The sequence below is a fragment of the Streptomyces sp. NPDC043746 genome, from assembly GCF_056436485.1.
This window is the reverse complement of sequence record NZ_JBWKCM010000033.1, coordinates 1-56,237: the sequence shown is the minus strand read 5'-3', so window position 1 is coordinate 56,237 and position 56,237 is coordinate 1. Positions and strand designations below refer to the sequence as shown.

The following is a 56,237-nucleotide window of genomic DNA, read 5'->3' as shown; positions in this document are numbered from 1 at the left end:
GGCCAGGTCGAGCGACTGGCTGCGGTTGAGCCGGGGGTCGCAGGCCGTCTCGTAGCGCTGGTGGAGATCGTCCACGAAGATCTCGTGGCCACCGCCCACGCACTCGGTGACATCGTCGCCGGTCAGCTCCACGTGGATGCCGCCCGGGTGGGTGCCGAGGCCCTTGTGGACCTCGAAGAAGCCCTTGACCTCGTCCAGGACGTCGTCGAAGCGGCGCGTCTTGTGGCCGGAGGCGGCCTCGAAGGTGTTGCCGTGCATCGGGTCGGTCACCCAGGCGACGACGGCCCCGGAGGCGGTGACCTTCTCGACCAGCTCGGGCAGCTTGTCGCGGACCTTGTCGGCGCCCATGCGGACGATGAAGGTCAGCCGGCCGGGCTCGCGCTCGGGGTCCAGGCGGTCGACGTACCCGAGGGCTTCGTCGACGGTGGTCGTCGGGCCGAGCTTGATGCCGATCGGGTTGCGGACCCGGGAGGCGAACTCGATGTGCGCGCCGTCCATCTGTCGGGTGCGCTCACCGATCCAGACCATGTGGCCGGAGGTGTCGTACAGCTCGCCGGTGCGCGAGTCGGTGCGGGTCAGCGCCGTCTCGTAGTCCAGCAGCAGCGCCTCGTGCGAGGCGTAGAACTCGACCGCCTTGAACTCGGCCGGGTCGGTGCCGCACGCCTTCATGAAGTTGAGCGCGTTGTCGATCTCGCGGGCCAGGGCCTCGTAGCGCTGCCCGGCGGGGGACGACTTCACGAAGTCCTGGTTCCAGGCGTGGACCTGGCGCAGGTCGGCGTAGCCACCGGTGGTGAAGGCGCGGACCAGGTTCAGCGTGGAGGAGGACGCGTGGTACATCTGCTTCAGCCGCTGCGGGTCCGGGACCCGGGCCTCCTCGGTGAAGGCGAAGCCGTTCACCGAGTCGCCGCGGTAGGTCGGCAGGGTCACGCCGTCGCGGGTCTCGGTCGACTTGGAGCGCGGCTTGGAGTACTGGCCCGCGATCCGGCCGACCTTGACGACCGGTACGGAGGCGGCGTAGGTCAGGACGGCGCTCATCTGGAGCAGCGTCTTCAGCTTGGCCCGGATGTGCTCGGCGGACACGGCGTCGAAGGCCTCGGCGCAGTCGCCGCCCTGGAGCAGGAACGCCTCGCCCTTGGCGACGGCTCCCAGACGGGCGCGCAGCTGGTCGCACTCGCCCGCGAAGACGAGCGGCGGATACGACGCGAGGTCCGCGAGTACATCGCGCAGCGCCTCGGAGTCGGGGTACTCGGGCTGCTGCGCCGCGGGAAGGTCTCGCCAGGTGTTGCCACCGGCGACGGAGGTATTGGCGTTCACGGTCACACGGACAACATTACGGGGTCGCGGGAGGCGTCCACCCGAGCGCTCAATAGTTGAGACACCCGCTCCGATGCCCGGAACGTCCGCTAGGGTCGCACCATGTCGACGCGACAGATCCAGATCTCGATCCAGAACTGGTGGTGGACCGCTCATCCGGCGGCCCGCTGACTCATCGCGCTGACAGACACCGCGCAGGCCGCCCGAGGGGCGGCCTTTCTGCGTTGCGGAGCCGTTCCTCTCCCCGTGAATCCCGTACGAGGCCCTCGTACGGACCGTTCGGAAGGAACCCGCTCCCATGTCCCGTACCGCCTTTGACCTCGTCCGCCGGCTGCTGGCCGACGATGCCCCGCCCTTCGCGCTGCTGCGCAGGCGCACCCCCGGCCGTGACCACGATCACGTGGAGGTGCTGATCGGCGGGGTGCGGGAGGTGGAGCGGCTGGCCGGGCTGCCGGTGGGCGCGTCGCCCGCCCTGGCCCTGGTGCCGTTCCGGCAGATCGCCGAGCGCGGCTTCGAGGTGACCGACGACGGGACGCCGCTGAGCGTGCTGGTCGCGGACGAGAGCCATGAGCTGGAGCTGGCGGAGGTGCTGGCGGCGCTGCCCGCGCATGACGTGACGGTGGAGGACCGGGGCTTCGACGTGGCGGACGCGGAGTACGCGGAGACCGTCCGGCGGGTGATCCGGGACGAGATCGGGCAGGGTGAGGGCGCGAACTTCGTGATCCGGCGGACGTTCCGGGGCGGGATCCCGGGGTTCGGGCGGGCGGACGCGCTGGCGCTGTTCCGGCGGCTGCTCGCGGGCGAGCGGGGCGCGTACTGGACGTTCGTCGTCCACACCGGGGACAGGACGCTGGTGGGGGCGAGCCCGGAGGTGCATGTGCGGATGTCCGGCGGGACGGTCGTGATGAACCCGATCAGCGGGACCTACCGCTACCCGGACGGGGGGCCGACCGCCGAGAGCCTGCTGGCCTTCCTCGGGGACCGCAAGGAGAGCGAGGAGCTGTCCATGGTGGTCGACGAGGAGCTGAAGATGATGTGCACGGTGGGCGACATGGGCGGGGTGGTGGTCGGACCCCGGCTCAAGGAGATGGCCCACCTCGCCCACACGGAGTACGAGCTGCGGGGACGGTCCTCGCTGGATGTACGGGACGTCCTGCGCGAGACCATGTTCGCGGCCACCGTCACCGGCTCCCCGGTGCAGAACGCCTGCCGGGTCATCGAGCGGTACGAACGGGGCGGGCGCGGCTACTACGCGGGCGCGCTGGCCCTGCTGGGACAGGACGCGAACGGGGCGCAGACACTGGACTCCCCGATCCTGATCCGTACGGCCGACATCGCCCCGGACGGCTCGCTGGAGGTGCCCGTGGGGGCCACCCTCGTACGCCACTCGGACCCGGAGAGCGAGGTGGCCGAGACGCATGCCAAGGCGGCCGGGGTGCTGGCGGCGCTCGGTGTGCGGCCGGGACGGCCCCAGGCGGAGGCGGACCGACCGCAGCTGGCCGCCGACCCCCGGGTGCAGGCGGCGCTGGACGACCGGCGCGGCGGGCTGGCCCCGTTCTGGCTGCGGATGCAGGAGCGGACCCGGGAGCTGGCCGGCCGGGCGCTGGTGGTGGACGGCGAGGACACGTTCACCGCGATGCTGGCCCATCTGCTGCGCTCCTCGGGGCTCGACGTGTCGGTGCGCCGGTACGACGAGCCGGGGCTGCGCGAGGTGGTACGGGCGCACGCGGGGCCGGTCGTGCTGGGCCCCGGCCCCGGGAACCCGGGCGATCCGGGCGACCCGAAGATGCGGCTGCTGCGGGAGCTGGCGGCCGAGCTGGTACGGGAGCACCGGTACGGGCTGCTCGGCGTGTGCCTGGGCCATGAGCTGATCGCGGCGGAGCTGGGGTTGGACATCGTGCGCAAGGCGGTCCCGCACCAGGGGGCGCAGACCGGGATCGAGCTGTTCGGGCGGCCGGAGACGGTCGGCTTCTACAACAGCTTCACCGCCCGCTGCGACTCCCCGGCCGCCGCCGAGCTGGCAGCGCACGGGATCGAGGTGAGCCGGGACGAGGAGAGCGGTGAGCTGCACGCCCTGCGCGGGCCCGGGTTCGCCTCGGTGCAGTTCCACCCGGAGTCGGTGCTGACCGTGCGGGGGTCCGCGATCGTGACGGAGCTGCTGGCGGGGCTGCCGGTGCTGAGCTGAGCCCCGGGGGGCGTGCCGCGCCGGGCCCCCGGGTCACCGGCGCGGCACGAGCACGTTCTCGCTGGGGCGGCCGGCCAGGTAGTCGGTGACGTTCTGGACGGTCGCGTCGATGATCTGGCCCACCGCGTCCTCGGTGTAGTACGCCTGGTGCGAGGTGACGATCACGTTCGGGAAGGTCACCAGGCGGGCCAGGGTGTCGTCGTCGATGCCCTCCAGGGACTTGTCCAGGAAGAAGAGCCCGGCCTCCGCCTCGTACACGTCGAGCCCGACGCCGAGGAAGCGCCCGGCGCGCAACTCGGTGACCAGGGCGGCGGTGTCGATGAGGCCGCCGCGGCTGGAGTTGACCAGGATCGCGTCGTCCTTCATCGACTTCAGGGCTGCCTCGTTGATGATGTGGTGGGTGGCGGGGAGCAGCGGGACGTGCAGGCTGACCAGGTCGGCCTCCGCGAAGAGCCGCTCCTTCTCCACGTACTCCATGCCCAGCTCCAGGCAGGCCGGGTTCTCCACGACGTCCCAGCCGAGGAGCTTCATCCCGAAGCCGTGGGCGATCTTCGTGAACGCCTCCCCGATCCTGCCGGTGCCGACCACGCCGACGGTCCGGCCGTGCATGTCCCGGCCGAGCAGTCCGGCGAGCCGGAAGTCGAAGTCGCGGGTGCGGCTCGCGGCCCGGATGACGCGCCGGTTCACCGCCATGGCCAGGGTCCAGGCGAACTCCGCGACCGAGTACGGCGAGTAGGTCGAGACCCGGGCGACGCGGAGGGCGAGCCGCTCGGCCACCTCCAGGTCGATGTTGTTGAAGCCGGTGGAGCGCTGGGCGATCAGCTGGGTGCCGCCGGCGGCGAGGGTCTGGAGCACCTGGGCGCCGAGGTCGGCGTTGACGCTCGTGGAGATGATCTCGTACCCGGCCGCGATGGGGGCGGTGTCCCGGTTGAGGAAGACGTCCAGGCAGCGGACCTCGTGCAGCCCCGCGAAGGCGCTCTCGATCAGGGGCTTCTCATCCGACTGCACACCGAACGCCAGGATCTCCATAGCGCGAATATACGGCTCCGGCCCCGGACGCGCAGGGGGCCGGACGGCCCGGCCGCCCGGCCCCCGGTCCCGGCCTTCGGCTCCGGTCAGATGTCGTCGAGGCCGCGCTCGATGGCGTACCTGACCAGCTCCACCCGGTTGTGCAGCTGGAGCTTGCCGAGCGTGTTCTGCACGTGGTTCTGCACGGTGCGGTGCGAGATGACCAGGCGCTCCGCGATCTGCTTGTACGACAGCCCCTTGGCGACCAGCCGCAGCACCTCGGTCTCCCGGTCGGTGAGCTGCGGGGCCTTGGGCTCGTCGGAGGCGGCGGGCGCGGGGTCGGAGGCGAGCCTGCGGTACTCCCCGAGGACCAGGCCCGCGAGGCCCGGGGTGAAGACCGGGTCGCCGTTGGCGGTGGAGCGGACGGCGTCGGTCAGTTCCTGGGTGGAGGCGGACTTGAGGAGATACCCGGTGGCGCCGGACTTCACCGCCTCCAGGACGTCGGCGTGCTCCCCGCTGGCCGAGAGGACCAGGACGCGGAGGCCGGGGTGGGCGGGGACCAGCTCCTTGCAGACCTGGACGCCGGGCATACCGGGCAGGTTGAGGTCGAGGACCAGGACGTCCGGGGTCACGGCCTTGGCCCGGCGGACCGCCTGCGGGCCGTCCCCGGCGGTCGCGACGACGTCGAAGCCGGACTCGGCCAGATCCCGGGCGACGGCGTCCCGCCACATGGGGTGGTCGTCGACCACCATGACCCGGATCGGCCGCTCGACGGCCCGCCCCTCGTCCTGCCGCTCGCCCTGCGGTGCGTGCTGCGGTGCGCTCTGCGCTGCCGTGCCCTGTGGTGCGTTCTGCGTGCTCATCGGGCCGATCCTGCCTTCCCCCGGGAAACCTGTGCTTTCGGAACCTTCAACTCGACCTCGGTGCCCTGCCCCGGCACCGAGATCACCTCGGCCGTACCGCCGATGTCGCGCAGCCGACCGCGGATGGAGAGCGCGACCCCCATCCGCCCCTCGCCCTCCGCCTGGGCCAGGCGGCCCGCCGGGATGCCGGGGCCGTCGTCCCGGACGGTGACGACGACCTCGTCGGGCTCGTCCTCGACCAGGATCCACGCCTGGGCCCCCTCCCCCGCGTGCACCCGCACATTGTCCAGGGCGGCACTGACGGCGGCGGCCAGCTCCCGGGCGGCCGGTGCCGGGAGGAGGACCGGGGCACCGGGCTCCGCGAAGCTGGTGCGGGAGCCGGCGTGCGGGGCGAGCAGGGCGCGCAGGTCGCACGGGGCCCCGTCGCCGGGACTCCCCTCGTCCACCTCGACCGTGCGGACGACGGCTCCCTCGGCGGCGTCCTCGGAGACCCGGGTCGGGGGCACCAGGCCGCTGGAGACCAGGGTGCGCAGGGCCACCTCCTGCTCCCCGGCCAGTCGGCCCAGCTCCGCCGCCTCCCCGCCGATCGCGGTGCCCCTGCGCTGGACCATCGCCAGGACCTGCAGGACGCTGTCGTGGATGTCCCGGGCCAGGCGCTCGCGCTCCCGGGTGGCGGCCTCGATCTCCAGGGCGCGGGCCAGGGTGCGTTCACTGGCGCGGGCGACCTCGACGACGTACCCGATCGCTATCGAGGCGACCCAGACCAGCAGGACGTTGTGGAAGGTGTCCCGGCTGGGCTCGCCGCGCTGGATGATGTTGGCGGCGGCGACGAAGGTGGAGGCGAAGGCCGCCCACCGCCAGCCGCCCTTGATGGCGAAGGCCAGGACCGCTCCGGCCGTCCAGATCGAGGGCAGCGTCGGGCCGTCGAAGGTCTGGGAGTGGACGTCCGCGATCGGGGTGAGCATGATTCCGGTCAGCGCGACGACGAGGTCCGCGCCGAGGAAGCGCTTGGTGCAGCTCGCCGCCGAGCGGACCTTGGGCAGCGTGGCGAGCGTCCACCCGGCGAGGAAGGCGAGATAGGCGAAGGCCACCCAGGGCCGTTCGTACGGCTGCCGGCCGAGATGGTCCCTGCCGAAGATCGCGAGCAGCACCGCGTAGACCATCGTCAGTACGCGGTAGCCCGTCAGCGCACGCCACAGCGGCTGCTCGACCGACATCCGTACGACCCGCTCACGCCTGGCCATTTCGCCCCCCGACGGTGTACGACGCGCTTACGCGCCGGACCGTTCCCTTCCGCTCTCGTCGCCCGCCGCCGGCGCCTGCTTGCGGTCGCGCTTGGCCTCCTCGGCCTTCGCCTTCGCCTCGTCGGCGATCTGGCGCTTGGCGGCGGTGGCGTAGATGTCCACGTACTCCTGGCCGGAGAGCTTCATGATCTCGTACATGACCTCGTCGGTGACCGAGCGCAGGATGAAGCGGTCGCCGTCCATGCCCTGGTAGCGGCTGAAGTCCAACGGCTTGCCGATCCTGATCCCGGGCCGCATCAGCTTGGGCACCACCTGGCCGGGCGGTTGGATCTTCTCGGTGTCGATCATCGCCACCGGGATCACGGGCGCTCCGGTGGCGAGCGCGACCCGGGCCAGTCCGCCGGGCTTGCCCCGGTAGAGACGGCCGTCGGGCGAGCGGGTGCCCTCGGGGTAGATGCCGAAGAGGCCGCCGCTCTCGATGACCTGGATGCCCGCCTTGATGGCGGCCTCACCGGCCCCACGTGCTCCGGAGCGGTCGACGGGGAGCTGGCCGACACCCTTGAAGAAGGCCGCGGTGAGCTTGCCCTTCACCCCGGGGGCCGTGAAGTACTCGGCCTTCGCGATGAACGTGACCTTGCGGTCCAGGACAGCGGGGAGGAAGAAGGAGTCGGAGAACGAGAGATGATTGCTCGCGAGGATCGCCGGCCCCCGCTCGGGGATGTTCTCCAGACCCTCCGCCCACGGCCGGAAGGCGAGCTTCAGGGACCCGCCGATGGAGAACTTCATTGCGCCGTAGATCAACTGTGGTGCCTCCTGTGTGCTGTCGGACAGACCTTAACCCGGTCCCGTCGGTGAGGCCGTGACGGCCCTGGTCGGTGTCGGTCCGGTCGCGTACGGTGAAGTCATCCGTCAAGCACGCCCTCCCCCGGGGGCGCGCGCCACCTCAAGCCCTCAGAGCCCCGCCCCGTCCTCACAGCCCGCCCCCGCCCCACCTCACGAACAGGAGACCCCGGTGCCGGTCCTCCCTGGAGCCGAGCCGTTCCGCCACGAGGGCGGAGAGGTCGGCGTCCTCCTCTGCCATGGCTTCACCGGCTCGCCGCAGTCGCTGCGCCCCTGGGCCGACTTCCTCGCCGAGCGCGGGCTGACCGTCTCGCTGCCGCTGCTGCCGGGCCACGGCACCCGCTGGGAGGACATGGCGGTCACCGGCTGGCAGGACTGGTACGCCGAGGTGGACCGCGAGCTGCGGGCGCTGCGCGAGAGGTGCGAGCAGGTCTTCGTCTTCGGGCTCTCCATGGGCGGTGCGCTCTCCCTGCGGCTGGCGGCCAAGCACGGGGACGCGATCAGCGGTCTGATGCTGGTCAACCCGGCCAACAAGGTGCACGGCCTCTCGGCGTACGCGCTGCCGGTCGCCCGCCACCTCGTCCGTACGACGAAGGGGCTGGCCGACGACATCGCGCTCCCCGGCTCGCACGAGGTGGGGTACGACCGGGTGCCGCTGCACTGCGCCCACTCCGTGCGGAGGTTCTTCAAGCTGGTCGACGGCGAGCTGCCGCAGGTGACCCAGCCGGTGGTGCTGCTGCACAGCCCCCAGGACCATGTCGTCCCGCCCGCGGACAGCGAGCGGATCCTGAGCCGGATCTCCTCCACCGATGTGACGGAGATCCTGCTGGAACAGAGCTACCACGTGGCGACGTTGGACCATGATGCGGAGCGGATCTTCGATGAGAGCTACCGGTTCATCGGCCGTCTCGCACCGAGCGTCGGGATGAAGGGGAGCACGTCCGGTGGCTGAGCACGACGCGGAACGCACGGGCAGTGACGAGGGGCGCGAGCCGCGCCCCACGGAGAGCGCGGCCGTCCCCGAGGGGACGAAGCCGGCCGGCGCCGAGGGCGCCGGACCGGAGGCCCCGGCGCCGGAGAAGGCCGGACCGGAGAGCGCGGGTCCGGACAGGACGACCGACGGGGAGCGGGTGCTCGACGAGGAGGCGGCCTGGGCCGCGATCGTCGCGGGGTACGGGGAGGAGCCGCCGGACCCGCCGGGCGCCAAGCCCTTCAAGTCGGTCGAGGACCTGGCCCTGCTGGAGGACGACCAGCGCAATGTGACCGGTCCGGACGGCGGCCGGGCCGGGGACCCTGCGGACAAGGGGTCGGGGAAGGCGCCCCCGAAGCCGCCGGAGAAGAAGCCGCTCGGCAGCTCGGTCGTCTTCGCGCCCGGGGTCGCCGGGCCCCGGGACTACGAGCTGGCCGAGCCCAAGGACGACGGCATCGACGAGCCGGACGACGGCGAGGAGGGCCACTTCGTGCCCCCGGAGCCGCCGCCGCTGCCGGAGGCCGACACCACGGCGAAGTTCGCCTGGCTCGCGGTGATCGGCGGGCCGGTGCTGATGCTCGTGGCGGTGCTGCTCCAGTGGAACATGACGTGGTGGCTCACCACGCTCTGCGTCGGCGGCTTCCTGGGCGGCTTCGCCACCCTGGTGGCCCGGATGCCGCACGACGACGATGACGACACCTACGGCGACCCGGGGCGCGGCGCTGTCGTGTAGACGCCCGTTCGGCCGGGCGCGGCGCGGTCGTGTGCGTCACTTCGCGGCAGGGACCCTGAGGGCGGCCAGGACCGGCAGATGGTCGGTGGCCGCCCTCAGGTCTGCCCTGCTCACCCCGGGCAGGCCGTCCGGGACCCCGCAGCCCAGCACCTCGATGCCCGGGGTCGCGAACACCGCGTCGATGCGCTTGCGCGGCTCCCCGGGCGGGAAGGTCGGCTCACCGCCCCAGGGGGCGGTCGCGTGGCAGTCCTGGAGCGTTCCGGCCAGGTGGCGGAACGCCCTCCCTGTCGGTACGTCGTTGAGGTCGCCGCCCGCCACCGCGTGCTCCACGCCCAGGGAGGCCAGCCGGTCGAGGAGCAGCCCGGCCTGGGCGAGGCGTTCGTCGCGCTGGAGGCTCAGATGGCAGCTCAGCACCCCGAGCCGGGCCCCGCCGATCCGTACGACGGCGGTGGCGAAGCCCCGGCGGTGCAGCCCCGGGGTGAGCGGCAGCAGCACGTCCTCGGTGCTTTCGACGGCCGCCCGCAGCGAGCAGAGCAGCAGCGGCCCGGCGGCGGGGGCGCCGCCGCTCAGCACCACCAGGCCGCTGCTCCGGGCCAGCCGGGCGGCCGCCTTGCGCCAGCGGAAGAAGCGCGGGGCCTCCTGGACCAGGACCAGATCGGGGGCGCAGGCGCGGATGACCCGGGCCAGCGCCGCGGTGTCGTCGCGCATCGAGCGGACGTTGTAGCTCAGCACCCGGATCACGGCTGAACCGTCCGGCTCGGTACGGGAGTCGGGCAGGGGTGTCAGAGCCATGCGGGCCACGATACGGCGGACGCCCGCCGCTGCCCCCGAGGGCGGCGGCGGGCGTCCGACGCGTCGTACCGTGCGGCTGACTCAGCCCTGGCGGGCGAGGTCGGCAGCGCCGACCAGCCCTGCCTTGCCGCCGAGTTGGGCGGCGAGCACCTGCGCGTGCGGGCGCCACTGGCCGCCGATCAGCCAGCGCCGGAACGACTTGCGGATCGGGTCGAGGACCAGCTCGCCCTCGTCCGAGACCCCGCCGCCGACGATGAACGCGGACGGGTCGAACAGCGAGGCGAGGTCGGCCAGTCCGGCGCCGGCCCAGCGGGCCAGCTCGCGGAAGGAGTCGATCGCGACCGGGTCGCCCTGGCGGGCGGCCTCGCTGATGTGCTTGCCCTCGATGCCGTCCACGGTCCCGTCGCCGAGGCCGAGCAGCACGACGGCGTTCTCCGGGGTGGCGTTGGCGCGCTGCTTGGCGTACCGCACCAGCGCGCGGCCCGAGGCGTACTGCTCCCAGCAGCCCTGGCTGCCGCAGCCGCAGAGCAGACCGTCCGGGACGACCCGGATGTGGCCGAACTCGGCGGCCACGCCGAAGCGTCCGCGCCGCAGCTTGTTGCCGATGATGATGCCGCCGCCGAGGCCGGTGCCGAGCGTGATGCAGATGACGTCGTCGTGGCCCTGGCCTGCGCCGAAGCGGTACTCGCCCCAGGCCGCCGCGTTGGCGTCGTTCTCGACGACGACGGGCAGGCCGACGCGCTGTTCGACCTTGTCCTTGAGCGGTTCGTGGCGCCAGTTGATGTTGGGCGCGAAGAGCACCGTGGCGCGCTTGTCGTCGACGTAACCGGCGGCGCCGATGCCGACGGCCTCCACGTCGTGTCCCTCGCTCGCCCCGGCCACCGCCGCGCAGATCGCGTCGACGATGCCTTCGGCCGTCGGGGGCGTCGCCACCTTGAACGTCGAGAGGATGCGGCCCTCTTCGTCGACCACTCCAGCCGCGATCTTCGTGCCGCCGATGTCGACGCCGATGGTGAGTCCCATGAATCCCTCAGTTTCGGTCGAGCCCCGCTAGGGCCAACCGTACCCGAGGCGGGGCCCCGGCCCGGCCCGGACCGATCAGTCCAGGTCGATGCGCTCGGTGCCGGAGGGGCCTTCGCCGCGGCCATCGTCACGCGGGTCGGACGGGTCGTCGGCGGCCTTGTCGGTGCTCTTCCCGGCGGGCCCGGTGGTGGCGGCGTCCGCGGGGTCGGCCGCGGTGCGGGTCCAGCGGCTCTCCTGGCCCTCCACCGCCGAGCGGTAGGCGGCGAGCAGCTCGCTGCCGGCGGCGGCGAGGTGGTCGAAGACCTGCGGGTTGCGCTCGATGACCGGCTCGACGGCGGACCGCGCCTGGCGGATGGCCTGCTGGACCGCGCCCTGGGCGGCGGCGCCGAACAACGGGGTCTGGAGGGCGGAGACCTTGTCGGCGACCGCGTCGACCAGCTTGCGCAGCTCCTCGGCGGCGGAGCCGGGCTGCGGGCCGTACTGGGCGCGGCGTCGGGCCTTCTCGGCGGCGAGGTCCTCGGCGCAGGCGTCGGCCCACGCGTCGTCGTCGACGGGACGATCGGTGGCTTCACTCATGACGGACTCCTGCGACACGGGGTACCGGCCGCCGACGGCCTGCGCCGACGGGGTTCGTACCACCGACGTTACCCGAACGGCCGCAGACCGTTCAGAACGTGCGGGTCAGGGCGTACGGGTCACGGTGTACGGGGCCAGAGCCCCGGGTCCGGGGTGAAGCGGACGCGCAGGACGCCGTCGGTGAGGGCGGCGCCGGAGACCGTGCAGCGGCGCAGCGCGGAGGCGACCTTGATGATCCGGTGGAACGGGCCCGCGGTCAGCAGCAGCTCGTCGCCCCGGCGGACCAGCCGCAGCTCCTCCTTGACCGCGCCGGGCAGCGGCAGGCACCAGATCAGCACCGAGGGTGTCCCCCTCCCGGCGGCCTCCCCCGGCTCCCCCTCGATCCACCACGGGTCCTGTGCCCGGCCCGCCTCGCGCTCGTCCGGCGCCGGGACGGCGAGCGCGGCCAGGTCGTCGGCGGTACGGGGGTCGCGGCCCAGGTGGGGGGCCTCGTGGACCGGGATCTCGGTGGCCCACTCCTCGTGCCAGTGGCCCAGGCACTTCTCCTGCTCGGCGGCGAGCGCGGCGAACCAGGGGTCGGGCGAGTGGCGCGGCAGGACCCGGTTGGCCACCAGCAGCTCGGCGCGGAGCCCGTAGAGGGCGAGGCCGGTGCGGGCGGTGCGCAGCGCGTCCTCGGCGGCGGGCCCGGGCTCGGCGGCCAGCCGCAGCGTGGTGGAGCCGTCCTCGACCAGGGCCTGGACGGCGGCCAGCTCGGCGTCCTTGCGGGCGGCGGCCTCGTACAGCCACTGGGCGGGCATCGGGACCCCGGCCAGCTGGGCGAGGACGGGCCGCAGGGCGCGGGCGGCCTGGCGTTCGGCCGGGAGCAGGCGGCGCAGATAGCGGCGGAGCTGCTCGGGCAGGGCCAGCAGCGCGAGGGCTTCGGTGAGCGGTGGGAGGTCGACGACGAGGGTGCCGTATCCGGCGGTGGACCAGTCGCCCGCGGCGGCCCGGTGCAGGGTGTGGAGGAGGGCGAGCTGGGGGGAGCCGGGGAGCTCGGTCAGCTCCTCGCCGTCCAGCCGCCCGGCGCCGACCAGGTCCAGGACGCCGGACGCCCGCTCCTGGAGGGCGGAGAGTTCGGCGCGGAAGTGGGTGCCGGAGTCGATCCGGGCGTGGTCGAGCCGGTCGGTGACCGCGGTGGGTTCCGTACCGCCGGGGAGGCCGGGTATGGGCTCGGCGGAGACCAGGAGGGTACGGCTGCCGCCCGCGGCCGCGGCCAGGGCGGTCGCCGCCGCGAGGGTGGTACGGCCTGCGCCGCCGGGGCCGGTGACCAGGACCGTACGCATCGCGCTCAGCCCCGCGGGATGGATTCGACGCGCTTCTTCAGACCGGCGAGGGCCCGGTCGATGATGACCTTCTCGGCCTTGCGCTTGATCATGCCGAGGAGCGGGATCTTGACGTCGACGGCGAGCCTGTAGGTGACCTCGGTGCGCTCTCCGTCGCCCAGCGGGGCGAGGGCGTAGGTGCCGTCCAGGGAGCGGAGCATCTGGGACTTGACCAGGGTCCAGCTGACCTCGTGGTCGCTGGTCCAGGTGTACGACAGGACGTGGTCGTCCTTGATGGCCCCGGCGTCCAGGACGAGCCGGACCTGCTCGGCGCGGCCCTGGCCGTCGGTGGCCAGCACCTCGGCCTCCTTCACCTCGCCGGTCCACTCCGGGTAGCGGGCGAAGTCCGCGATCACCGCCATGACGTCGGCCGGTGCCGCCTCGATCGTGATGCTCGAGCTGGTGTGTTCAGCCATCGCCGTGGCCCTCCAGTGCGGTGTTACCGGTCGCGTGCGGCAGGATCCTGCCGCTGTGCAGGCTATCGCGTGCCCGCCGCGCTCCGGTCCACGCCCCGGGCCCTTCAGGTCACCAGGTCAGCGCCCAGGGCGTGCCGGTGGAGGCGAAGTGGCCGACGTTGACGCACTCGGTGTCACCGATCCGCATCCGGCGGACCAACGGCTGGTGGACATGGCCGAAAAGCGCGTACCGGGGGCGGGTGGCGCGGATGGCTTCCAGGAGTGCGGGGCTGCCGCGCTCGAAGCGGCGGGCGACGGTGTCGTACGTCAGCTCCGGGACCTCGGGCGGGATGTGCGAGCAGAGCACGTCGACCGGGCCGAGCGCCTCGACCTTGGCGGCGTACTCCTCGTCACTGATCTCGTAGGGGGTGTTCATCGGGGACTTGAGGCCGCCGCCGACGAAGCCGAAGACCCGGCCGCCGATCTCCACCCGCTCACCGTCCAGCACGGTGGTGCCGGGGCGGGCGTACTCGGGCCAGAGGTGGGGGACGTCGACGTTGCCGTAGGTGGCGTACGTCGGGGTGGGGAAGGCGGCGAAGAGTTCGGCGTACTGGGTGCGCACGGCGCCGAGGATCTCGGTGTGGCGGTCGCGGCCGGCCCACAGCTCCCGGCCGAGGGCCCGGGCCTCCTCGAAGCGGCGGGCGGTGCGCAGCGCGACGATGCGGCTCGCGTTCTCCTTGCCGAAGAGGGCGGGGAAGATGCCGCGCGAGTGGTCCCGGTAGTCGAGGAAGAGCACCAGGTCACCGAGGCAGACGAGGGCGTCGGCCCCCTCCCCCGCGCGGGCCAGGGCCTCGGCGTTGCCGTGGACGTCGCTGACGACGTGGATCCGGTGGGCGCGCCGCACGCCCTCCGCCGGCCCGTCCGTTTCGCTGCCTCGCATACGGATCACCCTAGGGCGCCCGCCCCCGGGCGGGTAGATCCGGCCGGACCTGCGGTTGCTTTCGAGTCGTCGGGCCCGTGGACTACTGTGCGCGAAAAGGGCCATTCACCTGTGTGATGCACAAGACATCTGGACGGACCCCCCTATCGGGAACCTGGTACCGGTGGGTAACGTCCGGGCAGTCCAGTCGTGCTCCCTCACCGAGCACCCGCCATTCTTGGACCGCAGCCGGTGCGTCACACAGAGCCGTGGCACCGGAGCCCGATGAGGAGCAGCAGTCTTGCGCGAGTTCAGCCTTCCGGCCCTGTACGAGGTCCCGACGGACGGCAATCTGACGGATCTGATCCGCCGCAACGCCGCTCAGCATCCCGAAGTCGCGGTGATGAGCCGCAAGGTGGCCGGCGCGTGGGCCGATGTCACCGCCACCCGGTTCCTGGCCGAGGTGCGGACCGCCGCCAAAGGGCTGATCGCCTCGGGCGTGCAGCCGGGCGACCGGGTCGCCCTGATGTCGCGCACCCGGTTCGAGTGGGTGCTGCTGGACTTCGCGATCTGGAGCGCGGGCGCGGTGACCGTGCCGGTCTACGAGACCAGTTCGCCGGAGCAGGTGCAGTGGATCCTCAGCGACTCCGGCGCGGTGGCGGTGCTGGTGGAGAGCGACGCGCACGCGGCGGCGGTGGCTTCCGTACGGGAGGGGCTGCCGGACCTCGCGCACGTCTGGCAGATCGACGCGGGCGCGGTGGAGACCCTGGGCGAGGCGGGCGCCGAGGTCTCGGACGAGACCATGGACCTGCGGATGGTCAGCGCCAAGGCGGACGACCCGGCGACCATCGTCTACACCTCCGGCACGACCGGCCGCCCCAAGGGCTGTGTGCTCACCCACCGCAGCTTCTTCGCGGAGTGCGGCAACGTGGTGGAGCGGCTGAAGCCGCTGTTCCGTACGGGCGAGTGCTCGGTGCTGCTCTTCCTGCCCGCCGCGCACGTCTTCGGCCGGATGGTCGAGGTGGCGTCGGTGATGGCCCCGATCCGGCTCGGCTGCGTCCCCGACATCAAGAACCTCACCGATGAGCTGGCCTCGTTCCGGCCGACGCTGATCCTGGGTGTGCCCCGGGTCTTCGAGAAGGTCTACAACGCGGCGCGGGCCAAGGCGCAGGCGGACGGCAAGGGCAGGATCTTCGACCGGGCCGCCGACACGGCGATCGCCTACAGCCGGGCGCTGGGTACTCCCCAGGGCCCCTCGCTCGGCCTGAAGCTCAAGCACAAGCTCTTCGACAAGCTGGTCTTCGGGAAGCTGCGCAGCGTCCTGGGCGGCAAGGGCGAGTTCGCGATCTCCGGCGGGGCCCCGCTCGGTGAGCGGCTCGGCCACTTCTACCGGGGCATCGGCTTCACGGTCCTGGAGGGCTACGGCCTCACCGAGAGCTGCGCGGCGACCGCGTTCAACCCGTGGGACCGGCAGAAGATCGGCACGGTCGGCCAGCCGCTGCCCGGCTCGGTGGTGCGGATCGCGGACGACGGCGAGGTGCTGCTCCACGGCGAGCACCTGTTCACCGGCTACTGGAACAACGAGTCGGCCTCGGCCGAGGCGCTGGCCGACGGCTGGTTCCACACCGGGGACATCGGCACGCTCGACGAGGACGGCTACCTCGCGATCACCGGCCGCAAGAAGGAGATCATCGTCACGGCGGGCGGCAAGAACGTGGCCCCCGCGGTGATCGAGGACCGCATCCGCGCCCACGCGCTGGTCGCGGAGTGCATGGTGGTGGGCGACGGCCGCCCGTTCGTCGGCGCGCTGGTCACCCTGGACGAGGACTTCCTGGGCCGCTGGGCCGAGGAGCACGGCAAGCCCGCCGGTTCGACGGCCCTGTCGCTGCGCGAGGACCCGGAGCTGCTGGCGGAGGTGCAGCGGGCGGTGGACGACGGCAACGCGGCGGTCTCCAAGGCCGAGTCCGTACGCAAGTTCCGGATCCTGCCGACCCAGTTCACCGAGGAGGCCGGCCACATCACCCCGTCGCTGAAGCTGAAGCGGAACGTGGTGGCGAAGGACTTCGCGGACGAGGTGGAGTCGATCTACCGCGCCTGAGCGGTGTCACGCGTACGCGCACGACAGAAGGGTCCCGCACCGGGAGTCGGTGCGGGACCCTTCCGCGTACGGGGCACGGGCCCTTCTCCGTATGGTCGCGGCAGGGCGGCGGGCGTCAGCCGCGAGCCCGCCCCCGTGCGGTCACAACAGCGTCCTGAGCTTCTCCGCCAGCAGGTCCCAGCGCCACTTCTCCTCGACCCAGGCCCGGCCCCGCTCCCCCATGCGCTGCCGCAGCTCCGGGTCGCGGAGCAGCGTCACGATCCGGTCCGCCGACTCCTCGGCGCTGCCGCCGCGCACCACCCACCCGCTCTCGCCGTCGAGCACCGCGTCCGGCGCGCCGCCCGAGTCCCCGGCCACCACCGGCAGCCCGGTCGCGGACGCCTCCAGGTAGACGATCCCGAGCCCCTCCACGTCGAGCCCCCCACGCCGGGTCCGGCACGGCATGGCGAAGACGTCCCCGGCCCCGTAGTGCGCGGGCAGCTCCTCCCACGGCACGGGCCCGGTGAACCGCACCGAGTCCGCCACCCCGGTCTCCTCGGCGAGCCGCTTCAGCTCCTTGGCGTACGGGCCGCCGCCGACGATCAGCAGCACCGCGTCCGGGAGCTGCGCCAGGATCGCGGGCATGGCCAGGATCAGCGTGTCCTGGCCCTTGCGCGGCACCAGGCGGGAGACGCAGACGACCACGGGCCGGTCGGTCAGGCCGAGGCGGGCGCGGACGCGGTCGCCGCCGGAGGCCGGGTGGAAGGTCTTCTCGTCGACGCCCGGCGGCAGCTGGACCATGCGGGCGGCCGCGTCCGGGGTGAGGGCGGCGGCGATGCGGGAGCGGGTGTACTCACCCAGATAGGTGATGGTGTCCGTCCCCTCTCCGATCCGCCGCAGCAGCTGCCGGGAGGCGGGCAGCTGGGCCCAGCCGGCCTCATGGCCGTGGGTGGTGGCCACCAGCCGCTTCGCGCCCGCGCGGCGCAGCGCCGGGGCCATCAGCCCGAGCGGGGCGGCGGCGCCGAACCAGACGGAGGTGCAGCCGTGTTCGCGCAGCAGGTCGGTGGCCCGCCGGGCGGCGCGGGGGGTCGGCAGCAGCATCGTCGTCCGGTCGCGGACCACGGTGAAGGGCTGCTCGGCGTCGAAGGCGGCGGTGGCCGCCGCACCTTCCTCGCCGCGCTTCCAGGTGGAGGCGTAGACGACGACCCGGTCGGGGTCCAGCCGCAGCGCCATGTTGTGCAGGAACGCCTGGATGCCACCGGGGCGGGGCGGGAAGTCGTTGGTCACGATCAGGGTCTTGTCCATCGCGGCTGACAGTACCGAACGGCCGCGCTTCACCGCCGCCGCCCTCGCTCCCCGGCATCATGGGCCGCCGGACAGGGGCCGGGAGACGATCGAGGGCAGCGGCGATGACGGCACGGCGATCACCCGTCGGCGCGGGACTCCTGCCGTACGGACGTCCGCCGTACGCGCGCCTGCCGTACGGGCTCCCGCCGTACGCGGCCTGGGCGCTGACCCGGGCCGCGCTGCTGCTCTGCGTGTTCCATGTGTTCACCGTCCCCGGCCCGGACGTCACCGTGGACGTGTCGGTGATCTACCGGGGCTGGTACGAGACGCTGCTGACCGGCACGTATCCGCTGGACGACGTCACCTGGCAGTACCCGCCCGGGGCCGCTCTCGCGCTCCTCTCCCCCGCCCTGCTGCCCTTCTGGGGGTACGCGACCGCCTTCTACGCCCTCGTGCTGCTCTGCGACGCCCTGGTGTGCGGGCTGCTGCTGTACGCGGGGCGGCGGCCGGGGATGAGGACGGCGGGCGCGTGGGTGTGGATCGCGGGGGTGCCGCTGCTGGGGCCGACCGTCTACGCCCGCTACGACCTGATGGTGACGGCGGTGGCCGTGGCCGCGCTGCTGGCCGGGGTGCGGTGGCCCCGGGTGATGGGGGTGCTGGCCGCGTTCGGGGGGCTGCTGAAGGTGTGGCCGGCGCTGGTGCTGGTGGGAGTCCGGCGGGGGCGGCCGACCCGGGTGGCCTGGTCGGCGGCGGCGCTGACGGGGGCCGGTCTGGCGGTGGCGTTCGGGCTCTGGATGCCGGGGGCGTACGCGTTCCTCGCCTTCCAGCGGGACCGGGGCACGGAGATCGAGTCGCTGGGGGCGCTCTGGTTCCACCTGGCGCGGCACTTCGGGTGGGAGGGGCGGGTGGAGCTGCACTACGGGTCGATGGAGTTCCTCGGCCCGGGGGTGGAGGTGGTCTCCGCTCTGGCGCTGGGGCTCGCCGCGCTCGCCCTGGGCTGGCTGCTGGTGTGGCGGCTGCGGGCCCGCACGTTCGCCGCCCACACCCCGGCGCAGGCCGCGTTCACGGCGGTGCTGCTGTTCACGACGACGAGCCGGGTGATCAGCCCGCAGTACGTGGTGTGGCTGGTCGGGCTGGCCGCGGTCTGCCTGGCCTTCCGGAACGGCGGGATGGTGCGGCCCGCCGTGCTGGTGCTGGTGGCGGCCGGGGTGACGGTGCTGGAGTTCCCGGTGTACTTCGGCGAGGTGGTGGCGAGCGGCGCGTGGGGCGTGGCGCTCCTGTCGTTGCGGAACGGGCTGCTGGTGGCCGCCTCGGTGATCGCCGCACGGCGGCTGTGGCGGGAGACGGTGCCGGGGGCGGCGGCGAAGGCGGCCCCGGTCGCCGGGGTTCAGCCGAGCCGGGTGCCGAGGTAGTCGCGCCAGTCGGCGGTGAACCGCTCCGGCGTGGTGTCGAGCACCGCGTCCATCGCCTGCTCCACCGACCCGTCCCGCCCGGAGTGGGCCCCCACGGCCGCGTAGAAGGCGGTCAGCTTCTCCTTGCCCCACCGCTCCGCGATCAGCTCGCAGGCCGTCCAGGCGCTCTCGTAGGCCCGGGCGAGCCGGTCGGGGTCGCCGTCGAAGCCGAAGTCCTCGTCGGCGGGGAACGCGTCGGGTACGTCTCCGGCCCGGACGGCCGTGGTCAGCGCGGGCGCGATGAGGTCGGGGGCACGGTCCTCGCCCCGGTAGGCGGCCCAGTCAGCGAAGCCCTCGGAGAGCCAGACGGGGGTGGCGGCGGAGGTGCTGGTCCGGGTGGCGACATGGACCGTCTCATGGGTCAGGACGACGCGCTGGCCGAAGCTGCCGAGGGACGGGTACGTCTGCGGGTTGACGATCACCCGGTCCGCGATGGCCGGGCGCTCCCCGCCGGTCCCCGCCTCCCCCGTGGTGACGGCCGCGATCCCCCGGTAGCTGCTCTCCGGGGAGCCCAGCAGCCCTGCCATGGACTTCACCGAGTCCGGGACGTGGACGACCACCCGGCGCGCCCACTCGCCCGGCCAGGCGTCGGAGACGGCCGGTACGGCGAGGTCCACGGTGTCCGCGATCCGGCGCAGCTCCTCCCGCGGGCGCCCGACGCCCAGGACGAGGCTGTGGGCGCCCCGGACGACCTCCACCTCCCCCTGGTGCCAGAGCTGGTCGAAGGCCCCCTCGGCGGGCCGGTCGGCGGTGACGTACCACCGGTCGCCCTCACGCATCAGCTCCAGGGTGCGGCGGGTGGCGACGGGCGCGGTGTCGTACCCGTCGATCCGGTAGCGCAGCTCCACCTCGGCGGTGGCCCAGTCTCCGTCCTGCTCGGGCGTTCCCCGCACCTCGTACGTCCAGGACTCCAGGGGTACGTCGGCGAGGTTGGCGAACTCCGTGCGCTGGGCGGCCCGCAGCTTCTCGGCCTCGGGGGCGATCGACTCCAGGTACCCCGCGGGGTCCTTGGCGAGGACGGCTGCGGCCCGGCGCTCCAGGGTGGCGTCGAGCTCCCGGACGGTGAGGGAGGTGTCGGCACCGGCCGGGGGCGCGCAGCCGGGGGCGGTGGCGGTCAGCAGGGCAGCGAGCAGGAGTCCCGCGGCACGCCGGGGGAACCGGGGTCGCCCCGCTCGCGTACCTCGTCCCAGTCCGGCCACCCTGCCGATCGTACGGTCCGCGGCGGGCGGCGGTCCGGTCCAGGCGGGCCGCCGGGCCCGATGACGGCCCGATCCGGTCGTGCGGCCGGGTCGGCGCGGCGGCCGGGAGGCGTCAGACGCGGGTGACCGAGGAGACGGGCATCATGCCGACCGGGTCGTAGCGGATCGCGGCGCCCGGGTAGGGGGCGTGGATGACCTGGCCGTTGCCGACGTACATGCCGATGTGGCTGGCGTCGGCGCGGTAGGCGACCAGGTCGCCGGGCTGGGCCTGGGAGAGCGGCACCATGCGGCCCGCGTAGCGCTGGGCCTGGGAGGTGCGGGGCAGGCTCACCCCGGCCTGGGCGTAGGCCCACTGCATGAGGCCGGAACAGTCGAAGCCGGAGGGCCCGTTGGCGCCCCACACGTACGGCTTGCCGAGCGCCCGGTGCGCGGCGGCCACGGCCGACATCGCGCGGGCCGAGCCGGGGGCGACGCCGGAGAGGTCGGGGGCGCCGGTGCGGCCGGAGCGGGAGGCCCGGTCGAAGGAGGCGCGGTCCTCGGCGGGCAGCGAGGCGAGCAGCTGGCGGGCCTGGCGGAGCTTGGCCTCGACGGATCTCTTGTGGCGGGTGACGGCAGCCCTGTTGCGCTCCAGCTCGGCGAGGGCGCGGGTGGCCTCTGCGCGGGTCTGGGCGAGCCCGCGCTGGGCGTGCCGGAGCTTGTCCAGGGTCAGCGCCTGGCGGGCACCGGCCCGGTCGAGGGCGGCGGCCCGCTCCAGATAGGTGTCCGGGTCGGAGGAGAGCAGCAGGGCGAGGGCCGGGTCGATGGCTCCGGTGCGGTACTGGGCGCCCGCCATCGCGCCGAGCGCGTTGCGCATCCGGTTGACGGCCTCCTGGCCGCGGGCGGTCGCGTCCTGGGCCCGGTCGGCCTCGCCGCGCAGCCGTGCCACCCGCTCCCCGGCCTCGTTGTACCGCTCGGTGGCCCGCTCGGCCTCGCCGTAGAGCCGGTCGACGGCGGCCTTGGCGCTCTCGCGGGTGTCCTTGGGGTCGGCGCTCGCCGGGGCTCCGGTGAGGGTGGCGGCCGCGGTGGCCGCCGCGGCCGAGACGACCGTGACGCGGACGCTCCGGGGGATGCCTGACTGGGTGGGACGGCGATGGGACACCACAGGAAGCCGCACTTCCTTCCGCTGACGCAGTTGACGCAGGAACGCGCGGCCCCCTGCCGCCCGGGAGCGGGCGGACTGATGGGCGGGAGCCGCACAGCAGCCAGACAGTAATCGGACGACTACCGGGCGGCCAAAGACCTCGCCGGTGGCGGAGGAGGCGTCGAACAGCCCTGCCCCGCCGGTGACCTCGGTCTCCGGCGGGGCAGGGCGTCAGCGTGGGGAGAGGCGATTCCCTCGTTCGGGCGTCGTCCTCGGCGGGCGTGGCGCCCGGGGTGTCAGGCGCCTCACTCCCGGTGGGTACGCGTCAGATGCGGACGCCGAACTGGAAGGTGCCCATGTAGTTCATCGACTCGTAGCGGACGACGGTGCCCGGCTTCGGGGCGTGCAGGATCTGGTTGTTCCCGGCGTAGAAGCCCACGTGCGACAGGCCGTTGAAGAAGACCAGGTCGCCCGGCTTGAGCTGGCCGCGGCCGATCTTCACCCCGTCGTTCTGCTGGGTGTAGGTGGTCCGGCTGATGTTGACGCCGGCCTGGGCGAAGGCCCACTGGGTCAGCCCGGAGCAGTCGTAGGAGTTGGGGCCGGAGCCGCCGGAGACGTACGGCTTGCCGAGCTGGGTGGCGGCGGCGGAGAGGGCGGCGGCGCCGCGGTTGGAGGCGGGGGCCTCGTTGCCGAGCTGGACGCGCTCGCTGGTGGCGCGGCTGGCGCGGTCCTTCGCCGCCTCCTCCTCCTGGATCTTCGCGCGCTCGGCGGCGGTGAGGCTGTTGAGCAGTCGCTGCGCGTCGGCCAGCTTGCCCTGGTACTTCTTCTTGTTCTCGCCGAGCTGCTTGCGGACCTCGGCGAGGTCGCCGAGCTTGTCCTGGGCCTCCTTGCGCTGCTGCGCGAGGGTCCGCTGCTTGGCCTGGATCTTCTGCAGGGACTCCGTCTGCTTGACCGTCAGCTGGTCGAGTGCGGAGGCCTGGTCGAGGAAGCTGTCCGGATCCGAGGCGAGGAAGAGGGCGATCGAGGGGTCGATACCGCCGGAGCGGTACTGCGCGGTGGCGATCGAGCCCAGCTCGCCGCGCAGCTCGTTCAGCTCGTCCTGGCCGCGGGCGACCTTGTCCTGGAGCGCGTCGACCTGCTTCTTCAGCTTGTCCTGCTGCTCCTTGGCGCCGTTGTACTTCTCGGTGGCGGCCTCGGCCTCGTGGTAGAGCTTGTCGACCTTCGCCTTGACCTCGTTCTTGGTCGGCTTGGGGTCGGCGTGGGCGGCCTGGGAGGTCAGGGCGACGGCCGCGGCGGCGGTCGCGGTGAGCACGGTCACGCGGGCGCGGCTCGGCTGCTTGGGACGACGGTGGGACGCCACGAAGGCGAGCTCCTTCTTCCTCAGAGCCGCCTACCGGGCTGTGGGGGAGGATTCCCCGGCTCCGTGCGCTCACGGACTCGGCGGTTCCTTCGCCGCCACCCCCGATGGGTGGTCAACCGTGCGAAGGTTCGAGGCCTGACCCTAGTGACCATCTTGTGATCAGTTCAAATCCTCACAGGATTTTTCTTGTCACACCAGGCACTTCTTTACTCTCACCGCACCACGTGTAGCGATGACTTGACGGTACGTTCCCAGAAATCCGGCATGTCACACATGCCGAACATTCAGCCCTGGACGCGCGAAAGCCGCTTGAGGAGCAAGACGGACGCGACGGGCCGGGCCCCGGCCTTGGCCACCCCGTCGGCCACCTCACGGTCGGTGGAGACGACCACCACGGGCCTCCCCGGGGGCTCCGCGCGGGCGAGTTGGCGGATCAGCTCGTCCGCGGTGACCCCCGCCTTGCTGAACAGCACCCGTACCCCTCGCGGCGGGGCGAGCAGCACCGGCGCGGCCAGTTCGGCGCCGTCGAAGACACAGGTCACCTCGGCGCCGGACTGGGCGGCCAGCATCGACAGGCCGCCCAGCAGCCGCAGCCGCTGCTTCTCCAGCGGCATCTGCGGATAGCCGGTCTTGGTGACGTTGTAGCCGTCCACGATGAGGTGGGCCTGCGGGAGCGCCAGCAGCTGGTCGAGCAGCGCCGGATCCGTCTCGGAAAGCGCCCTGGCGGCGATGTCCTTGGGGGACATCCGGCCCGGCTCCACCGCGTCCACGCTGTCGGCCGGGCGGGTGGTCACCGGGGGCAGGGCCAGTTCGCGCCGGAGCCCCGAGGCCGCGTCCAGCACGGTGTCCAGCAGCAGCCGCAGCCGCATGTCCTCCACCGAGCGGCCCTCGCGGGCGGCCCGCCGGCTCGCCTCCAGGGCGGCCTCGGCCTCCCCCAGCCGCCCCTTGAGACGACGCGACTCGCTCTCGGCGGCGGAGAGCTGGGCCGCCGCCTCGGCCCGCTGGGCGTCCGCTTCGGCGGCGGCGCGGCGCAGGGCGGCCTCGCCGCGTTTCACCTCGCTGAGCGCGGAGCGGAGCTTGCGGTGGAGCGACTCGGACTCCTTTCGGGCCGTGTCCAGCTCGGCGCGGAGCCGCTCGGTCTCGGCGCGGGTGTGAGCGCGCGCCCGCTCCAACTCCTCGCGAAGCTGGGCCAGTTCACGCCGGGTCTCCTCGTCCACCCGTTCCGCGTCGGCCCGCTGGACCTCCTCGCCGGCCGCCTCGACCAGCTTGACCCAGCCCACCGGCCGCAGCACGTAGGCGGCGGCCGCCACGTCGACCGGGTCGGCGGCGGCGGGCGGCGCACCCGCCTCCAGCGCACCGGCCAGCTCCGGCTGGGAGTGGCTCAACCGCTCACCGATGCGCCGCCGGAAGAGCGGGTCGCTCTCCAGGGCGGCGGCCATCGCGTTCCCGGCGAACTTGGCCCGCCGGGTGGGGGTGAACCGGGCATACTGCCGCAACTGGGGGGGCAGTTCGGTGACGGTCAGCCCGCCGAAGGCCTCCGCGACCAGGGCGACGACCCGTCGCCGTACGCCTTCGGGCAGCGGGCGGTCGAGCGCCTCTGCACCGCCGTCGGCCGCATCGGCCGGTTCGGCGCCGCTGGTCGGCTGTTCCACCGTCCGTCACCCCATAGATATGTCTGTCGGTGCGCTCCCTTAGGAGGCGGCACCCGGCCTGTCCACCAGTTCGATCTGGTCCACCGCGTTGCACCAACGACAGCGGACCGACTCGATGGTCTCACTGACCACCTCCCGCTCCTCGACACTGGACTCACCGGCCAGGTCGAGATGGACGTACTCCACGACCTTGGAGGACCGCGTCACGTCGAAGCGCGTGAGGTTGCCGCACAGAGTGCAGCGCCAGCGGGTCCCGTCGGTCGGCAGGGGAACCGTCGTCATCGTTGCGTCCTCTTTCGTCGTCTGCCGGAGACCGCGCCGGGCGCGCCGCCGCGTCTCTTCCTGTCCTACGTCAAGGATCTCGCGGTGCGCCGTCGAACTGCGGAAGTCCTGGCGTAACCCTACGGCCTCGCGTATAGGCATCGGCACGGCGAGGCGCTCCGTCCCGTTCTCCTCCGGTACGTCATGCTCTGTACATGATCGACGTACGGCGGTTCGCCCGGTGGGCCACGGGCGGGAAGGCCCGGGAGCGGGCGGCGGGCGGGGCGTCGGTGACCTACGGGCTGATCGCCCTGTGCGGCGCGATCTTCCTGATCAGCCCGCTCTCCGGGTTGGGCGGCGCCTCCTACGGCAGCCAGGACGCGCTGCTCGCCGCGCAGGCCGGGTACTTCGAGCGGTGGGGGGTGATCCCGGCCGAGCTGTGGAAGGGCTCGCCCCGCGCCCTGCTCACCCCGTTCACCGCGCTGTTCGTGCACGGCAGCTGGCTGCACCTGCTGGGCAACCTGCTCTTCCTGTACGTGTTCGGGGCGATGGCCGAGGAGCGGATGGGCCGGGTGCGGTTCGCGCTCTTCTACGTGGGGTGCGGCTATCTGGCGCTGGTCTGCTATGCGGCGGCGCACGCGGACTCGCAGCAGACCCTGGTCGGTGCGTCGGGCTCGATCTCGGCGGTGCTCGGCGCCTTCCTGTACCTCTTCCCGAAGGCCCGGGTGACCAGCCTCTTCCCGTTCCTCTTCTTCCTGCCGCTGCGCTTCCCGGCCTGGATCGTGCTGGTCTTCTGGTTCGGACTCCAGTGGGCGGCGGCCCAGGCGGCGGACGCGGGGCCGGGGGTGGCGTACCTGGCGCACGTGGCGGGGTTCGCGGCCGGGTTCCTCTGCGCCTGGGTGGGCTATGGGCGGAGAGCTAGAGTGAGGCTTCCAGCCACGGCGACCGAGGGAGACAGACAGCCGTGATCACCGCGATCGTGCTCATCAAGACCAGCGTGGACCGGATTCCGGAGATCGCCGAGGCCATCGCCGCGCTGGACAGTGTCAGCGAGGTCTTCTCCGTCACCGGCACCTACGACCTGATCGCCATGGTCCGGGTCGCCCGCCACGACGACCTGGCCGATGTCATCCCGGGCCGGATCAGCAAGATCCCGGGCGTCGAGGGCACCGACACCCATGTGGCGTTCCGTACGTACTCCCAGCACGACCTGGAGGCGGCGTTCGCGATCGGCCTGGACGCGTAGGACGTACGCACGTCGGCCGGGGACGGGCAGCGCGCCCGTACCCGGCCGAAGTGGTTCTCACGCCTCAGACCTGCGCGGCCTCGCCCCGGTCCGGGACGCAACGGCCGTCCTCGGTGCGGTACTTCCACTGGGCGCCCTCGCGGACCAGCTCGGAGACCGCGCGCAGGAACCGCTCGATGTGCTCGTCCGGCGTACCGGCCCCGAAGCTGACCCGGATGGCGTTGAGCGAGCGAAGCGAGGAGGGGGTCCCCCCGGCCGAAGGCTGGGGGAGCTCGCCCGGCTCGGCCTCGGGGGCGCCGCACTCCCCCGGGTCCTGCGGGTCGCTGCCGAGCAGGGTGCGCACCAGCGGGTGGGCGCAGAAGAGGCCGTCGCGGACGCCGATGCCGTACTCGGCGGAGAGGGCGGCGGCGAAGTGCGAGCTGTTCCAGCCGCGCACCACGAAGGAGATGACCCCGACCCGGGGCGCGTCGTCCCCGAAGAGCGAGAGCACCTGGACCTCGGGCACCTCGGCCAGCCCCTCGCTGACCCGGCGCACCAGCTCCTGCTCCCGGGCCACCAGCGTGTCGAACCCCGCCTCGGTGAGGGCCTTGCAGGCGGAGGCGATGGCGTAGACGCCGATCACGTTGGGCGAACCGGCCTCGTGGCGGGCGGCCGTGGTGTGCCAGTCGACGTCCACGCCCCCGTCCGCGCGCCGGGCGACCCTGCGGGAGGCGCCGCCGCCGGCCAGGTAGGGCTCGGCGGCCTGGAGCCAGTCGGCGCGGCCCGCGAGGACGCCCGAGCCGAAGGGCGCGTACAGCTTGTGGCCGGAGAACGCGACCCAGTCGACGTCCAGTTCGGCGATGTCCACCGGATGGTGCGGGGCGAGCTGGGCGGCGTCCAGGACGATCCGGGCCCCGTGCGCGTGCGCGGCGGCGGCCAGCTCCCTCACCGGCCAGAGCTCACCGGTCACGTTGGAGGCACCGGTCACGCAGACGAGGGCCGGGCCGTAGGGGTCGCGGTCCGCGAGCGCCCGCTCCAGGGTCTGGACCGCCTGGCCCGGGGTGCGGGGCGCGTCGAGGTACGTGACCCGGGCGTCGCGCCAGGGCAGCAGGGAGGCGTGGTGCTCGGTCTCGTACACGAAGACCTGGCAGCCGTCCGGGAGCGCGGCGGCCAGCAGGTTGAGGGAGTCGGTGGTGGAGCGGGTGAAGACGACCTGGTCGTCGGCGCGGCAGCCGAGGAACTCCGCGACGGTGCGGCGGCTGCTCTCGAAGAGGTCGGTGGAGAGCTGCGAGAGGTAGCCGGCACCGCGGTGGACGCTGCCGTAGTACGGGGCGTACGCGGCGACGTCGTCCCAGACCCGCTGGAGGGCCGGGGCGCTGGCGGCGTAGTCGAGTGCGGCGTAGGCGACTTCACCACCGGTGACGAGCGGAACAGTGACATCCTGCCCCAGAACAGGCAGCGGGGCACAAACCGACGAGTCGATGGCAGCGGTGGAGACAGACATGGCGAACTCCCGTACGAGGCAGGCGAAATCCGTGCGCCGGCGGAAACGCGGCAGCGCTGGAGAGGGGTGGGGAAAGAGGGTGCGCGGAAGAAGGGCTATCAGCCCAGGGCACGGAGAAGCCCTGGGACGAGCCCTAGCGCATTCGCTTGCTCACAAGAGGCTCCCTAGGGACCAGGACCCCGGGGGCTGACGTCCACTGGACGCCGAGGGGCCCGCGCTTGCCGCAGACCTCGCTGCCTGCGGCCTGGTCTTCACCCGGGGCACCCCGCCACGGACGGAGGGTTGCCGGACAGCGGGCCGGGGCCGTAGTCGCTGTCACTCATGACCTGCGCAGCATCTTGCCATACCTACGGGGACGCGCAAGGGCGCGGTCCGGATGCCGGACCGCGCCCCGCGTCACACTCCGCGTGCCTCAGGCGTTACTGGCCGCCACCCAGCGCTCCAGGGCGTGCTTGGCCGCACCGGAGTCGACGGCCTCGGCGGCGACCTGGATCTGCGCCGCGATCCGCTCGGTCAGCGACCCACCGGTCCCCGGGTCGAGCGCGACGAGCGCCGCCGCCGCGTTGAGCAGCACCGCCTCCCGTACCGCGCCGCCCTCGCCGTCCAGCAGGCGGCGGGCCACATCCGCGTTGTACGAGGCGTCGGCGCCGCGCAGCGCCTCCACGGGGACGATGTTCAGCCCGACGTCGCGCGGGTCGAAGGGCTCCTCGCGCACCCCCCCGTCGCGGACCACCCAGATCCGCGAGGTGGCGGTGGTGGTCAGTTCGTCGAGCCCGTCGTCGCCGCGGAAGACGAGTGCCGAGTTGCCCCGCTCCGCCAGCACGCCCGCGACGATGGGCGCCATCCGGGCGTCGGCCACCCCGATCGCCTGGGCGCGCACCTGGGCCGGATTGGTGAGGGGGCCCAGGATGTTGAACGTGGTCTGCGCGCCCAGTTCCTTGCGGGCCTTGGCGGCGTACCGCAGGGCGGGATGGAACTTGACGGCGAAACAGAACGTGATGCCCGCAGCCTCGGCGACCTCCACCACCCGCTGCGGGGTCAGCTCCAGGTTGACGCCGAGCTTCTCCAGGACGTCGGAGGAGCCGCTCGCGGAGGAGGCGGCCCGGTTGCCGTGCTTGACGACCTTGGCACCGGTACCGGCGATGACGATCGCCGCCATGGTCGAGATGTTGACGGTCTTGGCGAGGTCGCCGCCGGTGCCGACGATGTCGACGGTGCGGCCGGGCACCTCGATGGTGTTGGCGTGCGCGTACATCGCGCGTACCAGCCCGGTGACCTCCTCGACGGTCTCGCCCTTGGCCCGCAGCGCGACCGCGAAGCCGGCGATCTGCGCGTCGGTGGCCTCGCCGCTCATGATGCGGTCCATCGCCCAGGCGGTCTCCTCGGAGGAGAGGTTCTCGCCGCGCAGCAGGGGGTTCAGCAGGCCGGGCCAGGAACGGTCCGCCACGCTGTCGCCGCCGCTCGGGGTCACAACGTTCATGGTCCGCTCCAGGGGGTCCACAGCCGGGAAAGATACGGCTCCACCCTATCCAGCCGCCGGGACCGCGAAGAGCCCCGTCCATCGGATGGACGGGGCTCCCGCGGTGGCGATCAGTTCAGGTGATCAGTGGTGGCCGTGGCCCTCGGTGATCTCCTTGTACTCCTCGGCGGTGGGCTTGGCGATCTGGTTGTTCTCGCCGTAGTAGCCCTTGCTGAGCTTGGCCCGGACCTTCTGCAGTACGGGGATCTTACGCTTGACGCCGTTCTCGTCGACCTCGGGGCCGAGTTCGAGCGGCTTGTACTGGTGGTGCTGGGTGAGCGTGTGCAGCTTCTCCTGGGAGAGCGGCTCGTGGACCTCCACGAACTCACCGTGCGGCAGGCGCTTGATGATGCCGGTCTCGCGACCGTGCAGCACCTTCTCCTTGTCGCGGCGCTGGAGGCCGAGGCAGATCCGCTTGGTGACGATGAACGCGATGACCGGTCCGACGAAGAAGAAGATCCGGACGAACCAGGTGATGGCGTTGATCGACAGGTGGAAGTGCGTGGCCCACAGGTCGTTACCACCGCCGACGAGGCCGATGAAGTACGCCGTGATCCAGGCGACGCCGAGGCCCGTACGGGTCGGGGCGTTGCGCGGGCGGTCCAGGATGTGGTGCTCGCGCTTGTCCCCGGTGATCCAGGACTCGATGAACGGGTACACCGCGGGCAGGGTGAGCACCAGGCCGAAGCCGACCAGCGGGATGAACACGCCCAGGTTGAGCGTGTAGCCCCAGAAGACGATCTCCCAGCCGGGCATGACACGGACCAGCCCCTCGGCGAAGCCCATGTACCAGTCGGGCTGGGCGCCGGTGGACACCTGGTCCGGGCGGTACGGTCCGAGCGCCCAGATCGGGTTGATCGTGGCGATGGCCGAGATGATCGCGATGATGCCGAAGACCAGGAAGAAGAAGCCTCCGGCCTTGGCCATGTAGACCGGCAGCAGCGGCATGCCGACGACGTTCTTGTTCGTCTTGCCGGGGCCCGGGTACTGCGTGTGCTTGTGGAAGACCACCAGGATGAGGTGGGCCACCAGCAGGCCGAGCATGATGCCCGGAAGCAGCAGGATGTGGATCGAGTAGAACCGGGCCACGAAGTCGTGGCCGGGGAACTCGCCGCCGAACAGGAACATCGAGATGTACGTACCGACGATCGGCACGGACAGGATCGCGCCCTGGGTGAAGCGGACACCCGTACCGGAGAGCAGGTCGTCCGGGAGGGAGTAGCCGGTGAAGCCGGTGAACATGCCGAGCACGAAGAGCAGGAAGCCGAAGACCCAGTTGATCTCGCGCGGCTTGCGGAAGGCGCCCGTGAAGAAGACGCGCATCATGTGCACGAACATCGCCGCGAGGAAGATCAGCGCGGCCCAGTGGTGGATCTGCCGGACGAGCAGACCGCCGCGGACCTCGAAGCTGATCTTCAGCGTGGAGGCGTAGGCCTCCGACATCAGGATGCCCTGCATGGGCTCGTACGGGCCGTGGTAGACGACCTCGTTCATGCTCGGCTGGAAGAACAGCGTCAGGTACACACCCGTGAGGATGATGATGATGAAGCTGAAGAGGGCCACTTCGCCGAGCATGAAGGACCAGTGGTCCGGGAAGATCTTGCGCATGTTGGCCTTGGCCAGGCCGTAGATGCCCAGTCGGCCGTCGGCCCAGTCGGCGACCCGCTCGCCCGCGGGTGCCTTGCGCTGTCCCGCCTGGTCGGCGGGCGGGGTGGTGGTCGCAGTACTCATCCGCGCTCCCAGAAGGACGGACCGACGGGCTCGTCGAAGTCACCGAGCGCCTCGAGGTTGCCCTCGCTGTTCACGCCGATCCGCAGCTGCGGAAGCGCGTGGCCGGCCGGACCGAAGATGACGCGGGCGCCGTCGGAGAGGTCGAAGGTGGACTGGTGGCACGGGCAGAGCACGTGGTGTGTCTGCTGCTCGTACAGGCTGATCGGGCAGCCGACGTGGGTGCAGATCTTGGAGAAGGCCACGATGCCCTCGTGGGCCCAGTCGCGCTGGCGCTTGTCCTTGATGTCGTCCGGCTCGATGCGGACGATCATCAGGGCGGCCTTGGCGATCTGCGAGAGGAAGTCGTGCGACTCCTCCTCCAGGCCCTCGGGCTTGGCGAAGGTCAGCGATCCCACGGGGACGTGCTCCGGACGGAGCGGCTCGCCGGTGTTCATGTTGACGAGCAGCTTGCCCTTGGCCCACATGGTGGTCCGGAGCTTCTTCTCCGGGAGCGGACCGAGGTCGCGCAGCAGCACCACACCGGAGAGCGGCACCAGGGCCAGCGCACCGAAGAGGGTCGTGCGGATGAGCTTGCGGCGGCCGATCGCGGACTCCTCGGCACCGGCCTTGAAGTCGGCGAGGACCTTGGCCTTGACCTCGGGGGCCGCCTCGATCGGGTGGCGCTCGTCGGCGACCTCGACGTCGGACATCAGGGTGCGCGCCCAGTGGACGGCACCCGCGCCGATGAAGAAGAGCGCGAAGCCGAGCGTCAGCCCCAGGGAGAAGTTGAGGGGGCTCACGTGGCCGAAGGGCCAGATGTAGACGATCTTGTCCACGGGGAAGATGACGTACGACGCGATGAAGCCCACCGTCGACAGCATCGAGAGCGTGAACATGAACGCGACGGCCCGCTCGGAACGGTTCGCGGCGCGTTCGTCGATGTCCTGGATACGCGGCTTGTGCGCCGGCAGCCCGGGGTCGGCGAACGGGTCGTCCGTACCCTCCACCGCGCCGTGCGCGGTCTCCTGCACTACGGGCAGGTTGTCTTCTGGAATCTTTTGGCTACTCATGACTTCTTGGCCTTAGCGGTGTGGGCCGCGACCCAGGCGGCGGCTGCGACGAGTGCGCCCAGCCCGAAGATCCAGGCGAAGAGCCCCTCACTGACCGGGCCGAGACCGCCGAGGGCGAGACCGCCAGGACTCGGCGTCTCATCACCGTTCACGGACTTGATGTACGCGATGATGTCCTTCTTCTCCTGCTCCGGCATGATCGTGTCGGGGAAGGAGGGCATGGACTGCGGGCCGGTCTGCATGGCCTCGTAGATGTGCTTCGGGCTCACGCCTTCGAGGTCCGGGGCGTACTTGCCGTTGGTCAGCGCACCGCCCTTGCCCGTGAAGTTGTGGCACTGGGCGCAGTTGTTGCGGAACAGCTCGCCGCCCTTGGCGATGTTCGCGCCGGCCGGGTCGACCTGCTTGTCGGTCGGCGTGATCGGACCGGCGCCGAGCGACGCGACGTACGCCGCGAGCTGGTCGATCTCCGCCTGGCTGTAGATCTTCTTCTTCTTCGGTACCTGGGCGCCCGGCTGCTGCGCGGGCATACGGCCCGTACCGACCTGGAAGTCGACGGCGGCGGAGCCCACGCCCACGAGGGACGGCCCGTCGGTGGTGCCCTGACCGCCGGTCCCGTGGCAGCTGGCGCAGCCCACGGTGTAGAGCTTCTTCCCCTCGTCGATGGCGAGGGACTGGGCGGTTTCGTCGGCCTGCGCCTTACCCGCAGGCGCGAACGCGGCGTACAGCCCCCCGGTAGCCGCCAGCGCGAGGAGTAGTACGACGACCGCCGCCAGCGGATGGCGTCGTCGTGCGGAGAGCTTTTTCACGGATTACCCCGGTGTCAGGATCTTCTGCGTCGATGGTGGGTGGGTGCGAGCCCGGTTACTTGATCATGTAGATCGTCGCGAACAGACCGATCCAGACCACGTCCACGAAGTGCCAGTAGTAGGACACGACGATGGCCGCGGTGGCCTGGTCATGGGTGAACCTCTTGGCCGCGTACGTCCTGCCGAGGACCAGCAGGAAGGCGATGAGACCGCCCACCACGTGCAGGCCGTGGAAGCCGGTGGTCAGGTAGAACGCCGAGCCGTACGGGTCGGAGGAGAGGGAGAGCCCCGCCTCCTTGACCAGCTCCACGTACTCCAGGACCTGGCCGCCGATGAAGATCGACCCCATCACGAACGTGACGATGAACCAGGTGCGGAGCTTCTTCACGTCGCCCCGCTCGGCGGCGAAGACGCCGAGCTGGCAGGTGAGTGAGGAGAGCACCAGGATCGTGGTGTTCGAGGCCGCGAACGGGAAGTTCAGGTGACCGGCCATCTCCTTCCAGTATTCGGGTCCCATCACCGATCGAAGGGTGAAGTACATCGCGAAGAGGGCCGCGAAGAACATCAGCTCGGAACTCAACCAGATGATGGTTCCGACGCTGGTGAGGTTCGGCCGATTGACCGACGGGTGCGCGTGCCCGGTTTCTACTGTCGTTGCTGTCGCCACGACCGACATTATGTCGGTCGCTTATCCCGCCCTCACTCCGGGGGGTGCCGTTCGGTGTGTCAGCGGTGTGTGTCCTGCCCGAACGGCCCATCGAATCGGTGTCCTTACCGGTGCTGACGGCGGGTCGGGCGGAGTACGATCCGCGCATCGGTTCATGCCCCGAGAGCCCCGAAGACACAGATGTCACGGAGGAACAATGCAGGCGACCGCCACGGTCCTGGTCTACAGCGACGACGCCAACATCCGCGAGCAGGTGAAGCTGGCGGCCGGCCGCAGGCCCGCCGCCGACGTGCCGCCGGTGCGGTTCCTGGAGTGCGCGACGCTTCCGGCCGTGCTGGCGGCGCTGGACGCCGGCGGGGTCGACGTCTGCGTGCTGGACGGCGAGACGGCCCCCGTCGGGGGCATGGGCGTCTGCCGGCAGATCAAGGACGAGATCTTCCACTGCCCCCCGGTCCTTCTGCTGATCGGCCGCCCGCAGGACGCGTGGCTGGCCACCTGGAGCCGTGCGGAGGCCGCGGTGACGCTGCCGGTGGACCCGGTGGAGTTCTCCGAGGCCCTGGCGGCGCTGCTGCGCGCCCGGCTCTCCGTGGAGGCGTGAGCGGCCCCCGCGGACATGTGAGGAGCGCCCCGCGGTGCGGGGCGCTCCCCTTCTGCGCGCGGTCAGACATGGGGCCGCAGCCGGGCCGCCTGGAGCGTCTGCGGGCTGTCCGGCACCCCCTCGTTGAGGGCGCTGCCCTGCTGCCACTTCTCCCAGGAGAGGTTCCAGTCGCCGAACCCGTTGTCGAACGGGGTCATGGTCTCCCCCGCGCTGCCGACGACCTTGACGATGTCGCCCTGGCGCACGGTGTCGAAGAACCAGGCGGCGTTGCTGGTGCTCATCCCGGTGCAGCCGTGGCTGACGTTGGCGTACCCCTGGGAGCCGACGGACCAGGGCGCGGCGTGGACGTACTCACCGCTCCAGGTCACCCGTGCGGCGTAGTAGACGGGCAGGTCGTACGACTCCGAGGAGCCGGCCGCGATGCCGATGCTCTCGCCGCGCATCCGTACGTAGTACTCCTTGGCGAGCACCACCTTGACGCCGTTGCGGGTGGAGAAGCCGGGCTTGCCGGTGGTGACCGGAATGGTGTTGATCACTTCTCCGTTGCGCAGGACCGTCATGGTGTGGGTCGAGGCGTCGGTGAGGGCCTCGATCCGGTCCCCGGTGGTGATCTTGAGGGGCTTGGCCTCGGCTCCGTAGAGGGCGTTGGTCACCTTGATGCCCGCCAGGTTGGAGCGGACCTCGATGGTGGCGTTGGCGGGCCAGTACTCCTGGGGGCGGTAGTGCAGCTTCTTGTCGTCGACCCAGTACCAGGAGCCGGAGGCGGCCGGGGTGGAGCGGACCTTCAGGGCGCGCTCGACGGTGGCCCGTGAGGCCTTGTCGGTGACCGGAGCGCTGAGTTCCGCCGTGATGGGCTGTCCGACGCCGTAGGTGCCCGCCTGGGGGCCGAAGGAGACCTTCAGCAGCTTCTTGGGCGAGGAGGTCTCGAAGGAGAGCGTACGGGCGCCCGGAGCGCCGTCCTGGTTCTCGGTGGAGACCCTGACGGTGTATCCGGTTCCGGCGGCCAGCGGGGCGGTGGAGCGCCAGCGGCGGCCGTCGGCGGAGAGCTCGCCCGCCAGGTGGCGGCCGCCGGTGTCCACGGCGCTGACGTCGGTGATGCGGCTGTCGTCACCCTTGACGGTGACTTCCAGCGGCTTGTCGGGGTCGGCCTTCTCGTTCTTGGAGGGGCCGTTGAAGGAGACCTGGTCCCCCGCGTCGTACGGCTTCGTCGACAGCGGATGTCCGTCGGAGCCGCCACAGGCGGTCGCACCCGCGCCGAGGGTCACGACCAGCAGAGTGCAGCTCACTACGGTGCGGATGCGCGGCGTGTGGTTCATGACCTCACGCTAAGAAGATTCATCCGATCCAGCGCGTCCAATGCCTCCGAACGAGCGAGGGGCCCGCGTCGCTTGCTTGCGACGCGGGCCCCTCGTGGGGTAGTGCGGTGGCACCCTCAGGCGGGTGTCACTGGGTGCGGTTCTCTCCGCGGTAGTACTCGAAGACCCAGCCGAAGAGGCCGATCAGGAGCAGCGGGGCGGAGAAGTACAGCAGCCACCAGCCGAAGACGACGCCCATGAAGGCGAAGGCTCCACCGACCGCCAGCGAGAGCGGCTGCCAGCTGTGCGGGGAGAAGAACCCCAGCTCGCCGGCCTCGTCGGCGACGTCCGCCTCCTTGTTGTCCTGGGCCATGGCGTCGACCCGGTTGGCCGTGAAGGCCAGGTAGAAGCCGATCATGACCGAGAGCCCGAAGGCCAGGAAGAGGGCCGTGGTGCCGATCGGCTCCTTGGACCACACGCCGTAGACGATGGCCATGCCGAGGATGAAGACGCTCAGCCAGATGAACATCTGTCCCTGGATCTTCACTTGCCTGCCTCCTTGCCGCCGGCGAGGGCCTTGTCCGACTCGGAGTGGTGCCCGAGCTGTTCGAGCGCCGCGATCTCCGGGTGGTGCAGGTCGAACGCCGGGGATTCGGAGCGGATCCGCGGCAGGGTGAGGAAGTTGTGCCGCGGGGGCGGGCAGGAGGTCGCCCACTCCAGCGAACGGCCGTAACCCCAGGGGTCGTCGACCTCGATCTTCTTGCCGTACTTGGCGGTCTTCCAGACGTTGTAGAAGAACGGCAGCATCGACAGGCCGAGCACGAAGGACGCGATCGTGGAGATCGTGTTCAGCGCGGTGAAGCCGTCGGCGGCGAGGTAGTCCGCGTAACGACGCGGCATGCCCTCGGCACCGAGCCAGTGCTGCACCAGGAAGGTGCCGTGGAAGCCGACGAACAGCGTCCAGAAGGTGATCTTCCCGAGCCGCTCGTCCAGCATCTTGCCGGTGAACTTCGGCCACCAGAAGTGGAATCCGGAGAACATCGCGAAGACCACGGTGCCGAAGATGACGTAGTGGAAGTGCGCGACGACGAAGTACGAGTCCGAGACGTGGAAGTCCATCGGGGGCGAGGCCAGGATGACGCCGGTCAGACCACCGAAGGTGAAGGTGATGAGGAAGCCGACGGCCCAGAGCATCGGGGTCTCGAAGGACAGTGACCCCTTCCACATCGTGCCGATCCAGTTGAAGAACTTCACACCGGTCGGCACCGCGATGAGGAATGTCATGAAGGAGAAGAACGGCAACAGCACGCCGCCCGTCACGTACATGTGGTGCGCCCACACCGTCACCGAGAGACCGGCGATGGCGATGGTCGCGGCGATCAGACCGATGTAGCCGAACATCGGCTTGCGGCTGAATACCGGAATGACCTCGGAAATGATGCCGAAGAACGGCAGGGCGATGATGTACACCTCTGGGTGTCCGAAGAACCAGAAGAGGTGCTGCCAGAGCAACGCGCCGCCATTGGCGGAGTCGAAGATATGCGCACCGAACTTACGGTCCGCCTCCAGCGCGAAGAGCGCGGCGGCGAGAACCGGGAAGGCCAGCAGGACCAGGACACCGGTCAGCAGGACGTTCCAGGTGAAGATCGGCATGCGGAACATCGTCATGCCGGGTGCGCGCATGCAGATGATCGTGGTGATGAAGTTGACCGAGCCGAGGATCGTGCCGAAGCCCGAGAAGGCCAGACCCATGATCCACATGTCGGCGCCGATGCCCGGCGAGCGGACCGCGTCGTTCAGCGGCGCGTAGGCGAACCAGCCGAAGTCGGCGGCGCCCTGCGGCGTGAGGAACCCGGCCACCGCGATGAGCGAGCCGAAGAGGTACAGCCAGTACGCGAACATGTTCAGCCGCGGGAACGCCACGTCGGGCGCCCCGATCTGCAGCGGCATGATCCAGTTGGCGAACCCGGCGAACAGCGGCGTCGCGAACATCAGCAGCATGATCGTGCCGTGCATCGTGAACGCCTGGTTGAACTGCTCGTTCGACATGATCTGCGTGCCGGGACGAGCGAGCTCGGCGCGCATGAAGAGCGCCATGAGTCCGCCGATGATGAAGAAGGCGAACGACGTGACCAGGTAGAGCGTGCCGATCGTCTTGTGGTCCGTACTGGTCATCCACTTGACGACGACATTGCCCGGCTGCTTGCGCCGGACCGGCAGCTCGTCCTCGTACGAGTCGTCTGCCGGTGCGGCACCCTGAGGTTCGTTGAGGATGCTCACAGTTGCTTCTTCTCCGCATTCCTGGCCGGGTCGGTCTGCTCGATGCCTGCCGGCACGTAGCCCGTCTGACCCTTCTCAGCCAGCTCCTTGAGGTGCTGCTGGTACCGCTCCGGGGAGACGACCTTGACGTTGAAGAGCATCCGGGAGTGGTCGACGCCGCAGAGCTCGGCGCACTTGCCCATGAAGGTGCCCTCCCGGTTGGGAGTGACCTCGAAGACGTTGGTGTGGCCCGGGATGACGTCCTGCTTCATGAGGAACGGCACCACCCAGAAGGAGTGGATGACGTCACGCGAAGTGAGGACGAAGCGGACCTTCTCCCCCTTCGGCAGCCACAGGGTCGGACCCGGGTTGCCGTTCTGGGGGTTGCGGGTGCCGGGGATGCCCGCGTCGTAGACGCCGGTGGCGTCCGCGGGGAAGTCCTTCTGGAACTTGTCGGGGATGGCCGAGAGCTCCTTGGGGACCTCGTTGCCCGCTGCGGGCTGGCCTTCCACCTTCTCGATGTAGTTGAAGGCCCAGCTCCACTGGTAGCCGACCACGTTGATGGTGTGGGCCGGCTTGTCGGAGAGTTCGAGGAGCTTGGACTCATCGCGCGCGGTGAAGTAGAAGAGCACCGAGACGATGATGAGCGGAACCACTGTGTACAACGCCTCGATGGGCATGTTGTACCTGGTCTGCGGAGGTACCTCCACCTTGGTCCGGCTACGCCGGTGGAAGAAGACGCTCCAGAGGATCAGTCCCCAGACAAGGACACCCGTGACGAGCGCTGCCGCCCACGAGCCTTGCCAGAGGGAGAGGATCCGAGGGGCCTCTTCCGTCACCGGGGTGGGCATACCGAGGCGGGGGAAATCTTCCCAGTTGTATGAACAACCGGAGGCCGTCGCCAGGACCAGGCCCGCAGTCAGCACCTGCGGCAGCTTCCGCCGCATCGGGCGCCGCGACGAGCGGTCGGAGCCGTTGGGACTCACGTAGCGCCTTCCCGAGAGTCTCGCCCGCACGGGCGGCGCGCCCGTCTCGCTTGGTCGGTCGCCGTCCCTGACGCGGGCAGGGGTTTGGATGTTTATGCGGACCAAACCCTACTGGACGCTATTTGGGGTCGCGCGGGGAGGGTGCCCAACGCGCCGCCCGACTCCCCGAAGGGGTGGAATCCGAGCCTCCGGCCATCATCTGACACCCCGCTAGGCCAGGCGGTCGGGCAGCCGGGCGCCCGGGCGGGAAGCGGTGCGGGCTAGCGTGGCGGTGTGCCCTACTTCGACGCCGCCTCCGCCGCCCCCCTGCACCCCGTCGCACGCCAGGCGCTGCTTGCCGCGCTGGACGAGGGGTGGGCCGACCCCGCCCGGCTCTACCGCGAGGGGCGGCGGGCCCGGCTGCTGCTGGACGCCGCCCGGGAGGCCGCGGCGGACGCGGTCGGCTGCCGTCCGGACGAGCTGGTCTTCACCTCTTCGGGGACCACCGCCGTCCACGCGGGAGTGGCCGGCGCTCTTTCGGGGCGTCGGCGTGTCGGGCGCCATCTGGCCCTCTCGGCCGTCGAGCACTCCTCCGTACTCCATTCGGCGGCGGCGCACGAGGCGGCGGGCGGGACGGCGACCCAGGTGCCGGTGGGGCGCTCGGGGGCGGTGGACCCGGGGGCCTACGCCGGGGCGCTGCGGGCCGACACCGCGCTGGCCTGCCTCCAGTCGGCCAACCACGAGGTGGGGACCGAGCAGCCGGTGGCGGAGGTGGCCGCGCTCTGCGCCGAGGCGGGGGTGCCGCTGCTGGTGGATGCCGCCCAGTCGCTGGGGTGGGGTCCGGTGGCGGGCGGCTGGTCGCTGCTGACGGCGAGCGCGCACAAGTGGGGCGGCCCGGCCGGGGTGGGGCTGCTCGCGGTACGGAAGGGGGTGCGGTTCGCGCCGCAGGGCCCGGCCGGGGAACGGGAGTCGGGCCGGGCGCCGGGGTTCGAGAACCTGCCGGCGATCGTGGCGGCGGCGGCCTCGCTGCGCGCGGTACGGGACGAGGCGGCGGCCGAGGGGGTGCGGCTGCGGGCGCTGGTGGACCGGATCCGCTCGGCCGTGGCCGAGCGGGTGGGCGATGTGGAGGTGGTCGGCGATCCGGAGCGGCGGCTGCCGCATCTGGTGACCTTCTCCTGTCTCTATGTGGACGGAGAGACCCTCCTCCACGAGCTGGACCGGCACGGGTTCTCCGTGTCGTCCGGTTCGTCCTGTACGAGCAGCACGTTGGAGCCGAGCCATGTGCTCAAGGCGATGGGCGTGCTCTCGGAGGGGAACGTGCGCCTCTCGCTGCCGCTGGGCACGGCGGAGGCGGACGTGGACCGCTTCCTGGAGGTGGTGCCCGGGGTGGTCGCGGAGGTGCGGGAGCGGCTCGGCGCCCCGGTGCCGGCGCCCCCCTCCGCCGCTCCGGCCCGGTCCCTGGTGGTCGACGCGCTGGGTCGGCGCTGCCCGATCCCGGTGATCGAACTCGCAAAGGTGATCGAGGAGGTACCGGTGGGTGCCACGGTGACGGTCCTCGCGGACGACGAGGCGGCCCGGCTCGACATTCCCGCCTGGTGCGAGATGCGCGAGCAGGAGTACGTGGGCGAGGAGCCGGCGGACCGGGGGTCGGCCTATGTGGTCCGCCGGCTCAGCTGACCGGTGGGCTACTTCAGGTGCTGCTGGACGTCGGCGGCGGCCTCGTGGCCGTACGCCTTGGTGAAGCGGTCCATGAAGTGGGTGCGGCGCAGGGTGTACTCCTGGGTGCCGACCGTCTCGATGACCAGCGTGGCGAGCATGCAGCCGACCTGGGCGGCGCGCTCCAGGCCGACGCCCCAGGCGAGACCGGAGAGGAAGCCCGCGCGGAAGGCGTCGCCGACACCGGTCGGGTCGGCCTTGGCCTCCTCCTCCGGGCAGCCGACCTCGACGACCGGCTCGCCGGCCTTCTCGATCCGGACACCGCGGGAGCCGAGGGTGGTGACCCGGTGGCCGACCTTGGCGAGGATCTCCTCGTCGCTCCAGCCGGTCTTGGACTCGATGAGCCCCTTCTCGTACTCGTTGGAGAAGAGGTACGTGGCGCCGTCCAGCAGGATGCGGATCTCCTCGCCGTCCATGCGCGCGATCTGCTGGGAGAAGTCGGCGGCGAACGGGATGTTCCGCGAGCGGCACTCCTCGGTGTGGCGGAGCATCGCCTCCGGGTCGTCCGCGCCGATCGAGACGAGGTCGAGCCCGCCGACCCGGTCCGCGACGCTCTTCAGCTCGATCAGGCGGGCCTCGCTCATCGCGCCCGTGTAGAAGGAGCCGATCTGGTTGTGGTCGGCGTCGGTGGTGCAGACGAAGCGGGCGGTGTGCAGGACCTCGGAGATCCGGACCGAGCCGGTCTCCACGCCGTGCCGGTCGAGCCAGGCGCGGTACTCGTCGAAGTCGGAGCCCGCGGCGCCCACGAGGATCGGCTTCGTGCCGAGCAGCCCCATGCCGAAGCAGATGTTGGCGGCGACACCGCCCCGGCGCACATCGAGGTTGTCGACCAGGAAGGAGAGGGAGACCGTGTGCAGCTGATCCGCGACCAGCTGGTCGGCGAAGCGGCCGGGGAAGGTCATGAGGTGGTCGGTGGCGATGGAGCCGGTGACTGCGATACGCACGGGGAGGCTTCTCCTGCGGAAGGCGAAGGGCCGAGGTGCGCCCTCCGGGACGGCGTGACAGTTCACGCTACCGGGTGACCCCTCCGGCCGGGAAAAGGGAAAACTACCCGATAGTAGGGCTTTCTACCTGAGCGTGACCGTGGTTACGGTGCGGTTATGTCGAAGCACACCGCAACGCGGGAGTCCGAAGTGAGCCTGGCCGAGCTGCGCGGGGACTGCGCGCGCATGGCCCCGCACTGGGCCGCACCCGAGAGGACCGTGGTCACGCCGGTCGAGCCGTCGCTGATCCACGGGGTCACGGTGCCGCCCGCGTCGGCGCGGCTGGTGGACGCGATGTCCGAGTACGGGGACTGAGCAGGGCCTACGGACGTCGGGTCCGGCCGTCGGGGCCCGGGCAGGCCCTACGGGTCCGGCTCCGGCCCGCGGGCGCCGGGTACGGCCCGCAAGGACCGGGTACGGCCCGCCGCGGAGGCTGATCCGGGCCGGATCCGCAGGCTCGGTCCGGCGGCCGCACCCGCCGTCCGGAGCCGGTCGGCCGGGCCTGCCGAGGCCTTCGGGCCGGTCCCCGGCGCCTACCGGCGCGTCTTCGGCGCGTTTCCTCGCGTTTTCGGCGTGAACCGCTCGCGTTTCGGTGGGAACCGTACAGGGAGACGCCCCGTTCGGCGGTGCGCGGGAGCCCCTGGGGAACCGCTCGCTCCTCCGCTCCGTCCCACCGGTGTCCCCGTCCGGGGGCACGCGGTAGTGGACGCGACGGCAACGCAGTCGAAGGAGCGATCCGGTGAGCACCGAGCGACCCGACAACGACGTGACCGGCCCCCGGCGGCGGCGTACGCCGCTCGCGGTGGCCTCGGTGGCGGCAGCGGTGCTGCTGGCCGGGGGCGGCGGGGCCTACTGGGCCGCCACCGCCTCCGGTGGCGGCGCGGCGGACAACGGCGGGAGCCCCTCCCGCGACGCGGCCCCCGTGCTGGCGCTGGACGCCGCCGAGGCCGCCCCGGCCACCCCCGGCGACCCGAGCACGCCTCCCCCGGGCATCGCCCCGGGCGAACCGGACCCGAACGGTCCGCCGGCGGTCTACCGGGCGGAGGGCAAGCTCCCCGAGGGCCCCGACAAGGCGGCGGTGCACCGCGCGACGGGCACGGTCGCCCCGGGGGAGGTGGCCCGGCTGGCGGAGGCGCTCGGCATCCCGGGGACCCCGCGGACCGCGGGCGCGTCCTGGGTGGTCGGTGACGAGGACGGGCCCGGTGCGCTGCTGAAGGTCACCAAGCAGGCTCCGGGCACCTGGACGTTCGCCCGCACCACGCCCGTGGAGCCGTGCGAGCCGGGCAGGATGTGCGCCAACCAGGGCGCGCCGGAGGCGGACGGGAAGCCGGTGAGCGAACAGGCCGCGAAGGCCGCCGCCGCGCCCGTGCTGAAGGCCGTCGGCCAGGAGGACGCGTCGCTGGACGCGGCCCAGCTGATGGGGGACGTACGCGTGGTGAACGCGGATCCCAAGGTGGACGGGTTGCCCACCCACGGCTGGACGACCGGGGTGCAGATCGGGCCGGACGGCGCGGTGGCCGGGGGCAGCGGGCAGCTCAAGGCCCTGGAGAAGGGTGCCACCTACCCCGTGATCGGGGCCGAGGCTGCGCTGAACCAGCTCAACGAGGCGGGCCGGGCCAAGGGGGAGGCGAGCCGGGACATCGGCGGCTGCGCCACTCCCGTACCGCTGGAGGGCGAGCCGAAGCCGACCGACCCGCAGTGCGTGCCGTCGAACGGCAAGCGCGCCCCGGTGCAGCACACGGTCGAGGACGCCGTGTTCGGGCTGGCCCTGAGCTATGTGGAGGGCCGGCAGACCCTCGTGCCGTCGTGGCTGTTCCAGGTCCGGCAGGGGTCGGGTGGCCCGGAGAGCACGGTGACGCAGATCGCGGTGGCGCCGGAGTTCGTCGAGAAGCCCGCCACGCCGACGCCCTCGGGCGACCGGAAGGCGACCTCTTACGCGGCCGACGGCCGGACGCTGGAGGTGACCTTCTGGGGCGGGGTGTGCTCCACCTACACGGCGAGCGCCGAGGAGAGCCCGGGGCAGGTGCGGATCACCATCACGGAGAAGCCGCAGAAGGACGGCGCCTGCATCATGATCGCCAAGGAGCTGAAGCGGACGGTGACGCTGGAGAAGCCGCTGGGCGACCGTACGGTGATCGACGCGGAGAGCGGGGCGACGGTGCCGCGCGGCTGAGCATGGCGTGAACGCACGGAACACACGAGGGCGGCCCCGGGAGAGGATCCCGGGGCCGCCCTCACACCTCGTACGCGCTCTCGCAGCGTTTAGCTGAACGAGTCGCCGCAGGCGCAGGAGCCGGTGGCGTTGGGGTTGTCGATCGTGAAGCCCTGCTTCTCGATGGTGTCGACGAAGTCGATGGAGGCGCCGCCCAGATACGGGGCGCTCATCCGGTCGGTGACGACCTTGACGCCGTCGAAGTCCTTGACGACGTCCCCGTCGAGCGAGCGCTCGTCGAAGAAGAGCTGGTAGCGCAGGCCCGAGCAACCGCCGGGCTGGACGGCTACGCGCAGCGCCAGGTCCTCGCGGCCTTCCTGCTCCAGCAGGGCCTTGACCTTGGCTGCGGCGGCGTCGGACAGGAGGATGCCGTCGCTCACCTTGGTGGTCTCGTCCGATACGGACATCTGCTTCTCTCCCGGGTTGTTCGGACTGCTTGCCGACGGTTCAACCGTCTCAGCCGCGGATTCATTCCGGGCCAAGCGCGTGTCTGTTCCTTTTCATGCTCGCACACCCGCTCGCCCGGGGGATGCGTCACATCGACGCTATCGGCATCGTCAAAGTGACACGAAGGAGCTATGATAGATAGCGTCAAATAGACGAAAAGGCGCGTTCGCCGAAGCGCAGAGCAGAACGCAGAGAAGAAAGGGTGCGTGACGTGACCACGGCCCAGCCCCTGGACGTACAGCCGACACCCCTCGCGCTGCTGCTGCTCGGCCGCGAGGCCGACCCGAGGAGCGAACGAGGCGTCGAGTGCCCCGGCGACCTCCCCTCCCCCTCCGATCCGGACCTGGTCGCCCGGGCCCGTGCGGCGAAGGAGAGGCTCGGGGACCGGGTCTTCGTCCTCGGCCACCACTACCAGCGCGACGAGGTCATCCAGTTCGCGGACGTGACCGGCGACTCGTTCAAGCTCGCCCGGGACGCGGCCGCACGCCCGGAGGCGGAGTACATCGTCTTCTGCGGTGTGCACTTCATGGCCGAGTCCGCGGACATCCTGACCACCGACGCCCAGGCGGTCGTGCTGCCGGACCTGGCGGCGGGCTGCTCGATGGCCGACATGGCCACGGCCGAGCAGGTCGCGGAGTGCTGGGACGTGCTGACGGACGCCGGGATCGCCGACCGGGTGGTGCCCGTCTCGTACATGAACTCCTCCGCCGACATCAAGGCCTTCACCGGTCGCCACGGCGGCACGATCTGCACCTCGTCCAACGCGAAACGGGCCCTGGAGTGGGCCTTCGAGCAGGGCGAGAAGATCCTCTTCCTCCCCGACCAGCACCTGGGCCGCAACACGGCGGTGCGGGACATGGGGATGAGCCTGGAGGACTGCGTCGTCTACAACCCGCACAGGCCGAACGGCGGCCTCACCGCCGAACAGCTGCGGGACGCGAAGATGATCCTGTGGCGCGGCCACTGCTCGGTCCACGGACGCTTCTCGGTCGAGTCCGTCGAGGACGTCCGGGCCCGGATCCCCGGGGTCAACGTGCTGGTGCACCCGGAGTGCAAGCACGAGGTCGTGGCCGCCGCGGACTACGTGGGCTCGACGGAGTACATCATCAAGGCGCTGGAGGCGGCCCCGCGCGGCTCGAAGTGGGCCATCGGTACGGAGCTGAACCTGGTCCGCCGCCTGGCGAACCGTTTCGCCGCGGAGGACAAGGAGATCGTCTTCCTCGACAAGACGGTCTGCTTCTGCTCGACGATGAACCGCATCGACCTGCCGCACCTGGTCTGGGCGCTGGAGTCGCTGGCCGACGGCAAGCTGGTCAACCGGATCGAGGTCGATCCGGAGACGGAGAAGTTCGCCAAGCTGGCGCTGGAGCGGATGCTGGCGCTGCCGTAACAGCGGCGCCGCCGCCCGTCGGGCCGCTGCCCTCGGGCACCGGCGGGCCGAAGTCCGGGCCACCGTCCGCCGAAGAGCCCCGGTATGCCGACACCTGAGGCATACCGGGGCTTTTCGCTGCATGCGCCCCTCCCCGGACCGGCTGAATCTTCCCCATACGCCACCCGTCCCCTCCACCCCGTAACTACTCTGCTACCCACCGCAGCGGGGCTGACCGGGAACGAACGGCGAGACGACAGTGGGGCGGGCATGAGTGACGAGGACCGTGGGACGGGCACGAGCGCGGGCGACGAGGCGCGCGGCACGGGTGCGGGGGCGGCGGGCTGGGATCTGCCGCGGGCGGAGGAGGAGGTGCGGAACCGGCGCGACGCAGCCGAGAAGGACCCCGCCACCGGCCGACCCGACCTGGCCGCCGCCCTCGGCGTCCTCTCCACGCTCCGCGCCGAGGCCGGGGACGCCCAGGGAGCCGTCGCGCCCGCCGAGGAGGCGGCCGTCATCTACCAGTCCCTCGACGACGGCCGTCCCGGCGGTTTCCTGCCCGCGCTGGCCGAAGCGCTGCACCGGTGGTCGGAACGGCTCGCCGCCGCGGGGGACACCGGCGGCGCCCTGCCCCCGGCGAAGGACGCCGCGCGGATCTACGCCGAGCTGGGCATGGAGCGCCCGGGCGACTACCAGGCGGAGCTGGCCCTGACCATGAGCGCGCTGGGCGACCGGGTCGCCGCCGCCGGGGACCGGGCGGCCGCCGCGCCCTTCGCGAAGCAGGCCGTACGGCTCCAGCGGGAGCTGATCGACGAAGAGCAGCCGGGGGCGTCCGTACCGGCGCTCGTGGAGTACCTGCTGCGGTACGCCGGGCATCTGGCCGGGTCCGGCGAGGCGGTGAAGGCCGTGCCCCGGGCCGAGGAGGCGGTGGGGCTCCTCCGGGACCTGGCCGCGGACCAGCCGGAGGCCTACCTCCCGCGGCTCGCCGCCGCCCTGCGCACCCTGGGCGGACACCGCGCGGCCGTGAGCGACGCCTGGGGGACGGTCCAGGCGACGGCGGAGGCCGTGAGCCTCTTCCGGGGACTCGCCGACGGGCGACCGGCCGTCTTCCGCCCGGAGCTGGCCACGGCGCTGGACCGCCTGGCCGGTCACCTCGCCCGGGCCGGCGAGCCGGTGGCCGGGCTGCGGGTGGCGGAGGAGGCCGTGGCGCTCTGCCGCGAGCTGGCGGCGGAGCACGTGGAGGCGTTCCGTCCGGGGCTCGCCGCCGCGCTGCGCACACGGGCCCGGTGCCTGGCGGACACCGGGGACCCGGTAGGTGCCCTGCCCCCGGTGCGGGAGGCCGTCGCACTGCTGCGGGCCCATGGGGAGGGGGCGGAGGAGGAGTTGGCCGGGGCCCTCCGGATGCTCGGCACGTATGTGGAGCTGGAGGGGGACGCGGAGGGGGCGGTGGAGGCGTTCGGGGAGTCGGTGACGCTCAACCGCCGGCTGGCGGCGGACCGGCCGGGCCCCTCTCCCGCCTCGGCCACGCCCCTGGTCGCGGCTCTGGACGACCTGACCGGGGCGCTCGGACGTACCGGCAGGCACGCAGCGGCGGTCGAGGAGTTCGACAGGCTCGTCAAGGAGTTCACCGAGGCCGATCCGGCGGTCGCCCGCCGCCTGGTCGTGGAGCGGAACGCCTTCCTGCTGCGCTGCCCCGCCCCCTGGCCGGAGGCCGGGCTGGCGGAGCTGGTGCAGTGGCTCGACGAGGACGGGCAGCAGGCCGGGAGCCCGGACGCCGTGACCGTACGGGCCCGGCAGGCGCTGCGCTCGTACGGGGACCTGGCGGCGGTGCACACGGTGTGGGAGGAGGAGACGTTCACGCCCGTGCCGGACTGGCTCGCCGTGCGGCCGGAGACCCTGGACCTGGTCAGTGCCTGGATGTTCGCGCCCAACTGGCCCCGCTCGCGCGACTTCTGGTCCGGCAACGCCCAGGTGCTGGGCGGCGAGGAGGCGGCGACGGCCCTGGACGAGCTGGCGATCCTGGACCCGCACGGCGCCCAGCGGCACGCGACGCTCCGGGACGCGGTGCTGGTCCACGGGGTGACCGCCGCCTACGACCCGCTGATCCTGGCGGAGCAGCTGGCGGAGTGGCTGGAGTGCGCGGACTGGGCGGAATCGCGTGCCTACCTGGAGGAGCACCCGCGCCTGCTGACCGTGGAGCCGCCCCAGGACACCCCCCTGGCCCACGTCGCCATGCTCGACATCGGCCGCGCGGAGGGCCTGGACGCCGCGTACCGCCTGGTGGAGGACCGCGAGGCCCTCCAGGCATATGTGGACCGCTCGTTGGAGGCCGGGGACGGCCCCTCCCTGATGCACGCCGGAGGCATCGAGGGCCAGGTCTTCGGCGACCGCCTCTCCTCGCTCACCCACGCCCAGATGGCCCTGGTCCTCTCGGGCGAGACGCGCGGATTCGACCCGGACGACCTGGCCGCCCTCCGGCACAAGGCCGACGAGCGGACCCGCACCCGCCTCCTGAACGAGGCCCTGGCCGTCACCTCCCGCCACCCCGAACGGAGGGGGGAGGCGCTGAACCGGATCATCGAGGCCCTGGGCGGCGACGAGGGCTGAGGCCGACGGGTGGCCCTGTGCCTCAGCCCTCACTCTCCAGCCGCCCGCCCCGGCTCTCCGCGATCCGCAGGGTGTCCCCCAGCGACTCGGCGAGCCGGGCACCGGCGAACCGCAGCTCCTGCTCCCCCACCACAGCGTCCGCCAGCAACTCCCGCGCCTCGGCCAGCACTTCCTCGGCCGAGGCGATCATGGAGGCCTCCAGCTGGTCGGCCATCCGGGAGATGCGGCCGTCCGGGTTCGTCGTGCTGAGCCAGCACGGCGCCCCGAACTCGTTGGTCCACGGGAGCAGTCGCATGGCACGGCCCTTGCCGTCGAACATCATCTCGGTCCCTACCTCCGGAGAAGGCCCTCTGGTGCGCCGCACACGAGGACGGTTACGGTGTGTGCCGCAATCGTCGCCCTGGGGAACCCCTCCCCAACAGGGCGCCGCCGTCCCGGCCTTGGGAACGGGACGCACGAAAGGCACGCACGTGACGTTCAAACCCCAGCCCCTCACCCCCTACCGCTCCGCCCGTCACTACTTCGGTTCGGAGCAGCGCCGCCACCGCGAGGGCGCGGGCCTGTCCCTCGTCCAGCTCGCGGGCATCGTGAACTCCAGCAAGAGCACGCTGGGCCGCATCGAGACGGCCGAGCTGATGCCGCCGCCGGACATCCCGGACCGGCTGGACCTCGCCTTCGGGACCGGCAAGCACTTCCACGGGCTGTACGAGTTGGCCCGGCACGAGATCCATCCGGACCAGTACAAGCGCTACATGGGTTTCGAGTTCCGGGCGGAGGTGATAGAGCAGTACGGCGCGCAGGCGCTGCCGGGGTTGTTGCAGACGGAGGAGTACGCGCGAGCCTTCCTCCGCTGCCAGGAGGATCTCAGCCCCGAGGTGGTCGAGGAACGTGTCACCGCGCGGATGTCACGCCAGGCGCGGCTCCGGTCGGAACAGCCGCCGTTCCGGTGGGCCATCATCGACGAGAGCGTGCTGCTACGGCCCATGGGGAGCCGGGACTGCATGCGCGAGCAACTGGCTTCGCTGCTGGAGCAGGTGGACACGCCGAGCAGTAAGGTTCAGGTCATGCCGTTCGGTGCGGGATCTCACTCGCTGCTGGGTGGCGCGCTGACTCTGCTGACCCTGCCGGATGGCGCTTCCGTGGCATACGAGGAGGGCATCGAAGCTGGTCATCTCTACGAGGATCCGGCTGCGGTGAAGAGGTGGCGGCGGCAGTACGAGGTGCTGCGGGCCAACTCCCTGACGCTGGACGAGTCGGCGGAACGGATTCGTACCGCGATGAAGGGCTACCGATCATGAACCACTCCCCCGAGCTGAGCACCGCCCAGTGGCGGAGCAGCAGCTACAGCAACTCCAACGGCGGCGAATGCGTCCAGGTCAGTGACGACTTCCCCGGACTCGTCCCCGTACGCGACAGCAAGAACCCCACCGGGCCCGCACTCACCATCCAGGCCCCCGCCTGGAACGCGTTCGTCTCCTCGATCAAGTAGACGGGGAACCCGGAGGGGCCCGTCCCACGCCCGTGCGCGGGACGGGCCCCTCCGCCCTGTCGTCAGGCCGTCGCGGGCTCGGCCTCCCTGGGCTCCTTCGGCTGGGGCTGGTCCGGGGTGCCTGCCGTGGCCGCGCGCCTGGCGGCCTTCTTCTTCGCGACGCCCGGGCCTCGGCCGCGTCCTCGGTTCCGCACCGCCCCGGCCCCCTCACTCCACCCGGGGGCGTACCAGACCCGATTCGTAGGCGATGACGACCAGTTGTGCCCGGTCTCGGGCCGCCACCTTCGCCATCGCCCGGTTCACATGCGTCTTGACCGTGAGCGGACTGACCGACAGCCGCTCCGCGATCCGGTCGTTGGAGAGGCCGCCCGCCACCAGGACCAGCACCTCCCGCTCGCGCACGGTGAGCGCGGCCAGCCGCTCCGCGTACTGCGTGCTCTCCGGCCCGTCCCCCGCCGGTGAACTCCCGCCCTGGGCCAGGAAGGTGGCGATGAGCCCCTTGGTCGCCGCCGGGGAGAGCAGCGCCTCTCCCGCCGCCGCGACCCGGATCGCGTTGAGCAGTTCGTCGGGCTCGGCGCCCTTGCCGAGGAAGCCGGAGGCTCCGGCGCGCAGGGCCTGCACCACGTACTCGTCGACCTCGAAGGTGGTGAGCATGACCACCCGGACCGCCGCGAGCGCCGGGTCGGCGCTGATCATGCGCGTGGCGGCGAGCCCGTCCGTGCCCGGCATCCGGATGTCCATCAGCACGACGTCGGGGGCGGTCGTCCGGGCCAGCTCCACGGCGTCGGCCCCGTCGGCCGCCTCGCCCACGACCTCCATGCCGGGCTCGGAGTCCACCAGCACCCGGAACGCGCTGCGCAGCAGGGCCTGGTCGTCGGCCAGCAGCACTCTGATGGGCGCCTCGGGTGCCCCGGGCGCCCCCAGTGTTTCCGGTGCCCCGAGTGCTTCAGGTGCCCGTACGGGCTGTGGTACGGACTGCGTCATCGGCGCTCCCCCGTCGTGGCCGCCGGGCCGGGCGGTTCCGGTTCGCTGGTGCGGGCCCCCGCACCGGTGCGGGCCTCGACGGGCAGGATCGCATGGACCCGGAACCCTCCCCCGTACCGAGGTCCCGCCGTGAGGGCCCCGCCGAGGGCGGTGACGCGTTCGCGCATGCCGAGCAGGCCGTGGCCACCGCCGCCGGGGGCGGCCTCGCTCTCCGGGTCCGGTCGGTCGGCCGCACTCCCCCGCCCGTCGTCCAGGACCGTGATCTCTGCGGTGGTTCCGACCTGTACGACGCTGACCTCGGCCCTGGCCCCGGCGCCCGCGTGCTTGCGTACGTTGGTCAGGGCCTCCTGGATGACCCGGTACGCGGCCAGGTCGACGGCGGCCGGGAGGCGGGGGGCCCGGTCGGCTCCCACCACCTCGACGGGGAGCCCGGCGTTGCGGAAGGTGGCCACCAGCTCGTCCAGGACGGCGAGGCCGGGGGCCGGTTCGGTGGGGGCCTCGGGGTCGCCGGACTGGCGGAGCAGCCCGACGGTGACCCGGAGTTCGTTGAGCGCGGAGCGGCTGGCCTCGCGGACGTGGGCGAGCGCCTCCTTGGCCTGGTCGGGGCGCCTGTCCATGACGTGGGCGGCGACCCCGGCCTGCACGTTGACCAGGGCGATGTGGTGGGCGACCACGTCGTGGAGGTCCCGGGCGATCCGCAGCCGCTCCTCCGCGACCCGGCGCCGGGCCTCCTCCTCCCTCGTACGCTCGGCCCGCTCCGCCCGCTCCCGGATCGCGTCGACGAAGGCGCGGCGGCTGCGTACGGCGTCCCCGGCGGCCGACGCCATCCCGGTCCAGGCGAAGACACCCAGGTTCTCCTGGCTGTACCAGGGCGTCGAGCCGAAGGCCATCGCGGCCACCGTCAGGACGCCCATGGTCAGCAGGCCGACCCGCCAGGTGGTGGGGCGGTCGGTGCGCGAGGCGACGGTGTAGAGCGCGATGACGGCGCTCATCACCACCGGGGCGGGCGGGTCCACGAAGATGTACTCGGTGGCCGCGAGGCCCCCGGTCACCGCGAGCACCGGCATGGGCCGTCGCCGCCGCAGCACGAGGGCCGAGGCGGCGAGCACCATCAGCAGCACGCTGAAGACCTCGGGCGTCCGGGTCCCGAACGACGGCCCGTGGCCCTTGCCCGGGTCCGCGAACGAACCGCAGATCATGGCCGTCAGGACGCAGAACGCCAGGGCCGCGTCGAACGCGAGCGGATGGTCCCGAAGCCAGCGGCGGGCCCGTGCGAACCCGGAGGGGAGGGTGGTCACGTGCAGCAACGGTACGGCGTGTCGCGTACGGAACCGTCTCCGCCGGGTGCCGGTACGGCGGTACGCCTGCGGAACCGTGCGACCACGGCCGGTGCGCCCGGACAGCGCGGTGCCCCGCGTCGGTGGTCGGCGGACCGGACCGGGCGCGGGGCACGGGCGGGCGTACACGTGCTGTACGAGTGCTGGTGGAGGGGCCCCTCCGGCATTCAGTTCGGGATGAGTCCGTCGTCGCTGAGCATCGCGCGCACCTCTTCGAGGGTCGCGTCGGGTGCGGGCAGGATCAGCTCCGACGGCTCCAGGGAGTCGTCGGGCAGCGGAGTGCCCAGCTCACGCACCTTGTCGAGCAGCGCGTTGAGCGTGGTGCGGAAGCCGGGACCGTCGCCGCTGTCCATCTCCTTGAGCAGGAGATCGTCCAGCTCGTTCAGCTCGGCGAAGTGACTGTCGGCCAGCTTGACCTGGCCCTCCCCCATGATCCGTACGATCATGACGCCGCCCTCACTACTGCTTGTCGAACTTGTGCGGGGACTGCTGCGACTGCTGCGTGCCCTGGGCACCACCCTCGATGGCCTGCTGCGAGGACGAGGAGCCGCCGGCCAGCTCGGCCTTCATGCGCTGGAGCTCCAGCTCCACGTCCGAGCCGCCGGAGATCCGGTCCAGCTCGGCGGCGATGTCGTCCTTCGCCGTGCCGGTCGGGTCGTCCAGGGCGCCCGAGGCGAGCAGCTCGTCGATGGCACCGGCCCGCGCCTGGAGCTGCTGCGTCTTGTCCTCGGCCCGCTGGATCGCGAGGCCGACGTCGCCCATCTCCTCGGAGATGCCGGAGAAGGCCTCACCGATCCGGGTCTGCGCCTGGGCCGCCGTGTAGGTCGCCTTGATGGTCTCCTTCTTGGTGCGGAAGGCGTCGACCTTGGCCTGGAGCCGCTGGGCCGCGAGGGTGAGCTTCTCCTCCTCGCCCTGCAGCGTCGTGTGCTGCGTCTCCAGGTCGGTGACCTGCTGCTGGAGGGCGGCGCGCCGGGACAGCGCCTCACGCGCCAGGTCCTCGCGGCCCAGGGCCAGCGCCTTGCGGCCCTGGTCCTCCAGCTTGGACGACTGGCCCTGCAGCTGGTTGAGCTGCAGCTCCAGGCGCTTGCGGGACGTCGCCACGTCGGCGACGCCGCGACGCACCTTCTGAAGCAGCTCCAGCTGCTTCTGGTACGAGTAATCCAGGGTCTCGCGCGGATCCTCGGCCCGGTCAAGGGCCTTGTTTGCCTTCGCGCGGAAAAGCATCCCCATACGCTTCATGACACCGCTCATGGGCTTCGCGCGCCCCCTTCTGACGGACTGAGCTCCAGCACTCCCGATAGAACCCACAGTACGGGCCCTGCCTCTATTACCGCACTGTTCGCGTGCGGATGTGCTCCTCCCCAAGGACGAGTGCACCCGGCGGAGCTCCCGCCCAGGGTGTAGGTGGCGGTCGGGGAAACCGGTGGTCAAGGCCCGTTCCGCCCCCGGCAGGCGCCCACAGGGGCGCATCAGGTGCCTACAGGGACGCCGTCCGTTGCCGTATCGTTCCCGCCCGGGTCCACGAGTCCGGGGGCCGACCCCGTACCCTTGGGTTTTGTGTTCCGTAGCCGTGCCAAGACAGAGAAGGCCCCCACCGATCAGGTGACGGCGGACCTCTCCAAGCAGCCCCGCGACCCGCAGGCTCCCAAGGGTCGCCCCACCCCCAAGCGCAGCGAGGCCCAGACGCAGCGCCGACGCGCCGCGTCCAGCGCGCCGACCGACCGCAAGGCGGCCGTGAAGCGCCAGCGCGAAGCGCGCCGAGCCGACCTGGCCCGCCAGCGCGAGGCACTGGCCTCGGGCGACGAGCGCTATCTCCCGGTCCGCGACAAGGGCCCGGTGCGGCGCTTCGTCCGTGACTACGTGGACTCGCGTTTCTGCGTCGCCGAGTGGTTCCTGCCGCTCGCCGTGATCATCCTGATCCTCAGCGTGATCCAGGTGCAGAACATCCAGAGCATCTCGCTGCTGCTCTGGATGGGTGTGATCATCCTGATCGTGGTCGACTCGATCGGTCTGTCGATCCGGCTGAAGAAGCAGCTGCGGGAGCGCTTCCCGGACACGCCCAAGCGCGGTGCCGTCGCCTACGGTCTGATGCGCACGCTCCAGATGCGTCGGCTGCGGCTCCCGAAGCCGCAGGTCAAGCGCGGAGAGCGGCCCTGAGCACGGTCTCCGGCGCCACCGGGCTCTGTCCGGCGAGCCCCGGATCCGTGCGGGACACCGTCCGCCAGGAGCTGGTCGCCCGGCAGCTGGACGAGCAGATAGCCGGGCGCTTCCCGGTCGGACAGCGGCTGCGGGTCCTGGACGTCGGCATGGGCCGGGGCTTCCAGGCGCTGCGGCTCGCGCGGGCCGGCCACTCGGTGACCGGTCTGGAGTCGGACACCGCCCTGCTCGACGCGGCCCGTGAGGCCCTGTCGACCGAGCCCGAAGGCATCCGGGAGCGGGTCCGGCTGATCGAGGGGGACGGCCGGGAGACCGGTGTGCACTTCCTGCCGGGCAGCTTCGACGTGGTGCTCTGCCATGGCGTGCTGATGTACGTCGAGGAGCCCGACGCGATGCTGGCCGGGCTGGCCCGGATGCTGGCCCCGGGCGGCCTGCTCTCCCTGCTCGTACGGAACGCGGACGCGCTCGCGATGCGTCCCGCGCTCGCCGGTGACTTCGGCGCGGCCCTGGCGGCCTTCGACTCCGCCACGTACACCGATCGCCTCGGCACCACCGTGCGGGCCGACCGGCTCGACGCGCTGCGGGCCACCCTGGCCGGGATCGCCGCCCCGCTGCACGCCTGGTACGGGGTGCGGGTGTTCACGGACCACGTGGCCGACGGCACCGAGTTGCCGTCCGGGGAGCTGGAGCGGGTGCTGGCCCTGGAGGACCGGGCGGCGCGGACCGACCCGTACCGGAGCGTGGCGGCACTGCTGCACCTGTGCGGGGTGCGCGGCTAGGAGGCCGGCAGGGGACACGGGGGCGTCTCCGGCCGTACGGGGTGGCTCTCCGGCCGTACGGGGTGGCTCTCCGGCCGTACGGGGTGGCTCTCCGGTCGTACGGGGGTGGCGTTCGGGCGGCCCTCGTTCGGCCCATCAGCGCAGGCCCTCGAAAGGGTGGGGGCAGCAGACTCCGGTTATGGAGATTCCGGTTCTGGACGACGCGTCCCTCTCGGCTCGCCGCTCCCCCGGCCGCGTACGGCGTCTGCTGCTGCCCCTCTCCGCGGGTGCCTGCGCCCTCGCCCTGGCCGCCGGGTGCTCCGGCGCGGGTCCGGCCGCCGCCCCCGCCGCTCCGGAGGCCACCCCCTCCGGCACGGCCCAGGGCTCCGTGACCCGGGACATCGCCGACCTGGAGAGCGCCTACCAGGCCGTCATCAACGACGTGCTGCCCTCGGTGGTGCAGATCGACGCGTCGGACGGCCTCGGTTCCGGGATCGTCTACGACGACAAGGGCCATATCGTCACCAACGCGCATGTGATCGGCGACGAGAAGTCGTTCAAGGTCACCGTCGCCACCGGGGAGGCGGTGCTGGACGCCTCCCTGGTCTCCTCCTATCCGGAGCAGGACCTCGCGGTCATCAAGCTCGACGAGGTGCCCGACGCGCTGAAGCCGGCGAAGTTCGGCGACGCGGAGAAGGTCGAGGTCGGGCAGATCGTGATGGCGATGGGTTCGCCGCTCGGACTCTCCAGCAGCGTCACCCAGGGCATCGTCTCGGCGCTCGGCCGGACGGTGAGCGAGAGCCGGTCGGGTGGCGGCACGGGCGCGACCATCGCCAACATGGTGCAGACCTCGGCTGCGATCAACCCGGGCAACAGCGGCGGGGCGCTGGTCAACCTGCGGAGCGAGGTGATCGGCATTCCCACCCTCGCGGCGACCGACCCGCAGCTGGGCGACAGCGCGGCACCCGGCATCGGGTTCGCGATCCCCGTCTCGATGGTACGGACGGTCGCGGACCAGATCATCAAGGACGGCCGGGTCACCGACTCGGGCCGGGCCGCGCTGAACATCACCGGCCGTACGGTCGTCGACGACTCCTACCGGCCCGCCGGGGTCGCGCTGGTCAGCGTGGACCGGGGCGGGGCCGCGGACGAGGCAGGGCTGCGGGCCGGGGACATCATCACGAAGGTCGGGGACTCGGAGGTCACCACGGTCACCTCGCTCTCCGAGGCGCTGGCGGGTGACAAGCCGGGCGACAAGGTGACGGTGACGTACACCCGGGGCGGCGACAGCAGGACGGCAGAAGTCACGCTCGGGGAGATCTGAGGACGACGAGTGGGCGAAGGGGCGGTACGGAACCTCCCGTACCGCCCCTTCCGCCGAGCGAGCCTCAGGCGCCGTCGGCCTGGAGACTCATCGGGCCGTAGATCTTCGTCGAGTCCTCGAAGAGCGTCACCTGGGCGGCACCGCCCTCCAGCAGTTCCTTCCAGTACTCCCCGATCCAGGACTCCGCGTCGCCCTGGGTGGTGAACTCCTCCGGCTGCAGCGCCGGCTCCGTCTCCGTACCGTCGGACTTCTCGAACCGCCACGTCCACGCCATGTCCGCCTCCTGGGTCCCGTTGCTGCCCGATCCTGGGTCAGTTGCTGCCCGCAGCCTAGCCGGGCGCGCAGCTGGCGGGGGAACACGGGAGGATCAAGGTGTGGAACTGACTCTGCTCGGCACCGGAGCCCCCGAGGGGCTGCCCCGCCCCTCCTGCCCCTGCGCGGTCTGCGCGCGGGCCCGGGGGGGGGGGGGGGGGGGGGGGGGGGGGGGGGTGTGGGGGGGGGGGGGGGGGTGGGGGGGGAGGAGGGGAGAGGGGGGGGGGGGGGGGGCGCACGGCGGAGGTCACCCTACTCGTCACGGGCGGAAGAGCAAGGCAGCCGCCAAGGGCA

General features: G+C 71.8%; 54 protein-coding genes and 1 riboswitch (1 of these 55 running past the window's edge). Of the genes, 19 read left to right on the top strand and 35 right to left on the bottom strand.

Features of this window, described 5'->3' with window-relative positions:
- Positions 1–1,314: the 5' portion of a class II 3-deoxy-7-phosphoheptulonate synthase gene (locus AC0682_RS27395; protein ID WP_254812732.1), read on the bottom strand. It extends 33 nt beyond the left edge of the window; only the first 1,314 of its 1,347 coding nucleotides appear in the window; its start codon is at positions 1,312–1,314; its stop codon lies off the left edge, out of view.
- 102 nt (positions 1,315–1,416) lie between these two features.
- Here AC0682_RS27395 and AC0682_RS27390 point away from each other — a divergent pair, with 102 nt between their 5' ends.
- Positions 1,417–1,485, top strand: coding sequence for a trp operon leader peptide (locus AC0682_RS27390; RefSeq protein WP_109167551.1), 69 nt, complete (start codon positions 1,417–1,419; stop codon positions 1,483–1,485).
- Between the two features lie 127 nt (positions 1,486–1,612).
- Positions 1,613–3,499: an anthranilate synthase family protein gene (locus AC0682_RS27385; protein ID WP_478535750.1), complete on the top strand. Its 1,887-nt coding sequence runs from the start codon at positions 1,613–1,615 to the stop codon at positions 3,497–3,499.
- A 33-nt stretch (positions 3,500–3,532) separates the two neighbouring features.
- On the opposite strand, the gene AC0682_RS27380 is transcribed toward AC0682_RS27385, so the two are convergent.
- The 4 genes from AC0682_RS27380 to AC0682_RS27365 form a co-directional block, all read right to left on the bottom strand.
- Entirely contained in the window at positions 3,533–4,528 is a 996-nt protein-coding gene (locus AC0682_RS27380; RefSeq protein WP_478535748.1) for a 2-hydroxyacid dehydrogenase, read from the bottom strand.
- Positions 4,529–4,614: 86 nt separating this feature from the next.
- Positions 4,615–5,370 carry a response regulator gene (locus AC0682_RS27375; RefSeq protein WP_478535746.1) on the bottom strand — a complete coding sequence of 252 codons (756 nt, stop codon included), beginning with the start codon at positions 5,368–5,370 and terminating at the stop codon, positions 4,615–4,617.
- Positions 5,367–6,614 carry a MacS family sensor histidine kinase gene (macS, locus tag AC0682_RS27370; protein ID WP_254812729.1) on the bottom strand — a complete coding sequence of 416 codons (1,248 nt, stop codon included), beginning with the start codon at positions 6,612–6,614 and terminating at the stop codon, positions 5,367–5,369. Before macS ends, AC0682_RS27375 begins: the two co-directional genes overlap by 4 nt.
- Before the next feature lie 27 nt (positions 6,615–6,641).
- Positions 6,642–7,415 carry a lysophospholipid acyltransferase family protein gene (locus AC0682_RS27365; protein ID WP_254812728.1) on the bottom strand — a complete coding sequence of 258 codons (774 nt, stop codon included), beginning with the start codon at positions 7,413–7,415 and terminating at the stop codon, positions 6,642–6,644.
- A 211-nt stretch (positions 7,416–7,626) separates the two neighbouring features.
- On the opposite strand from AC0682_RS27365, the gene AC0682_RS27360 reads away from it, so the two are divergent.
- Positions 7,627–8,406, top strand: coding sequence for an alpha/beta hydrolase (locus AC0682_RS27360; protein WP_478535745.1), 780 nt, complete (start codon positions 7,627–7,629; stop codon positions 8,404–8,406).
- The gene (locus AC0682_RS27355) at positions 8,399–9,157 is read left to right on the top strand and encodes a hypothetical protein (protein WP_254812726.1); all 759 of its coding nucleotides are present in this window, start codon (positions 8,399–8,401) and stop codon (positions 9,155–9,157) included. Before AC0682_RS27360 ends, AC0682_RS27355 begins: the two co-directional genes overlap by 8 nt.
- Positions 9,158–9,193: 36 nt before the next feature.
- Here the strand turns inward: AC0682_RS27355 and AC0682_RS27350 are convergent, their stop codons facing one another.
- The 6 genes from AC0682_RS27350 to AC0682_RS27325 form a co-directional block, all read right to left on the bottom strand.
- Positions 9,194–9,949, bottom strand: coding sequence for an endonuclease/exonuclease/phosphatase family protein (locus AC0682_RS27350; protein ID WP_478535743.1), 756 nt, complete (start codon positions 9,947–9,949; stop codon positions 9,194–9,196).
- Positions 9,950–10,030: 81 nt separating this feature from the next.
- The gene (locus tag AC0682_RS27345) at positions 10,031–10,972 is read right to left on the bottom strand and encodes an ROK family glucokinase (RefSeq protein ID WP_254812724.1); all 942 of its coding nucleotides are present in this window, start codon (positions 10,970–10,972) and stop codon (positions 10,031–10,033) included.
- Positions 10,973–11,047: 75 nt separating this feature from the next.
- Positions 11,048–11,548, bottom strand: a complete 501-nt coding sequence (locus tag AC0682_RS27340; RefSeq protein ID WP_478535742.1) for a DUF5304 domain-containing protein — start codon at positions 11,546–11,548, stop codon at positions 11,048–11,050.
- Between the two features lie 119 nt (positions 11,549–11,667).
- Positions 11,668–12,870, bottom strand: a complete 1,203-nt coding sequence (locus tag AC0682_RS27335; protein WP_478535740.1) for an ArsA family ATPase — start codon at positions 12,868–12,870, stop codon at positions 11,668–11,670.
- Between the two features lie 5 nt (positions 12,871–12,875).
- Positions 12,876–13,325 (bottom strand): SRPBCC family protein, encoded by a 450-nt coding sequence (locus AC0682_RS27330; RefSeq protein ID WP_478535738.1) that lies wholly within the window; start codon positions 13,323–13,325, stop codon positions 12,876–12,878.
- A gap of 109 nt (positions 13,326–13,434) precedes the next feature.
- Positions 13,435–14,244, bottom strand: coding sequence for a metallophosphoesterase family protein (locus AC0682_RS27325; protein WP_478535736.1), 810 nt, complete (start codon positions 14,242–14,244; stop codon positions 13,435–13,437).
- Between the two features lie 280 nt (positions 14,245–14,524).
- Here AC0682_RS27325 and AC0682_RS27320 point away from each other — a divergent pair, with 280 nt between their 5' ends.
- On the top strand, positions 14,525–16,321 hold the full coding sequence (locus AC0682_RS27320; RefSeq protein WP_478535734.1) for an AMP-dependent synthetase/ligase: 1,797 nt from the start codon (positions 14,525–14,527) through the stop codon (positions 16,319–16,321).
- Positions 16,322–16,462: 141 nt separating this feature from the next.
- Here AC0682_RS27320 and AC0682_RS27315 read toward each other — a convergent pair whose 3' ends face one another.
- Positions 16,463–17,605 (bottom strand): glycosyltransferase family 4 protein, encoded by a 1,143-nt coding sequence (locus AC0682_RS27315; RefSeq protein WP_478535732.1) that lies wholly within the window; start codon positions 17,603–17,605, stop codon positions 16,463–16,465.
- 140 nt (positions 17,606–17,745) lie between these two features.
- Between AC0682_RS27315 and AC0682_RS27310 the strand changes: the two genes are divergently transcribed.
- Positions 17,746–18,999, top strand: a complete 1,254-nt coding sequence (locus AC0682_RS27310) for a glycosyltransferase 87 family protein (protein WP_437441682.1) — start codon at positions 17,746–17,748, stop codon at positions 18,997–18,999.
- On the opposite strand, the gene AC0682_RS27305 is transcribed toward AC0682_RS27310, so the two are convergent.
- The 5 genes from AC0682_RS27305 to AC0682_RS27285 all read right to left on the bottom strand — a co-directional run bounded on the left by AC0682_RS27305 (position 18,975) and on the right by AC0682_RS27285 (position 24,651).
- A complete protein-coding gene (locus AC0682_RS27305) occupies positions 18,975–20,237 on the bottom strand; it encodes a hypothetical protein (RefSeq protein WP_478535730.1) in 1,263 nt (420 codons plus the stop codon). The two genes, AC0682_RS27310 and AC0682_RS27305, sit on opposite strands and share 25 nt — an antisense overlap.
- Before the next feature lie 112 nt (positions 20,238–20,349).
- Entirely contained in the window at positions 20,350–21,378 is a 1,029-nt protein-coding gene (locus AC0682_RS27300) for a C40 family peptidase (protein WP_254812715.1), read from the bottom strand.
- 304 nt (positions 21,379–21,682) lie between these two features.
- Complete coding sequence (locus AC0682_RS27295) at positions 21,683–22,717, bottom strand: C40 family peptidase (RefSeq protein WP_254812714.1); 1,035 nt, start codon at positions 22,715–22,717, stop codon at positions 21,683–21,685.
- A gap of 284 nt (positions 22,718–23,001) precedes the next feature.
- Positions 23,002–24,369: an NYN domain-containing protein gene (locus AC0682_RS27290; protein ID WP_254812713.1), complete on the bottom strand. Its 1,368-nt coding sequence runs from the start codon at positions 24,367–24,369 to the stop codon at positions 23,002–23,004.
- A 39-nt stretch (positions 24,370–24,408) separates the two neighbouring features.
- Positions 24,409–24,651 (bottom strand): hypothetical protein, encoded by a 243-nt coding sequence (locus tag AC0682_RS27285; protein WP_015608051.1) that lies wholly within the window; start codon positions 24,649–24,651, stop codon positions 24,409–24,411.
- A 194-nt stretch (positions 24,652–24,845) separates the two neighbouring features.
- Between AC0682_RS27285 and AC0682_RS27280 the strand changes: the two genes are divergently transcribed.
- Both AC0682_RS27280 and AC0682_RS27275 read left to right on the top strand, forming a co-directional pair.
- Positions 24,846–25,598 (top strand): rhomboid family intramembrane serine protease, encoded by a 753-nt coding sequence (locus tag AC0682_RS27280; protein ID WP_254812712.1) that lies wholly within the window; start codon positions 24,846–24,848, stop codon positions 25,596–25,598.
- Positions 25,595–25,876, top strand: a complete 282-nt coding sequence (locus AC0682_RS27275; protein WP_003969641.1) for an Lrp/AsnC family transcriptional regulator — start codon at positions 25,595–25,597, stop codon at positions 25,874–25,876. Before AC0682_RS27280 ends, AC0682_RS27275 begins: the two co-directional genes overlap by 4 nt.
- A gap of 64 nt (positions 25,877–25,940) precedes the next feature.
- Here the strand turns inward: AC0682_RS27275 and AC0682_RS27270 are convergent, their stop codons facing one another.
- The 6 genes from AC0682_RS27270 to ctaE form a co-directional block, all read right to left on the bottom strand.
- Positions 25,941–27,359 carry an aminotransferase class V-fold PLP-dependent enzyme gene (locus tag AC0682_RS27270; protein WP_478535729.1) on the bottom strand — a complete coding sequence of 473 codons (1,419 nt, stop codon included), beginning with the start codon at positions 27,357–27,359 and terminating at the stop codon, positions 25,941–25,943.
- 209 nt (positions 27,360–27,568) lie between these two features.
- Positions 27,569–27,686: riboswitch (SAM riboswitch) on the bottom strand.
- Positions 27,687–27,771: 85 nt separating this feature from the next.
- The gene (gene trpD / locus AC0682_RS27265; protein WP_478535727.1) at positions 27,772–28,839 is read right to left on the bottom strand and encodes an anthranilate phosphoribosyltransferase; all 1,068 of its coding nucleotides are present in this window, start codon (positions 28,837–28,839) and stop codon (positions 27,772–27,774) included.
- A gap of 123 nt (positions 28,840–28,962) precedes the next feature.
- Positions 28,963–30,609, bottom strand: a complete 1,647-nt coding sequence (gene qcrB / locus AC0682_RS27260; RefSeq protein WP_254812709.1) for a cytochrome bc1 complex cytochrome b subunit — start codon at positions 30,607–30,609, stop codon at positions 28,963–28,965.
- On the bottom strand, positions 30,606–31,658 hold the full coding sequence (gene qcrA, locus AC0682_RS27255; RefSeq protein ID WP_254812708.1) for a cytochrome bc1 complex Rieske iron-sulfur subunit: 1,053 nt from the start codon (positions 31,656–31,658) through the stop codon (positions 30,606–30,608). Before qcrA ends, qcrB begins: the two co-directional genes overlap by 4 nt.
- Positions 31,655–32,464: a cytochrome bc1 complex diheme cytochrome c subunit gene (qcrC, locus tag AC0682_RS27250; protein WP_254812707.1), complete on the bottom strand. Its 810-nt coding sequence runs from the start codon at positions 32,462–32,464 to the stop codon at positions 31,655–31,657. The genes qcrA and qcrC overlap by 4 nt, the downstream gene beginning before the upstream one ends.
- Before the next feature lie 55 nt (positions 32,465–32,519).
- Positions 32,520–33,140 carry an aa3-type cytochrome oxidase subunit III gene (gene ctaE / locus AC0682_RS27245; protein WP_254812706.1) on the bottom strand — a complete coding sequence of 207 codons (621 nt, stop codon included), beginning with the start codon at positions 33,138–33,140 and terminating at the stop codon, positions 32,520–32,522.
- 187 nt (positions 33,141–33,327) lie between these two features.
- On the opposite strand from ctaE, the gene AC0682_RS27240 reads away from it, so the two are divergent.
- Positions 33,328–33,729 (top strand): DNA-binding transcriptional response regulator, encoded by a 402-nt coding sequence (locus AC0682_RS27240; RefSeq protein WP_254812705.1) that lies wholly within the window; start codon positions 33,328–33,330, stop codon positions 33,727–33,729.
- Between the two features lie 62 nt (positions 33,730–33,791).
- On the opposite strand, the gene AC0682_RS27235 is transcribed toward AC0682_RS27240, so the two are convergent.
- The 4 genes from AC0682_RS27235 to ctaC form a co-directional block, all read right to left on the bottom strand.
- Entirely contained in the window at positions 33,792–35,045 is a 1,254-nt protein-coding gene (locus AC0682_RS27235; protein ID WP_254812704.1) for a L,D-transpeptidase, read from the bottom strand.
- 127 nt (positions 35,046–35,172) lie between these two features.
- Positions 35,173–35,571, bottom strand: coding sequence for a cytochrome c oxidase subunit 4 (locus AC0682_RS27230; protein ID WP_254812703.1), 399 nt, complete (start codon positions 35,569–35,571; stop codon positions 35,173–35,175).
- Entirely contained in the window at positions 35,568–37,304 is a 1,737-nt protein-coding gene (ctaD, locus tag AC0682_RS27225; protein ID WP_478535724.1) for an aa3-type cytochrome oxidase subunit I, read from the bottom strand. The genes AC0682_RS27230 and ctaD overlap by 4 nt, the downstream gene beginning before the upstream one ends.
- Positions 37,301–38,269 (bottom strand): aa3-type cytochrome oxidase subunit II, encoded by a 969-nt coding sequence (gene ctaC / locus AC0682_RS27220; RefSeq protein ID WP_254812702.1) that lies wholly within the window; start codon positions 38,267–38,269, stop codon positions 37,301–37,303. Before ctaC ends, ctaD begins: the two co-directional genes overlap by 4 nt.
- Positions 38,270–38,542: 273 nt before the next feature.
- Here ctaC and AC0682_RS27215 point away from each other — a divergent pair, with 273 nt between their 5' ends.
- Positions 38,543–39,925 carry an aminotransferase class V-fold PLP-dependent enzyme gene (locus AC0682_RS27215; RefSeq protein ID WP_478535723.1) on the top strand — a complete coding sequence of 461 codons (1,383 nt, stop codon included), beginning with the start codon at positions 38,543–38,545 and terminating at the stop codon, positions 39,923–39,925.
- Positions 39,926–39,933: 8 nt separating this feature from the next.
- Here AC0682_RS27215 and AC0682_RS27210 read toward each other — a convergent pair whose 3' ends face one another.
- Entirely contained in the window at positions 39,934–40,908 is a 975-nt protein-coding gene (locus tag AC0682_RS27210; RefSeq protein WP_478535721.1) for a carbohydrate kinase family protein, read from the bottom strand.
- Positions 40,909–41,064: 156 nt separating this feature from the next.
- Between AC0682_RS27210 and AC0682_RS27205 the strand changes: the two genes are divergently transcribed.
- Entirely contained in the window at positions 41,065–41,262 is a 198-nt protein-coding gene (locus AC0682_RS27205; protein ID WP_478535720.1) for a hypothetical protein, read from the top strand.
- A gap of 424 nt (positions 41,263–41,686) precedes the next feature.
- The gene (locus AC0682_RS27200) at positions 41,687–43,120 is read left to right on the top strand and encodes a hypothetical protein (RefSeq protein WP_478535719.1); all 1,434 of its coding nucleotides are present in this window, start codon (positions 41,687–41,689) and stop codon (positions 43,118–43,120) included.
- Positions 43,121–43,209: 89 nt separating this feature from the next.
- Here AC0682_RS27200 and erpA read toward each other — a convergent pair whose 3' ends face one another.
- Positions 43,210–43,566, bottom strand: a complete 357-nt coding sequence (erpA, locus tag AC0682_RS27195; RefSeq protein ID WP_018486704.1) for an iron-sulfur cluster insertion protein ErpA — start codon at positions 43,564–43,566, stop codon at positions 43,210–43,212.
- 251 nt (positions 43,567–43,817) lie between these two features.
- Here erpA and nadA point away from each other — a divergent pair, with 251 nt between their 5' ends.
- Complete coding sequence (gene nadA, locus AC0682_RS27190) at positions 43,818–44,996, top strand: quinolinate synthase NadA (RefSeq protein ID WP_478535717.1); 1,179 nt, start codon at positions 43,818–43,820, stop codon at positions 44,994–44,996.
- A 249-nt stretch (positions 44,997–45,245) separates the two neighbouring features.
- Positions 45,246–47,582 carry a tetratricopeptide repeat protein gene (locus AC0682_RS27185; protein ID WP_478535715.1) on the top strand — a complete coding sequence of 779 codons (2,337 nt, stop codon included), beginning with the start codon at positions 45,246–45,248 and terminating at the stop codon, positions 47,580–47,582.
- Positions 47,583–47,604: 22 nt separating this feature from the next.
- Here AC0682_RS27185 and AC0682_RS27180 read toward each other — a convergent pair whose 3' ends face one another.
- Entirely contained in the window at positions 47,605–47,946 is a 342-nt protein-coding gene (locus AC0682_RS27180; protein WP_478535714.1) for a hypothetical protein, read from the bottom strand.
- Positions 47,947–48,052: 106 nt separating this feature from the next.
- Here AC0682_RS27180 and AC0682_RS27175 point away from each other — a divergent pair, with 106 nt between their 5' ends.
- Entirely contained in the window at positions 48,053–48,880 is an 828-nt protein-coding gene (locus tag AC0682_RS27175; RefSeq protein WP_478535713.1) for a helix-turn-helix domain-containing protein, read from the top strand.
- A complete protein-coding gene (locus AC0682_RS27170; RefSeq protein ID WP_478535712.1) occupies positions 48,877–49,071 on the top strand; it encodes a DUF397 domain-containing protein in 195 nt (64 codons plus the stop codon). The genes AC0682_RS27175 and AC0682_RS27170 overlap by 4 nt, the downstream gene beginning before the upstream one ends.
- A gap of 207 nt (positions 49,072–49,278) precedes the next feature.
- On the opposite strand, the gene AC0682_RS27165 is transcribed toward AC0682_RS27170, so the two are convergent.
- From AC0682_RS27165 to AC0682_RS27150, 4 genes are all read right to left on the bottom strand, one after another.
- Entirely contained in the window at positions 49,279–50,055 is a 777-nt protein-coding gene (locus AC0682_RS27165; protein WP_478535711.1) for a response regulator, read from the bottom strand.
- Positions 50,052–51,353, bottom strand: a complete 1,302-nt coding sequence (locus tag AC0682_RS27160; protein ID WP_478535710.1) for a sensor histidine kinase — start codon at positions 51,351–51,353, stop codon at positions 50,052–50,054. Before AC0682_RS27160 ends, AC0682_RS27165 begins: the two co-directional genes overlap by 4 nt.
- A 206-nt stretch (positions 51,354–51,559) precedes the next feature.
- A complete protein-coding gene (gene pspAA / locus AC0682_RS27155; RefSeq protein ID WP_254812698.1) occupies positions 51,560–51,838 on the bottom strand; it encodes a PspA-associated protein PspAA in 279 nt (92 codons plus the stop codon).
- Between the two features lie 13 nt (positions 51,839–51,851).
- Positions 51,852–52,631: a PspA/IM30 family protein gene (locus AC0682_RS27150; protein ID WP_254812697.1), complete on the bottom strand. Its 780-nt coding sequence runs from the start codon at positions 52,629–52,631 to the stop codon at positions 51,852–51,854.
- 318 nt (positions 52,632–52,949) lie between these two features.
- On the opposite strand from AC0682_RS27150, the gene AC0682_RS27145 reads away from it, so the two are divergent.
- From AC0682_RS27145 to AC0682_RS27135, 3 genes are all read left to right on the top strand, one after another.
- Positions 52,950–53,549: a DUF3043 domain-containing protein gene (locus AC0682_RS27145; RefSeq protein ID WP_254812696.1), complete on the top strand. Its 600-nt coding sequence runs from the start codon at positions 52,950–52,952 to the stop codon at positions 53,547–53,549.
- A gap of 71 nt (positions 53,550–53,620) precedes the next feature.
- On the top strand, positions 53,621–54,328 hold the full coding sequence (locus AC0682_RS27140) for a methyltransferase domain-containing protein (protein WP_478535762.1): 708 nt from the start codon (positions 53,621–53,623) through the stop codon (positions 54,326–54,328).
- 178 nt (positions 54,329–54,506) lie between these two features.
- The gene (locus tag AC0682_RS27135; RefSeq protein WP_478535708.1) at positions 54,507–55,631 is read left to right on the top strand and encodes a S1C family serine protease; all 1,125 of its coding nucleotides are present in this window, start codon (positions 54,507–54,509) and stop codon (positions 55,629–55,631) included.
- 64 nt (positions 55,632–55,695) lie between these two features.
- Here AC0682_RS27135 and AC0682_RS27130 read toward each other — a convergent pair whose 3' ends face one another.
- Positions 55,696–55,905 carry a hypothetical protein gene (locus AC0682_RS27130; RefSeq protein ID WP_006123939.1) on the bottom strand — a complete coding sequence of 70 codons (210 nt, stop codon included), beginning with the start codon at positions 55,903–55,905 and terminating at the stop codon, positions 55,696–55,698.
- Between the last annotated feature and the right edge of the window lie 332 nt (positions 55,906–56,237).

Excerpts from the sequence above, each read along its gene's own strand:
- AC0682_RS27330 (WP_478535738.1), bottom strand. The coding sequence starts at position 13,325 with ATGGCTGAACACACCAGCTCGAGCATCACGATCGAGGCGGCACCGGCC.
- AC0682_RS27135 (WP_478535708.1), top strand. The coding sequence starts at position 54,507 with ATGGAGATTCCGGTTCTGGACGACGCGTCCCTCTCGGCTCGCCGCTCC.
- AC0682_RS27270 (WP_478535729.1), bottom strand. The coding sequence starts at position 27,359 with ATGTCTGTCTCCACCGCTGCCATCGACTCGTCGGTTTGTGCCCCGCTG.
- AC0682_RS27345 (WP_254812724.1), bottom strand. The coding sequence starts at position 10,972 with ATGGGACTCACCATCGGCGTCGACATCGGCGGCACGAAGATCGCGGCT.
- AC0682_RS27170 (WP_478535712.1), top strand. The coding sequence starts at position 48,877 with ATGAACCACTCCCCCGAGCTGAGCACCGCCCAGTGGCGGAGCAGCAGC.
- AC0682_RS27340 (WP_478535742.1), bottom strand. The coding sequence starts at position 11,548 with ATGAGTGAAGCCACCGATCGTCCCGTCGACGACGACGCGTGGGCCGAC.
- qcrA (WP_254812708.1), bottom strand. The coding sequence starts at position 31,658 with ATGAGTAGCCAAAAGATTCCAGAAGACAACCTGCCCGTAGTGCAGGAG.
- AC0682_RS27130 (WP_006123939.1), bottom strand. The coding sequence starts at position 55,905 with ATGGCGTGGACGTGGCGGTTCGAGAAGTCCGACGGTACGGAGACGGAG.
- AC0682_RS27235 (WP_254812704.1), bottom strand. The coding sequence starts at position 35,045 with ATGAACCACACGCCGCGCATCCGCACCGTAGTGAGCTGCACTCTGCTG.
- AC0682_RS27285 (WP_015608051.1), bottom strand. The coding sequence starts at position 24,651 with ATGACGACGGTTCCCCTGCCGACCGACGGGACCCGCTGGCGCTGCACT.
- AC0682_RS27335 (WP_478535740.1), bottom strand. The coding sequence starts at position 12,870 with ATGCGTACGGTCCTGGTCACCGGCCCCGGCGGCGCAGGCCGTACCACC.
- AC0682_RS27185 (WP_478535715.1), top strand. The coding sequence starts at position 45,246 with ATGAGTGACGAGGACCGTGGGACGGGCACGAGCGCGGGCGACGAGGCG.
- AC0682_RS27380 (WP_478535748.1), bottom strand. The coding sequence starts at position 4,528 with ATGGAGATCCTGGCGTTCGGTGTGCAGTCGGATGAGAAGCCCCTGATC.
- erpA (WP_018486704.1), bottom strand. The coding sequence starts at position 43,566 with ATGTCCGTATCGGACGAGACCACCAAGGTGAGCGACGGCATCCTCCTG.
- pspAA (WP_254812698.1), bottom strand. The coding sequence starts at position 51,838 with ATGATCGTACGGATCATGGGGGAGGGCCAGGTCAAGCTGGCCGACAGT.
- ctaE (WP_254812706.1), bottom strand. The coding sequence starts at position 33,140 with ATGTCGGTCGTGGCGACAGCAACGACAGTAGAAACCGGGCACGCGCAC.
- macS (WP_254812729.1), bottom strand. The coding sequence starts at position 6,614 with ATGGCCAGGCGTGAGCGGGTCGTACGGATGTCGGTCGAGCAGCCGCTG.
- AC0682_RS27375 (WP_478535746.1), bottom strand. The coding sequence starts at position 5,370 with ATGAGCACGCAGAACGCACCACAGGGCACGGCAGCGCAGAGCGCACCG.
- AC0682_RS27205 (WP_478535720.1), top strand. The coding sequence starts at position 41,065 with ATGTCGAAGCACACCGCAACGCGGGAGTCCGAAGTGAGCCTGGCCGAG.
- trpD (WP_478535727.1), bottom strand. The coding sequence starts at position 28,839 with ATGAACGTTGTGACCCCGAGCGGCGGCGACAGCGTGGCGGACCGTTCC.
- qcrB (WP_254812709.1), bottom strand. The coding sequence starts at position 30,609 with ATGAGTACTGCGACCACCACCCCGCCCGCCGACCAGGCGGGACAGCGC.
- AC0682_RS27350 (WP_478535743.1), bottom strand. The coding sequence starts at position 9,949 with ATGGCTCTGACACCCCTGCCCGACTCCCGTACCGAGCCGGACGGTTCA.
- AC0682_RS27315 (WP_478535732.1), bottom strand. The coding sequence starts at position 17,605 with ATGGACAAGACCCTGATCGTGACCAACGACTTCCCGCCCCGCCCCGGT.
- AC0682_RS27280 (WP_254812712.1), top strand. The coding sequence starts at position 24,846 with ATGATCGACGTACGGCGGTTCGCCCGGTGGGCCACGGGCGGGAAGGCC.
- AC0682_RS27325 (WP_478535736.1), bottom strand. The coding sequence starts at position 14,244 with ATGCGAGGCAGCGAAACGGACGGGCCGGCGGAGGGCGTGCGGCGCGCC.
- AC0682_RS27240 (WP_254812705.1), top strand. The coding sequence starts at position 33,328 with ATGCAGGCGACCGCCACGGTCCTGGTCTACAGCGACGACGCCAACATC.
- AC0682_RS27150 (WP_254812697.1), bottom strand. The coding sequence starts at position 52,631 with ATGAAGCGTATGGGGATGCTTTTCCGCGCGAAGGCAAACAAGGCCCTT.
- AC0682_RS27165 (WP_478535711.1), bottom strand. The coding sequence starts at position 50,055 with ATGACGCAGTCCGTACCACAGCCCGTACGGGCACCTGAAGCACTCGGG.
- AC0682_RS27385 (WP_478535750.1), top strand. The coding sequence starts at position 1,613 with ATGTCCCGTACCGCCTTTGACCTCGTCCGCCGGCTGCTGGCCGACGAT.